At 46.3% G+C, this 55,111-nt stretch carries 55 protein-coding genes and 1 riboswitch; of the genes, 32 read left to right on the top strand and 23 right to left on the bottom strand.

The features are described 5' to 3' along the window. Nucleotides 1-253: 253 nt before the first annotated feature. Together bchI and ruvC are read left to right on the top strand one after the other, a co-directional pair. A complete protein-coding gene (gene bchI, locus IQ263_RS00800) occupies nucleotides 254-1,363 on the top strand; it encodes a magnesium chelatase ATPase subunit I (protein WP_194065716.1) in 1,110 nt (369 codons plus the stop codon). 90 nt (nucleotides 1,364-1,453) lie between these two features. After that, nucleotides 1,454-1,987 carry a crossover junction endodeoxyribonuclease RuvC gene (ruvC, locus tag IQ263_RS00795; protein ID WP_194065704.1) on the top strand — a complete coding sequence of 178 codons (534 nt, stop codon included), beginning with the start codon at nucleotides 1,454-1,456 and terminating at the stop codon, nucleotides 1,985-1,987. Between the two features lie 88 nt (nucleotides 1,988-2,075). Here ruvC and IQ263_RS00790 read toward each other — a convergent pair whose 3' ends face one another. After that, nucleotides 2,076-2,645: a Uma2 family endonuclease gene (locus tag IQ263_RS00790; protein WP_194065703.1), complete on the bottom strand. Its 570-nt coding sequence runs from the start codon at nucleotides 2,643-2,645 to the stop codon at nucleotides 2,076-2,078. 330 nt (nucleotides 2,646-2,975) lie between these two features. On the opposite strand from IQ263_RS00790, the gene IQ263_RS00785 reads away from it, so the two are divergent. Continuing rightward, nucleotides 2,976-3,350: a hypothetical protein gene (locus tag IQ263_RS00785; RefSeq protein WP_194012741.1), complete on the top strand. Its 375-nt coding sequence runs from the start codon at nucleotides 2,976-2,978 to the stop codon at nucleotides 3,348-3,350. 90 nt (nucleotides 3,351-3,440) lie between these two features. Here IQ263_RS00785 and IQ263_RS00780 read toward each other — a convergent pair whose 3' ends face one another. Then, nucleotides 3,441-3,710 carry a hypothetical protein gene (locus IQ263_RS00780; RefSeq protein ID WP_194065702.1) on the bottom strand — a complete coding sequence of 90 codons (270 nt, stop codon included), beginning with the start codon at nucleotides 3,708-3,710 and terminating at the stop codon, nucleotides 3,441-3,443. A gap of 252 nt (nucleotides 3,711-3,962) precedes the next feature. Here IQ263_RS00780 and IQ263_RS00775 point away from each other — a divergent pair, with 252 nt between their 5' ends. From IQ263_RS00775 to IQ263_RS00765, 3 genes are all read left to right on the top strand, one after another. Beyond that, entirely contained in the window at nucleotides 3,963-5,186 is a 1,224-nt protein-coding gene (locus IQ263_RS00775; RefSeq protein WP_194065701.1) for a hypothetical protein, read from the top strand. A gap of 9 nt (nucleotides 5,187-5,195) precedes the next feature. Further along, nucleotides 5,196-5,429, top strand: a complete 234-nt coding sequence (locus tag IQ263_RS00770; protein WP_194065700.1) for a hypothetical protein — start codon at nucleotides 5,196-5,198, stop codon at nucleotides 5,427-5,429. 122 nt (nucleotides 5,430-5,551) lie between these two features. Then, on the top strand, nucleotides 5,552-6,187 hold the full coding sequence (locus tag IQ263_RS00765; protein WP_194065699.1) for a restriction endonuclease subunit R: 636 nt from the start codon (nucleotides 5,552-5,554) through the stop codon (nucleotides 6,185-6,187). A 272-nt stretch (nucleotides 6,188-6,459) separates the two neighbouring features. On the opposite strand, the gene IQ263_RS00760 is transcribed toward IQ263_RS00765, so the two are convergent. From IQ263_RS00760 to IQ263_RS00750, 3 genes are all read right to left on the bottom strand, one after another. Continuing rightward, nucleotides 6,460-6,795 (bottom strand): ribulose bisphosphate carboxylase small subunit, encoded by a 336-nt coding sequence (locus IQ263_RS00760; protein WP_194063299.1) that lies wholly within the window; start codon nucleotides 6,793-6,795, stop codon nucleotides 6,460-6,462. Between the two features lie 45 nt (nucleotides 6,796-6,840). Further along, nucleotides 6,841-7,251, bottom strand: a complete 411-nt coding sequence (gene rcbX, locus IQ263_RS00755) for a RuBisCO chaperone RbcX (protein WP_194065698.1) — start codon at nucleotides 7,249-7,251, stop codon at nucleotides 6,841-6,843. Nucleotides 7,252-7,388: 137 nt separating this feature from the next. Beyond that, complete coding sequence (locus IQ263_RS00750; RefSeq protein WP_194012734.1) at nucleotides 7,389-8,819, bottom strand: form I ribulose bisphosphate carboxylase large subunit; 1,431 nt, start codon at nucleotides 8,817-8,819, stop codon at nucleotides 7,389-7,391. A gap of 751 nt (nucleotides 8,820-9,570) precedes the next feature. On the opposite strand from IQ263_RS00750, the gene IQ263_RS00745 reads away from it, so the two are divergent. Further along, a complete protein-coding gene (locus IQ263_RS00745; RefSeq protein ID WP_194065697.1) occupies nucleotides 9,571-11,325 on the top strand; it encodes a protein kinase domain-containing protein in 1,755 nt (584 codons plus the stop codon). A 278-nt stretch (nucleotides 11,326-11,603) separates the two neighbouring features. Here IQ263_RS00745 and IQ263_RS00740 read toward each other — a convergent pair whose 3' ends face one another. Further along, a complete protein-coding gene (locus IQ263_RS00740; RefSeq protein WP_194065696.1) occupies nucleotides 11,604-12,593 on the bottom strand; it encodes a methyltransferase domain-containing protein in 990 nt (329 codons plus the stop codon). A 519-nt stretch (nucleotides 12,594-13,112) separates the two neighbouring features. Beyond that, nucleotides 13,113-13,257, bottom strand: a riboswitch (cobalamin riboswitch). A 304-nt stretch (nucleotides 13,258-13,561) separates the two neighbouring features. Here IQ263_RS00740 and IQ263_RS00735 point away from each other — a divergent pair. Then, nucleotides 13,562-14,836 (top strand): alpha/beta hydrolase, encoded by a 1,275-nt coding sequence (locus tag IQ263_RS00735; protein WP_194065695.1) that lies wholly within the window; start codon nucleotides 13,562-13,564, stop codon nucleotides 14,834-14,836. 306 nt (nucleotides 14,837-15,142) lie between these two features. Here the strand turns inward: IQ263_RS00735 and IQ263_RS00730 are convergent, their stop codons facing one another. The 3 genes from IQ263_RS00730 to IQ263_RS00720 form a co-directional block, all read right to left on the bottom strand. Then, on the bottom strand, nucleotides 15,143-15,370 hold the full coding sequence (locus IQ263_RS00730; protein ID WP_194011858.1) for a hypothetical protein: 228 nt from the start codon (nucleotides 15,368-15,370) through the stop codon (nucleotides 15,143-15,145). A 53-nt stretch (nucleotides 15,371-15,423) separates the two neighbouring features. Further along, nucleotides 15,424-16,944 (bottom strand): phosphomannomutase/phosphoglucomutase, encoded by a 1,521-nt coding sequence (locus IQ263_RS00725; RefSeq protein ID WP_194065694.1) that lies wholly within the window; start codon nucleotides 16,942-16,944, stop codon nucleotides 15,424-15,426. Nucleotides 16,945-17,445: 501 nt separating this feature from the next. Then, a complete protein-coding gene (locus IQ263_RS00720; protein ID WP_194065693.1) occupies nucleotides 17,446-18,351 on the bottom strand; it encodes a D-hexose-6-phosphate mutarotase in 906 nt (301 codons plus the stop codon). Between the two features lie 316 nt (nucleotides 18,352-18,667). Between IQ263_RS00720 and IQ263_RS00715 the strand changes: the two genes are divergently transcribed. Both IQ263_RS00715 and panB read left to right on the top strand, forming a co-directional pair. After that, nucleotides 18,668-18,814, top strand: a complete 147-nt coding sequence (locus IQ263_RS00715) for a hypothetical protein (protein ID WP_194065692.1) — start codon at nucleotides 18,668-18,670, stop codon at nucleotides 18,812-18,814. A 127-nt stretch (nucleotides 18,815-18,941) separates the two neighbouring features. Continuing rightward, the gene (panB, locus tag IQ263_RS00710; protein ID WP_194065691.1) at nucleotides 18,942-19,718 is read left to right on the top strand and encodes a 3-methyl-2-oxobutanoate hydroxymethyltransferase; all 777 of its coding nucleotides are present in this window, start codon (nucleotides 18,942-18,944) and stop codon (nucleotides 19,716-19,718) included. Nucleotides 19,719-19,783: 65 nt separating this feature from the next. Here panB and tatA read toward each other — a convergent pair whose 3' ends face one another. Further along, nucleotides 19,784-20,086, bottom strand: coding sequence for a twin-arginine translocase TatA/TatE family subunit (gene tatA, locus IQ263_RS00705; RefSeq protein WP_304941025.1), 303 nt, complete (start codon nucleotides 20,084-20,086; stop codon nucleotides 19,784-19,786). A gap of 44 nt (nucleotides 20,087-20,130) precedes the next feature. Between tatA and IQ263_RS00700 the strand changes: the two genes are divergently transcribed. The 4 genes from IQ263_RS00700 to IQ263_RS00685 all read left to right on the top strand — a co-directional run bounded on the left by IQ263_RS00700 (nucleotide 20,131) and on the right by IQ263_RS00685 (nucleotide 24,903). Then, nucleotides 20,131-20,868: a phycocyanobilin:ferredoxin oxidoreductase gene (locus IQ263_RS00700; protein WP_194065690.1), complete on the top strand. Its 738-nt coding sequence runs from the start codon at nucleotides 20,131-20,133 to the stop codon at nucleotides 20,866-20,868. 72 nt (nucleotides 20,869-20,940) lie between these two features. Beyond that, nucleotides 20,941-22,581: an HlyD family efflux transporter periplasmic adaptor subunit gene (locus IQ263_RS00695; RefSeq protein ID WP_194065689.1), complete on the top strand. Its 1,641-nt coding sequence runs from the start codon at nucleotides 20,941-20,943 to the stop codon at nucleotides 22,579-22,581. A 103-nt stretch (nucleotides 22,582-22,684) separates the two neighbouring features. Beyond that, a complete protein-coding gene (devC, locus tag IQ263_RS00690; RefSeq protein ID WP_194065688.1) occupies nucleotides 22,685-23,845 on the top strand; it encodes an ABC transporter permease DevC in 1,161 nt (386 codons plus the stop codon). 335 nt (nucleotides 23,846-24,180) lie between these two features. Then, complete coding sequence (locus IQ263_RS00685) at nucleotides 24,181-24,903, top strand: DevA family ABC transporter ATP-binding protein (RefSeq protein ID WP_194065687.1); 723 nt, start codon at nucleotides 24,181-24,183, stop codon at nucleotides 24,901-24,903. Between the two features lie 16 nt (nucleotides 24,904-24,919). Here the strand turns inward: IQ263_RS00685 and IQ263_RS00680 are convergent, their stop codons facing one another. Together IQ263_RS00680 and IQ263_RS00675 are read right to left on the bottom strand one after the other, a co-directional pair. Continuing rightward, the gene (locus IQ263_RS00680; protein WP_194065686.1) at nucleotides 24,920-25,831 is read right to left on the bottom strand and encodes a hypothetical protein; all 912 of its coding nucleotides are present in this window, start codon (nucleotides 25,829-25,831) and stop codon (nucleotides 24,920-24,922) included. 161 nt (nucleotides 25,832-25,992) lie between these two features. Then, the gene (locus IQ263_RS00675; RefSeq protein WP_194065685.1) at nucleotides 25,993-26,391 is read right to left on the bottom strand and encodes a hypothetical protein; all 399 of its coding nucleotides are present in this window, start codon (nucleotides 26,389-26,391) and stop codon (nucleotides 25,993-25,995) included. On the opposite strand from IQ263_RS00675, the gene IQ263_RS00670 reads away from it, so the two are divergent. Then, on the top strand, nucleotides 26,371-28,449 hold the full coding sequence (locus tag IQ263_RS00670) for a DNA polymerase III subunit gamma/tau (protein ID WP_194065684.1): 2,079 nt from the start codon (nucleotides 26,371-26,373) through the stop codon (nucleotides 28,447-28,449). The genes IQ263_RS00675 and IQ263_RS00670 overlap by 21 nt on opposite strands. Here the strand turns inward: IQ263_RS00670 and IQ263_RS00665 are convergent. The 4 genes from IQ263_RS00665 to tig all read right to left on the bottom strand — a co-directional run bounded on the left by IQ263_RS00665 (nucleotide 28,436) and on the right by tig (nucleotide 33,223). Next, nucleotides 28,436-29,209 (bottom strand): GNAT family N-acetyltransferase, encoded by a 774-nt coding sequence (locus IQ263_RS00665; RefSeq protein WP_194065683.1) that lies wholly within the window; start codon nucleotides 29,207-29,209, stop codon nucleotides 28,436-28,438. The two genes, IQ263_RS00670 and IQ263_RS00665, sit on opposite strands and share 14 nt — an antisense overlap. 26 nt (nucleotides 29,210-29,235) lie before the next feature. Continuing rightward, nucleotides 29,236-30,579: an ATP-dependent protease ATP-binding subunit ClpX gene (gene clpX, locus IQ263_RS00660; RefSeq protein ID WP_194065682.1), complete on the bottom strand. Its 1,344-nt coding sequence runs from the start codon at nucleotides 30,577-30,579 to the stop codon at nucleotides 29,236-29,238. Nucleotides 30,580-30,588: 9 nt separating this feature from the next. Beyond that, on the bottom strand, nucleotides 30,589-31,278 hold the full coding sequence (gene clpP / locus IQ263_RS00655) for an ATP-dependent Clp endopeptidase proteolytic subunit ClpP (protein ID WP_194010717.1): 690 nt from the start codon (nucleotides 31,276-31,278) through the stop codon (nucleotides 30,589-30,591). A gap of 520 nt (nucleotides 31,279-31,798) precedes the next feature. Beyond that, complete coding sequence (tig, locus tag IQ263_RS00650) at nucleotides 31,799-33,223, bottom strand: trigger factor (protein WP_194065681.1); 1,425 nt, start codon at nucleotides 33,221-33,223, stop codon at nucleotides 31,799-31,801. A gap of 838 nt (nucleotides 33,224-34,061) precedes the next feature. On the opposite strand from tig, the gene IQ263_RS00645 reads away from it, so the two are divergent. The 3 genes from IQ263_RS00645 to IQ263_RS00635 all read left to right on the top strand — a co-directional run bounded on the left by IQ263_RS00645 (nucleotide 34,062) and on the right by IQ263_RS00635 (nucleotide 38,536). Further along, nucleotides 34,062-35,105: an aspartate-semialdehyde dehydrogenase gene (locus IQ263_RS00645; RefSeq protein WP_194065680.1), complete on the top strand. Its 1,044-nt coding sequence runs from the start codon at nucleotides 34,062-34,064 to the stop codon at nucleotides 35,103-35,105. 329 nt (nucleotides 35,106-35,434) lie between these two features. After that, entirely contained in the window at nucleotides 35,435-36,328 is an 894-nt protein-coding gene (dapA, locus tag IQ263_RS00640) for a 4-hydroxy-tetrahydrodipicolinate synthase (protein ID WP_194065679.1), read from the top strand. A 315-nt stretch (nucleotides 36,329-36,643) separates the two neighbouring features. After that, complete coding sequence (locus IQ263_RS00635; protein ID WP_194065678.1) at nucleotides 36,644-38,536, top strand: ribonuclease J; 1,893 nt, start codon at nucleotides 36,644-36,646, stop codon at nucleotides 38,534-38,536. Between the two features lie 132 nt (nucleotides 38,537-38,668). Here the strand turns inward: IQ263_RS00635 and IQ263_RS00630 are convergent, their stop codons facing one another. The 4 genes from IQ263_RS00630 to IQ263_RS00615 form a co-directional block, all read right to left on the bottom strand. Beyond that, a complete protein-coding gene (locus IQ263_RS00630; RefSeq protein WP_194065677.1) occupies nucleotides 38,669-38,944 on the bottom strand; it encodes a MoaD/ThiS family protein in 276 nt (91 codons plus the stop codon). Nucleotides 38,945-39,184: 240 nt separating this feature from the next. Continuing rightward, the gene (gene thrC, locus IQ263_RS00625) at nucleotides 39,185-40,483 is read right to left on the bottom strand and encodes a threonine synthase (RefSeq protein ID WP_194065676.1); all 1,299 of its coding nucleotides are present in this window, start codon (nucleotides 40,481-40,483) and stop codon (nucleotides 39,185-39,187) included. 442 nt (nucleotides 40,484-40,925) lie between these two features. Then, complete coding sequence (locus IQ263_RS00620; RefSeq protein WP_194065675.1) at nucleotides 40,926-41,108, bottom strand: hypothetical protein; 183 nt, start codon at nucleotides 41,106-41,108, stop codon at nucleotides 40,926-40,928. Further along, nucleotides 41,101-41,361 (bottom strand): MoaD/ThiS family protein, encoded by a 261-nt coding sequence (locus IQ263_RS00615; protein ID WP_194065674.1) that lies wholly within the window; start codon nucleotides 41,359-41,361, stop codon nucleotides 41,101-41,103. The genes IQ263_RS00620 and IQ263_RS00615 overlap by 8 nt, the downstream gene beginning before the upstream one ends. Nucleotides 41,362-41,858: 497 nt before the next feature. Here IQ263_RS00615 and IQ263_RS00610 point away from each other — a divergent pair, with 497 nt between their 5' ends. Beyond that, a complete protein-coding gene (locus IQ263_RS00610) occupies nucleotides 41,859-42,146 on the top strand; it encodes a hypothetical protein (protein ID WP_194010724.1) in 288 nt (95 codons plus the stop codon). An 807-nt stretch (nucleotides 42,147-42,953) separates the two neighbouring features. Here IQ263_RS00610 and IQ263_RS00605 read toward each other — a convergent pair. Both IQ263_RS00605 and IQ263_RS00600 read right to left on the bottom strand, forming a co-directional pair. Then, nucleotides 42,954-44,330: a cytochrome P450 gene (locus IQ263_RS00605; RefSeq protein ID WP_194065673.1), complete on the bottom strand. Its 1,377-nt coding sequence runs from the start codon at nucleotides 44,328-44,330 to the stop codon at nucleotides 42,954-42,956. A 93-nt stretch (nucleotides 44,331-44,423) separates the two neighbouring features. Then, entirely contained in the window at nucleotides 44,424-45,029 is a 606-nt protein-coding gene (locus tag IQ263_RS00600) for a hypothetical protein (RefSeq protein WP_194065672.1), read from the bottom strand. A 797-nt stretch (nucleotides 45,030-45,826) separates the two neighbouring features. Here IQ263_RS00600 and IQ263_RS00595 point away from each other — a divergent pair. The 13 genes from IQ263_RS00595 to IQ263_RS00535 all read left to right on the top strand — a co-directional run bounded on the left by IQ263_RS00595 (nucleotide 45,827) and on the right by IQ263_RS00535 (nucleotide 54,751). Next, nucleotides 45,827-46,360, top strand: a complete 534-nt coding sequence (locus tag IQ263_RS00595) for a COP23 domain-containing protein (RefSeq protein WP_194065671.1) — start codon at nucleotides 45,827-45,829, stop codon at nucleotides 46,358-46,360. A 178-nt stretch (nucleotides 46,361-46,538) separates the two neighbouring features. Beyond that, on the top strand, nucleotides 46,539-46,841 hold the full coding sequence (locus IQ263_RS00590) for a hypothetical protein (protein ID WP_194065670.1): 303 nt from the start codon (nucleotides 46,539-46,541) through the stop codon (nucleotides 46,839-46,841). Next, entirely contained in the window at nucleotides 46,826-48,082 is a 1,257-nt protein-coding gene (locus tag IQ263_RS00585) for a COP23 domain-containing protein (RefSeq protein ID WP_228049691.1), read from the top strand. Before IQ263_RS00590 ends, IQ263_RS00585 begins: the two co-directional genes overlap by 16 nt. Nucleotides 48,083-48,390: 308 nt before the next feature. Continuing rightward, on the top strand, nucleotides 48,391-50,631 hold the full coding sequence (locus IQ263_RS00580; RefSeq protein ID WP_194065669.1) for a phosphoketolase family protein: 2,241 nt from the start codon (nucleotides 48,391-48,393) through the stop codon (nucleotides 50,629-50,631). A gap of 188 nt (nucleotides 50,632-50,819) precedes the next feature. Next, a complete protein-coding gene (locus IQ263_RS00575; RefSeq protein ID WP_194065668.1) occupies nucleotides 50,820-51,416 on the top strand; it encodes a Uma2 family endonuclease in 597 nt (198 codons plus the stop codon). A gap of 101 nt (nucleotides 51,417-51,517) precedes the next feature. After that, nucleotides 51,518-52,138, top strand: a complete 621-nt coding sequence (locus IQ263_RS00570) for a Uma2 family endonuclease (RefSeq protein ID WP_194065667.1) — start codon at nucleotides 51,518-51,520, stop codon at nucleotides 52,136-52,138. A 78-nt stretch (nucleotides 52,139-52,216) separates the two neighbouring features. Next, the gene (locus IQ263_RS00565; RefSeq protein ID WP_106148543.1) at nucleotides 52,217-52,447 is read left to right on the top strand and encodes a DUF433 domain-containing protein; all 231 of its coding nucleotides are present in this window, start codon (nucleotides 52,217-52,219) and stop codon (nucleotides 52,445-52,447) included. Further along, the gene (locus IQ263_RS00560; protein WP_194065666.1) at nucleotides 52,444-52,776 is read left to right on the top strand and encodes a DUF5615 family PIN-like protein; all 333 of its coding nucleotides are present in this window, start codon (nucleotides 52,444-52,446) and stop codon (nucleotides 52,774-52,776) included. The genes IQ263_RS00565 and IQ263_RS00560 overlap by 4 nt, the downstream gene beginning before the upstream one ends. A 359-nt stretch (nucleotides 52,777-53,135) precedes the next feature. Continuing rightward, the gene (locus IQ263_RS00555) at nucleotides 53,136-53,552 is read left to right on the top strand and encodes a XisH family protein (protein ID WP_194065665.1); all 417 of its coding nucleotides are present in this window, start codon (nucleotides 53,136-53,138) and stop codon (nucleotides 53,550-53,552) included. Next, nucleotides 53,540-53,875, top strand: a complete 336-nt coding sequence (locus IQ263_RS00550) for a XisI protein (RefSeq protein WP_194065664.1) — start codon at nucleotides 53,540-53,542, stop codon at nucleotides 53,873-53,875. Before IQ263_RS00555 ends, IQ263_RS00550 begins: the two co-directional genes overlap by 13 nt. A 157-nt stretch (nucleotides 53,876-54,032) precedes the next feature. Then, nucleotides 54,033-54,260 carry a hypothetical protein gene (locus IQ263_RS00545; protein ID WP_194065663.1) on the top strand — a complete coding sequence of 76 codons (228 nt, stop codon included), beginning with the start codon at nucleotides 54,033-54,035 and terminating at the stop codon, nucleotides 54,258-54,260. Between the two features lie 5 nt (nucleotides 54,261-54,265). Next, a complete protein-coding gene (locus IQ263_RS00540) occupies nucleotides 54,266-54,535 on the top strand; it encodes a type II toxin-antitoxin system RelE family toxin (protein WP_194065662.1) in 270 nt (89 codons plus the stop codon). A 12-nt stretch (nucleotides 54,536-54,547) separates the two neighbouring features. Beyond that, the gene (locus IQ263_RS00535; protein WP_194065661.1) at nucleotides 54,548-54,751 is read left to right on the top strand and encodes a hypothetical protein; all 204 of its coding nucleotides are present in this window, start codon (nucleotides 54,548-54,550) and stop codon (nucleotides 54,749-54,751) included. Here IQ263_RS00535 and IQ263_RS00530 read toward each other — a convergent pair. Next, nucleotides 54,743-55,090, bottom strand: coding sequence for a hypothetical protein (locus tag IQ263_RS00530; RefSeq protein ID WP_228049688.1), 348 nt, complete (start codon nucleotides 55,088-55,090; stop codon nucleotides 54,743-54,745). The two genes, IQ263_RS00535 and IQ263_RS00530, sit on opposite strands and share 9 nt — an antisense overlap. Between the last annotated feature and the right edge of the window lie 21 nt (nucleotides 55,091-55,111).

Genomic DNA, 55,111 nt, shown 5'->3' with positions numbered 1-55,111 from the left:
CGCCCGCCCCAGCTAAGGCCCCTGCACTCCCACAGAAACCAGGTTTTTTACCGGGATTAAAAGCTATAGCCCAGTTTTGCCCAAAAATTCGGCTTCTCAGTCAGGGACGCATTATGACGGTGTAGCAAGGCTTTGAGATTGCTTCACTACCTTCCAAATGACAGAAATACGTTAATCTAAAATCGCAAATCTAAAATCTAAAATCGGTTATCCCTTACAATAAACAAGCAATTATTATATTTTGAGTTATCCTGTGAGTCCTACTGCCGAAGTCAGCAATACCGTAAATGCGGGCGCTCTGCCAACCGTTACCGCAGCCCGCCGCGCTGTTTTTCCCTTCACTGCAATTGTTGGCCAGGAGGAGATGAAACTGGCGCTGCTGTTGAATGTCATCGATCCGAAAATTGGCGGAGTGATGATTATGGGCGATCGCGGTACGGGCAAATCTACCACAATCCGCGCCCTCGCTGACTTGCTGCCAGAAATTGAGGTGGTGGCTGACGATCCTTTTAACAGTCATCCCACCGATCCGGATTTTATGAGCGATGAGGTGCGCGATCGCACTTTGCATCACGGTACAATGCCCATCGCCCGCAAAAAAGTCCAAATGGTAGACTTGCCGCTCGGCGCTACCGAAGACCGAGTTTGCGGTACGATCGACATCGAGAAAGCTTTGGCCGAAGGAGTTAAAGCTTTTGAACCAGGCCTGTTAGCCAAAGCTAACCGCGGCATTCTTTACGTCGATGAAGTCAATTTGCTCGACGATCATTTAGTCGATGTTTTGCTCGACTCCGCAGCTAGCGGTTGGAACACTGTCGAAAGAGAAGGCATTTCGATCCGCCACCCGGCTAAGTTTATTCTCATAGGTTCCGGGAATCCAGAAGAAGGAGAATTGCGGCCGCAATTGCTCGACAGATTCGGAATGCACGCCGAAATTCGGACTGTCAAAGACCCCAATTTAAGAGTAGAAATTGTCGAACAGCGATCGAGTTTTGACCAAAATCCCTCAGAGTTTCTCGCGAAATATCAGCACGAACAAGACGATATGCAGGAGAAATTGGTGGAAGCCCAGGAAAGGCTAAAATCCGTAACTATCGATCGCGATTTGCGAGTCAAAATTTCCCAAGTCTGCGCCGAATTGGACGTAGACGGACTGCGGGGCGATTTAGTCACAAATCGGGCCGCCAAAGCTTTCACCGCCCTAGAATGTCGCACAGAGGTCACTGTAGACGATATTCGCAGGGTGATGACCCTGTGTTTGCGGCACCGATTGCGGAAAGACCCGCTAGAATCGATCGATTCGGGCTATAAAGTGACTAAAGTGTTCGATCGAGTATTCGGCCTAGAAACAACTGAGGAATAATTAATAATTGGTAATTGGTAATTGGTGGTGATGAAACATTTCCCAAATTTTTAATGCCTCATTCCCCATTTCCAATTACTAATTTCTGCAATGGAAAAACGAATTTTAGGATTAGATCCGGGCTTAGCAAATCTCGGCTACGGGGCTATTTCCTATCAAATTGTCCCCGGAAAAGAAGATGAAAACAGCATTTCCATGATTGATTGCGGCGTAATTAAAACAACGCCCAAACAGGAAATGGGACAGCGGTTGAAAACTATTTACGATGATTTGCACGAGGTAATTGAACAGATTAAACCCGATATAGCAATTGCCGAAAAACTGTTCTTTTACAAAATGGGAAATACCATACTCGTAGCCCAAGCGCGGGGTGTTTTGACCCTAGTATTAGCGCAGTGTGGAGTGCCGCTGTTCGAGTTTACCCCAGCGCAAATCAAAAAAGCATTAACTGGGCGCGGTAATGCGGATAAATCTGAAGTACAAGAGGCCGTAGCGCGGGAGTTAGAGTTGGCTTATATTCCGAAACCGGACGATGCGGCGGATGCTTTAGCGGTGGCTTTGACTGGTTGGTACGACGATGATATTTGTCCGAAAAAAATCCCATTGGAAACCGTAAAAATTTAATCTAATCTTCAGTCTCGCGTTGCGCGGACTTTGTTTTTGTAGAAGCGATTTCAAGATCCGATTCCCATTGCTGGTTCCCAATTCCCGTTCAAACCATCGGCAAATTCAAAACAAATCCCGGCAACACATCTTCACCCGACAAACTCACCGGAAAATGTACAATCTCCACCTCGCAATTAGCGCGATAAATTTCCACTTGTTCGTCTTGAGGATTAATCAGCCAACCCAAGCGCAAACCGCTGTTGATATATTCCTGCATTTTCTCCTGAAGCGGCCGCAGCGCATCTGTCCGCGAGCGCAATTCTATCACAAAATCAGGGCAAATCGGCGGAAACTTCTCCCTTTGTTCATCTGTCAAAGCCGACCATCTTTCCAAGCTAACCCAAGCCGCATCGGGAGAACGGTCTCCGTTATTTGGCAGCCTAAAAATTGTTGAAGAACTAAACACTCTCCCTAGCTGCGTTTGACGGTTCCACAAGCCCAAATCTGTAATTAAATCGGCTTCTCGATTGCCGCTGACTCCGCCTACTGGTGACATAATGATGATTTCTCCTTTAGCAGTCCGTTCAAATTGCCAATCTCGATTCATCTGGCACAAACGGTAAAACTGTTCATCTGTTAGTTCGACACTATCTAAGTTTAAAGTAACGGTTGTCATTTTTCCTAACTCCCGAAAAATATGAGTTCTGCCAACCTATTTTAGCGCCGCTTTCTGTCAATGACAAATTTATCGCCTGCTCTGTGATATTGCTTCACGACCTTCGTAATGACAGACGAAACAAATCAATTTTAAAATCAGTCCTCCCAGGGAGGACTTTCGCTTTCCGACTGGGGTTAAAAGCCGATTCGGACTATTGCGAAGTACCAAATCTCAGGTGACAATATAATTAAGTTCGATCGCCCAATCTCAACATCAATCAAAAAAATGCTATAATATATAATTTAACTCCTAAACTTCTCCAGTCAACAAAGCACAAACTAAAATTTTATGGTGATTATTACTTCACAAGAAATTGCCCAATTTCGATCGCAATTAGCCGAATATCCCGAAGCCCTAAAAGCCCTCGACGAAATCGAAGATTGCGAAGGGAATATCGAAGATGCAGCAATATCTCTGGCAATTCAAGCCGGACAAGAACCGAACATTTCGGAAAAGTGGCTGGACGGATTGGCCAAAAGATGCCGCGTTGCTATCTGCAAATCTGAGGTTAAAGAAGAGTTGACAAACGGACAATTGAATGCAGCATTTAGAGATTTAGTCGCTGCAAAAATTTGTCCTAAAATTTTGGTAACTTCCGTGATTATTTATGTATTTAAAACTGGAGTAAATGATTTTTGCGAGCCTCTGGAATATCAACTGTAAAGCCATTGATGCAGTTAAAATTGCCCCGATTTTCTGAAACAAAACGAGGCGATTTATAAAGAGGGATGGCTAGGTCGCGCGGACTTCGATCTACCCCTGTGCGCTGCTGTACCCAGCCGGCACTAAATCCGGCGACAATCCCAAAGATTTCCCCAGCAAACGAGCCAGTTGCACTAAAAAATTGGCAGTATCTCTGTCTCCTTCCCCGGCCATTGAAGCTGATATCTGGATTAGCATCTGCACAAATCCGGCATCTATTAAATGGGAACAGGAACTTAAAACCTCTGGTTCTTGGCCGTTAGGACAGGTGAGCACTCGCTCGATCAAGTTCAAATAAGCTTCTTGGCGTTCTGGATTCATTTTGGGAGGATGGGTACAGTCAATAATTTATTATTACGCTTAATTCTGTTCTGTCAATCAGGCGATCGAATATGCGATCCCCGTCTTTGCTCTAGAATCTTTATTCCGTCTGGAATAGACAGAAGCTTAAAGAAAATCTTAAGTTTCTCAATCTTAGTTTAGTTGAGGTAAGGTGTTATTTGGCACACTCTAATATTAGGTAAGATAGGCCGACTGCTACCCTAGGATTCAAGAAAATTAGGAATTTATCAAATGAAAATAGGAATATTTTTAGGAAATTTAGGAAATCCCGCTATCTACTATCCCAAACTCGCCCAAATTACCGGCGGAGTTGGTGCGAGTATTTTTCTTTGCCAATTATTGCAATGGCAAGCGCAACATTCCAACTCTAGCGAAGGGGTGAAAACTAACAGCAACGAAATTGAAAAAGCCACGGGTTTAAGTCCTGAAGAACAAGAAATCGCGAGAGGGTTGCTAAAAGTGCGATCGCTCTTGAAAGAAAAATTCACAAATCCCCACACGGACACCCTAGAACTCTGGGCGGACATTGACGCTTTTGAGGAAAAACTTAATAACTTTTTTGCCAACAACCACACCGAGACTATAACAGAACCAATTCGCGATCGCACAAATCGCCCTGTAGAAATATTATCGGAAACTTCCCCCCCACAGCGTGCAGTTAAAACCGACAAATATTTCGGACAACCGCGCCAGCAAATAGCCGTTGCTGTCACCGCGAATTACCAATTTAGTGGGCCTTGGAATTCCCAAGAAGAATTGCACAACTTTCAGCGGGCTTTAGAAGAATATGCCAGAGTTCGCAACTTAGGATTTGGCAATCCTTCGGGATGGGCTTTTAAAGTTATTGATAGCATGACAAAAGGCTTAGCTTCGACTTTTTGGGACGAATTTATCGCGGGAATTCCTTTGGGAGAAAGTCAGAAAGTTAAGCGGGATTGGGAAATTGAGCCGGAAGTGCCTTATCCGGCGTTTGAAGAGGAGCGAATTCAGTATTACGTCCACAAGGGCGAACCGCTGGAAGCAGCAGTGTCTAAGGCTCGCGCTGACTTGAGAAATCCGGTGTTGGGGAAGGATTTGTGGGAGGGTTTTTTGCGAAAGTGCGATCGTATTGCTGATGATGCGCTGAAAGCAAAACTGCAGGGCGTTGACACACCATATCTGCCCTCTTCCTTCAACGAAAAACCGCAAATCACCAAGGATAGCGTAATGCGAAAATTAGGGGCGATCGCGCCGCAATTTGCCCTGAATCAATCCACATCTGAAACTATCGCCGAACCGCCAAAACTCGAACCACAAGAACAGATCACCGCTGACGAAATCCCCAGTATTTCATCTTTACAAAAAGCTTACCAAACTCCTCTCGGTCGCAGTATAGTTGAAAAACAAATCGCTGCTAATCCACAATGGGGCTATGAAATTGTTAATGGTGAAATTATAGAATCAATTTTTTTTTAGGAGGCGAATGTGAAGCGAGTTAGCGATATCGATCCGCTGGGAATTGAGCGGGCAAATCCTTCGGATGCAGAAAGAGAAAAGCTGCGACAGGAAAGATTGCAGCACGAGAAAAGTTTAGGTTTTCAGCAGTTAATAGAATTTTGCAGTTTGGGCGAATACGGCATGGCGAAAGAGCTTGCAGCTAGACATTCTAGTTGGGGTTATGAAATAGTTGACGGAGTTGTAATGGAGCGGATGGATTAGGTTCGTAGTAAAGACTTTAGTCCCTTATTAAAGCATAGGAAGAAAAAACTAAAGTCCTCACTACGAACCTGTTTTTCCTAATATGTTAGGATTAGAATAGAGATTTAATTGGTTTTAAAGTTATGACAGTTATTAATGCAAAAAATCTAACATTATCAGAAGTACACCGTCTGTTCGGCTTTCAAAAGCAGTACACTAACTCATTTACCTCTCTGTTATCTCTTGAAGATATCACAGAACACGAACAGCAGGAACTTACACAAATTAGGGATGATTTTGATGACTATATTTCCACGGATCGAGTTTCAGAAGGACTGGTAAAAGCTCTGACTACCTTTCCCTTAATGCGATTGGCTGGCTTCTACCGCCGCCCGATTAAAATTAGTTTAGAACAAGACATCGCTGAAATTAGCATTGAAGATGAAGATACTATCATTAAAGGACGGTTTGATATCTTGGCTGTCAACAGGATAAAGCCCATGAGAAGCGATACATATTTTTGGGTTTTGGTAATTGAAAGTAAAAATTCTGGAATCAACGCATTGATGGGTTTATCCCAATTGCTAACCTATGCTTATCAAAATTTAAAATATCAAGACACTATCTGGGGTTTGACAACCAACGGAATGCACTATCAGTTCGTGAATATTCAGGGGGGAAATACCCCAAGCTATCAGCTATTGCCTTTGCTAAACTTGATGGAACCCGAACCTTCAATTTTGTTGCTGCAAGTTTTAAAGGCTATTTGTAAGCTGTAGATGAAGGAAGAAGGAAGAAGGAAGAAGGAAGAAGGAAGAAGGAAGAAGGAAGAAGGAAGAAGAAAGAAGAAACATCTTGCTTTGATTCGGAGACTCTCTTGAAATTATCTGCGTTGATATGTGTTTATCTGCCTTTCATCTACGGTATATCTATCAATAAAAGATTTATCTAATAAGTCTAATCATCATCGCCCTAAAAAAAAATGAGGCGGGGAGAATTCCCTACCTCAATTTTTAGCTAACTTTTCTCTACAAAATAGAGTTGTTAAAGCTTAGTAGCCTCTGGTGTTTGGCTTGTGCACGATGAAGCTCAGCACTTGGCACTGCTTCACGTTGTCAAAACCCATAACGCGGATGTAGCACTGAGGATTTTCTTGGCGGCAAGCTTGAATTTCAGTCATGATTTCTTGGACGCTGCGAGCACCAAACAAAGGCAACTTCCACAAAGTCCAGTAGCGCATTTCAGCAGCAGAACTTTCGTTGAATTCTACGCCGGGAATGTAGCCTTGATCGAGGATGTATTGGAGTTGCTTGGCAATTTGGGCGTCTGTCAGCGGGGGCAAATAGGACAGAGTTTCGTAACGACGCTCTTTAGGTAAAGTCTTCATTTTTTGTATCTCTAAGGTGTGTGTTCGATCGCACTTCTCGATCGATTAACTCGACAAATTATCCAGATTCGGTTCAGAATCTATTGATGCTTCAGGATGACTGGTAGAAACAGACCAATTAAGTTGCGTAATTCGCTCTAAATGCTGGCGTCTGTGTTCCATATTCGCCTGTTGAATGCCAGTACAAACCATTTCTGGCAAAAATTCCGTCACATCGTGAGCCAGATATTCTCGCACAGTCATGATCCGAAATCCTAAATCTTGATTTTCCCTCAGCAGCTCGTCAATGTAAGCTTCTCCATCTTGGATTTTGTTCTTCGTGGAAAAGTCATTCAACCAGATGGCTTGGGCAGGATTGGTTTCGCTCAACTGAGCGACCACAATCCGCACGGATTGATAGGTTAGGTAACTTGCCAGCACCTTAGCGGTGTCTTTCGCAACTTGTTTGAGATCCATTTTTGACCCCAGCTCCCTCAAATTTGAGATTTTGGATTTTAGATTTTAGATGCAAACTTACTTGTAAATCTTCTTCAAAGATAAAGACTTAAGAGCAAGTTTGCGACCTAAAACCTAAAATCTGTAACCCAAAATCATCAAACGGTATCCATTGCCTCGAACTCAAACTTGATTTCTTTCCAGAGTTCGCAAGCAACAGCCAATTCAGGGCTCCATTTGCAAGCTTCGCGAATGATGTCTCCGCCTTCGCGCATCAAGTTGCGGCCTTCGTTACGAGCTTGGACGCAAGCTTCCAATGCAACGCGGTTAGCTGCTGCACCAGGTGCGTTGCCCCAAGGGTGGCCCAAGGTGCCGCCGCCGAACTGCAAGCAGGAGTCGTCGCCGAAGATTTCTACCAAAGCTGGCATATGCCAGATGTGGATACCGCCGGAAGCAACCGGCATGACACCGGGCATGGAGGCCCAGTCTTGGGTGAAGTAAATACCGCGGCTGCGGTCTTGTTCGATGTGGTCTTCGCGCATCAAGTCTACGAAGCCCATCGTGATGCCTTTTTCGCCTTCGAGTTTGCCCACAACTGTACCGGAGTGCAGGTGGTCGCCGCCGGACATCCGCAAGCACTTGGCAAGTACGCGGAAGTGGATACCGTGGTTTTTTTGACGATCGATCACGGCGTGCATGGCGCGGTGAATGTGCAGCAAAATACCGTTTTTGCGGCACCATTTGGCCAAGCTGGTGTTTGCAGTGAAACCACCGGTTAGGTAGTCGTGCATGATGATCGGGGTTTTGATTTCTTTGGCGAACTCAGCCCGTTCCATCATTTCTTCAAAGGTGGGGGCGGTTACGTTGAGGTAGTGGCCCTTGACTTCGCCGGTTTCTGCTTGAGCTTTTTCAATAGCTTCTTGAACGAACAGGAAGCGATCGCGCCAGCGCATGAACGGTTGCGAGTTGATGTTTTCGTCGTCTTTGGTGAAGTCCAAACCGCCGCGCAGAACTTCGTAAACGGCGCGACCGTAGTTCTTAGCAGACAGACCCAATTTGGGCTTAATTGTACAGCCGAGCAAAGGACGGCCGTACTTGTTCAATTTGTCCCGCTCAACGGTAATACCGTGAGGAGGGCCTTGGAAGGTTTTCAGGTAAGCAATGGGAATCCGCAGGTCTTCCAACCGCAGGGCGCGCAGAGCTTTGAAACCGAATACGTTACCGACCAAAGAGGTCAGCAAGTTGGTGACGGAACCTTCTTCAAACAAATCCAAAGGATAAGCGATGAAGCAGATGTATTGGTTGTCTTCACCGGGGACTGGCTCGATGTCGTAGCAGCGACCTTTGTAGCGGTCGAGGTCGGTCAGGAGGTCAGTCCAAACAGTTGTCCATGTACCGGTGGAAGATTCAGCGGCCACAGCAGCTCCAGCTTCTTCTGGGGGAACTCCTGGCTGCGGTGTGACGCGGAATGCTGCCAAAATATCTGTATCTTTCGGCGTGTAGTCCGGGGTGTAATACGTTAGTTTATAGTCTTGAACTCCGGCTTTATACCCAGCCTTTGATTGAGTTTGGGTTTGCGCGTAAGCCATATCTCGCTTCCTAGTATTCGCTTAATTTTTTTGCCCGATCGCAGGCTGTTAAAAATATATCAATAAATGAGTGCTCTTTAATTTTAATATTCTTTTAATCCTCATAAGTATTGTTTATTTTTCTTTATATTTAGATATTTTTTGTAACATATCTTATTAAACGAAAGCGGCAAAGGATGCAGGGGGAAAGGCTGGGGATCGAGGAGATTTTGGATTTTAGATTTTAGATTTTAGATGGAGGAAACAGGAAAAATTAGTCATAAATACTTAATTTTATGGTGGAGATCGATTAAATTTGAGATGGTAAATTTTAGGTTGGGGGGAGGAAAAGTTAGTTATAAATACTTAATTTTAGGGTAGGAGATCGAGCTCAACTGCAATCGAGTATGCAATTCTTTAATTGAAAATCCCGTGGGGGGCCAAGAAACCGGGTTTATGGGAAAAATTTGGGTGTATTAACGAGAAATATAGCAAGAAACCGGGTTTCTGAGGTTGTAAAGCCCGATCGCGCCAACTCTGGCACAATCCACAATCCACAATCGCAAATCTAAAATCTAAAATTTCCTGACTCTCAGAGGGCAAAGTCAAAAATCGACAGCATAGCACATAATATGGACAGGACTGGTGCAGCAACCTGGTTTTTCAAACCAAAATCCGTCGTTACAGCAATTAAACTTCGCTTAAAACCGGGTTTCTGCCTTAGCTGCGCGTAAGTCTAATATGGATATCTAGCCCCATTTCTACTCTGGTTGTGCCTCACCCCCCTTCAAAAGCCGTCCACTGCATCAATCCAGATTGCCCAAGGCCTTACCCTCAGACTTGGGGCAACAATTTTTGTCAGAATTGCGGGACTCCGCTGCGGCTAAAAAATCGCTACGTTCCTTTAGAAGTTCTCGGTTCCGGGGGTTTTGCAGCCATATACACGGTTTGGGACACAGAAACTCAAACCGATCGCGTCCTGAAAGTATTGCTCGAAACTGCCCCGAAAGCGCTGAAACTGTTCGAGCAAGAAGCTTGGGTTTTGGCACTTTTGCGACATCCCGGTGTCCCGAAAGTCGAGCCGGACGGTTATTTTCATGTCAAAACTCAAAATTTTTCAGGCGTGGATAGAAATGTCACAGCGAGGCACTTGCCTTGTTTGGTCATGGAAAAAATTCACGGCAAAACTTTAGAAGCAGTTCTCGAAGAACACTCTCAGGGGTGTCCGCAGGAATGGGTGTTTAGTTGGCTGAGTCAAGCTGTGGATATTTTAGAGGAGTTGCACAGGTGTCAGATTATTCACCGCGACATTAAACCCTCAAATTTGATGCTGCGAGACCCGGAATCGCCACAAGTTTTGCTGAGCAAGGGTTTGGGCGGACTGCAATTGGTGGCGATCGACTTTGGGGGAGTTAAACAGATGGGCGGTGGCGCACCGGTGGGGAAAGATTCTCCGAGCTCGACGCGCTTGATTTCGCCCGGATACAGCCCGCCGGAACAAATTGTGGGCGGTGGTGTGGTACCGGCGACGGATTTTTATGCTTTGGGGCGGACTTGCATTCATTTGCTGACGGGGAAGTATCCCGCTGAAATTGAAGATCCGATGACGGGTGAGTTGCGGTGGCGACATATTGTGTCTGTGAGTCCGGCTTTGGCGAATTTGTTGGATGATATGGTGCGATCGAACGTGCAGCAGCGTCCGGCTGCGGCTGGAGATGTTCGATCGCGCTTGCAGGAGATTTATGCTAGGAGTAAGGGCAAAATTGCGACGGCCCCAACCGGTCAAGCTATTGTGGAATTCTGCCGGCAAGTGGTGGTGGCGGGGGCGCAAAAAACCGCAAGTTTGACGGTTTTGCTGTTCGGGGCGATCGCCCAAATCGTAGTAGCTTCTCTCGATACCGGCTGGGAAATGGTGCTCGGCGGGGTTGGTGGATGTGCCGGGGCGATCGGCGGTTTGGTTTTGAGTTCTGCGCCTGTCGGCCAGGAAATTGCGAGTTTTCTAAATGAAGGTTTGCACCAATTAATCCATGACATGACTTTTACTGTCGGGCCGGAATTGCTGCTGTTTGCCTTTGCGGGTTGGGGAACTGCGATCGGTTTGACGGATGCGGGGAGTTTTCGCCAGCACAAACAGTATTGGCTGTCGGGATTGATGGGAGCTCAAGCCTATTTATTGGCTGGTTTGTGCTGGATGGAAGCAACAACTTCTAGCGGCGTGCAGGGGATTATTTTGGGGGCTTTTGCGATCGCCTCTATGACTGTAGGAATGGGTTTGCGTAGCCATCAATTAGTTCATGCTTTGGTGGTGGCTGTTTGTTCTACGGGAATTTTTCTGTTTTTGAATACTTGGAATATTTTTCCTGGGAGTTTCTTTGCGATTTTGTCACAATCGTCTAATACTAATTTCTGGCTGCAAGTTTGGGGTGCGATCGCCTTTTTTGGTTTGTTGGGAAGTACGATCGGGCTTTGTTTGGGAGTGAGTCATTATTTAGTTGTGCCCGTGCTCAGGTGGTTGGGCTGGCGCTAATTAAACCTCTCCAATATTTTTTTTGAGTTCGATCGGGCTGTTATATCAATTCCGGTTGCACTCAAACATGACTATTGACTGTTGACTGTTAGCTGTTGACCAATAACAACTAACAACTGCCAACTAACAACTGCCAACTGCCAACTAACAAATAACAACTAACAAATAACAGCTAACAGCTAACAACTAACAGCTAACAACTAACTAATCATTTGACTGTCAACAGTGAATTTACTCTTCCGATGAAGAGAGGATTTGATATTATTAAGTTTTCGATCCTAAACACCTGTCATAGTTTTAGTGGAACTTATTTCGGTTAATTCTGCCAAGGAATGCGATCGCACTGCGCGAAACATCCCAAAGCGACATAGCCCCACACCAAACGCTAATCGCATCAGTAAAAGTGTCGGTACTTCTCGCAGAGACTTGATAAAACCCGATACACCAAAACGTACTAATCCGACGGGTCTAACTATACCTTGCCAGATAGAATCTATCCAAGAAGGAAGGGTTTCTTGCGTCCAATCTGCGGTGGTTACAGTGCCATCCACAAACCCCGTTTCTTCTAACAGTTCTGAAAAGCCCTCGATGCTTGAAAAAGCCGGATGCGACCACTGATCCAGCAGTTGTCGCATTACAGGTTTCTCCCAAAAATTGAGAGGGATTTGGCGCGAATCTCTTTGATTCCAGTCAGCCACAACCAGCAGGCCACCAGGCTTGATTACCCTCATCAACTCTTTGGCAAAAACAGCTTTATCTGGCATATGGGGCCCTGCTTCGATCGACCAAACCACATCAAAACTCGCATCGGGAAACGAAAGCGCCATAGCATCATCCACCCGAAACTGCAGATCGAGTTCTGGGGGAGTTAATTCTTGAGCGCGTTTAACTTGCTGCGGGCTGATAGTAATTCCCGTCACAGCAAACTTATAATCCTGGGCCAGAATGCGGCTGCTACCGCCAATTCCACAGCCCACATCTAGAACAGTAGTACCAGCAGGTAATTTATCTAAGCCGCCCCAGCGCACCATTTCATGCACAAAATCAGATTTTGCTGTGAGGAAATCTTTCCGTTGTGGCGGCGAACCGTAATGGCCTAAGTGGATGTGTTCGCCCCAGTAAAATTCTAAAATTCCGTCTTCTGTCCACTCGTCGTAGGAGTTGGCCACAGAGTCGGATGATTGATAAGGGCGAGCCGTGATTAAATAGATCAGAAGGGCGATCGCCAGCAGTCCAAACAAAAGTCCAAATACCACAAATAAATTCATTTTTTCCTTTCTCTTATCATCTCAGGAGCTAGCACAAAATCCAACTTGGCGCGTTTTTGATTCACGATGTCTATTTGTTGCGACAGACTACAGCGAAAAAGTTAGCGATTTATGGGCTATCGCCTAGTCTTTACTGTCACGACTCAGCTATTATCTGACTGAGCATCTATCAGCAATCGGTGAAATTTCATAGACTTGCGCTGCATAAGTCTTCGATCGATAGATCAACCGCAGATGTCAAGCAGATCGACACAGATGCAACGCAGATGCTTTTCAGATAATTTGTGAATGAATGCCAGAGGTAAAATCAATATCTTTCTCATTCCATAGAGCGATTTTTACCCCAACAATCGGTTTTTTGCCGCGTACTTTTATCCTACCGGGCACTAAAATTTAGCAGAAAATTCAAGCTCTGGTGATTCACTGCGCTGCAAGTAAATCTTCAAGGCCCCAATTTTTTATAGGGCGATCGATTAAATAATACTGAATTAACCATCATCTATGCCTCGCAGACGAAAAAGAACAGGTTTGCGATCGGCGGGTCTTCTGACTGAGAGATTCTATCATCTCATCACAGTTGCGGGACAGCAGCGGATTTGCACCGAATTTTCCCCGTTTCTTCCAACGCTGGTTTGTTGTTGGAACCGATTTTTGTACATACATGATGTTATCACAATTTTGGCTTGTTTGCATCAAAAACTGTGAAATAAGTAGAAAGGCGTAAATATTTGTAGTTGGGATGAGGCAGGAGTCAGGAGACAGAATGCAGGAGGGATTGGGGTTTTAGCCTCATTTATCTTTCTTAACACAGTTGTGTTTTTCCCCACCGACTTACTTATGTCAGCAATCTCACAAATTGCGGCACCCGAACGCATTACTATGGTTTGGTGGTGGCAGGGGCGATCGTATCACCAATCAAAACCGCCCGATTAATTTAAGCTGATTAAAAATTAGGTTGCGAAAATCCGATGCTCCCCAAGAATAACGGCAAAAAGTTACGATTATTGACAGGGTTCTTAGTCTCGCGATTTATTCGTTGGTTCGCCAGCGCGATCGGGCTATTTCTCAGTCTCTGGATCGTCGTACCAGCACCCACGCTGTTTTTGTACCCTTTGGCGGTGGGTGCACCAGAAATTAGTCCTTGGTTGGTGGGCCTAAATACGATCGCCCTTTTGCTGAATCTGCTCAAACGACATCGAGGCAAAGTCTACATTACTTTACTAATTTGTAACCTGTTCGCCCTCATTCTGAGCCTGCTTCCGCTGATGCAACTAACAGCAACGAACGCAGCGATAGCTACCGAAATGCCAGCAGTTTTAGGCAAAAACTATTTAGCCACCGTTCCTCAAACCCTGCGCGCGCAGCTACGCCCTCAACCGTTTATCCTAGCAGATGCGTTCCGGGGAATTCCCATGAGAGACATCAGGAGCGATCGGGATATTGTATTTGCTAACCCTGACGGAGTTTCACTGAAACTCAACCTTTACAGGCCGATGCAAATTGGCAAATATCCGGCGATAATCATGCTTTACGGAGGAGCTTGGCAAAGAGGTAATCCCGATTACAATGAAGAATTCAACCGCTACATGGCCGCGCGAGGTTATTGTGTTGTAGCAATTGATTACCGCCACGCTCCCAAATATAAGTTTCCGGCTCAGCTTGAAGACGTGCAAGCCGCTCTTTCCTACATCAAAACTCATGCCGGTGATTGGGAAATCGATCTTGATAAAATTGCTTTGATGGGAAGGTCTGCAGGGGCCCATTTAGCAATGCTAACTACTTACGGTTCCAGCGCGCTTCCCATTAGAGCAGTGGTGAATTATTACGGCCCCAATAACCTGATTGGGGGATACAATGACCCACCTTTTCCTGATGCGATCGATGTTCGAGCCGTCTTGCGTGCCTTTCTCGGAGGAACGCCAGAGGAACTCAAGGAACTTTACCGTCAGGCTTCTCCCATCAATTATATTAAAACAAATCTTCCCCCTTCTCTACTGGTTTATGGAGGTCGCGACCATATCGTACAGGCTAAGTTTGGGCGATCGCTCTACGAACGATTGCGCGCCACAGGAAATCGTGCTATTTTGCTCGAAATTCCTTGGGCAGAACACGCCTTTGATGCAGTTTTTAATGGGCCTAGCAATCAATTAGCTTTGTATTACACAGAACGTTTTTTAGCTTGGGCTTTGAAGTCTCCCGATTACCAATTCATCCCACTTCCCAAAACCAATGCAGCTCTATAAATCAAAAGGTTTCATACCCTGTCCCATCGATTAACCGATCTAACAAAGGTTCGTAGTACGGAATGCGAGTCCGCTCATTTGTTGCGGACACTGACTGACGCACGCGCGATCCAATCGATCGGTCAATCTACCGGGGACGATATTAAACAGAGGACTTTCGCGCCCACTACAAACCATAAATGCAAAGCAGAGTTGCTTTATTCGTAAACTCTCATTAAATAATCTGCCTTACCTCCGCAATTGACCGAACAACCAAAGATTTACGCAAGAAGTTTATTGAGAATTTTTCGAGTTCCAACCCCGGATTTATAGAGATTCAAAAGTAGCGGTAAAGCCATCCAAAGTCAAGCATTCTTCCATAAAGTCCTCTACATCATTGACATTTTCAAGTTTATATTCCATGATGCGTTCACCGTCGCCTTTCATCTTTTTGGAAGAAAGAGGCGTGGCCGGATATTTTTCTGCGATCGCCTTAAAAGCTTTGGAATGGGTTTCCCAGCTTGCTGCAGAACAATTAATAATTAAAAGCCACATTATCGAATTCCTCCTAGGATTTGGTTTAGTAATAATCCCAATTAAAATTGGGTTTACAAAGCAGATAAATCTAGCGATTCTGTTGTTAGGAAAAAAGCTAAAAGCCGAGCAACTATGAGAGCGACACCACCATCAACATTAGACTCAACATTCAAAACCATCACCGGATCGTGCAAGGATAAGCGTAACAAAAACCAGCCGGATTCGCTAGCTGATGTGCAAGAAATTCGCACGCCTTCGTAGTTATTGGGAACAATTTTCCAGTCGGCTTGCGTTGAAGTAAAATCTTGCAGTTTGTCGATGACAGCCTCTCCCAGAACTTTGAAATCATCCACATTAATTTTAATCCGAAATTCTGCACTTTCTGCGGGTTCTTGTAAATTAGCAATTAAATCTGGTAACGATTGATTGGCTAGCTTGGATTTAGCCAATTCAATCAATAATTTGCTCACCAAGTAAGCGCCATCATCCAGAAAATAATTTTCTTTCAAAGCTCCGTGGCCAGAGGTTTCAATCGCCAGCCACGATTCCTGTCCGGCTTGATTCAGGCGAACCGACTCGTCAATCACATTTTTGTAGCCGCGTTTAAAGCGATGGTGAATCCCTTTTAAATCCTGTTCGATGAATTGCGTTAAACCATCGGAGGTGATAGAATCGGTGACAATGGTAGAGCCTGGGTGTTCTTGTAAGATTATCGCAGAAATCAAAGCAATTAAGCGATTGCGATTGAGTTCCTTGCCAACTCCATCGACGGCCGCACTGCGATCGACATCAGTATCAAAAATAATCCCAAAATCAGCATGATTTTCAATTACCGCTTGACAAATTGACTGCATTGCCTGTTTATCTTCGGGATTGGGTACATGATTGGGGAAAGTACCATCTGGTTCTAAAAATTGACTGCCGGTAGTGTCTGCACCTAAAGGTTTTAAGACTTTATCGACATAAAATCCGCCCGCACCATTCCCCGCATCCACAACAATTTTTAACCCTGTCAGCGGTTGCTCAAAGTTATCGGGATGATTGACGGATTCCCGAATTTGTTTGACAAATTGGTTGGCATAAACAGAGATAAAATTATGCTTAGTAATGTTACCTGTCGCTGCGGCTGGCTGAAAATGATTGCTTTGGGCTAGTGTTAAAATATCGGTAATATCTTTTTTTTGTAACCCACCGTTGGCGGTGAAAAACTTTAAGCCGTTGCGATTAAAAGGTAAATGGCTAGCAGTGAGCATAATCGCGCCGTCGCAATCAAAACCGGGGGTTACGGTACTCATAAACATGGCGGGGGTTGATGCCATTTCAAAGTCGTATACTGTGGCACCAACTGAGGCGATTCCCTCCATGACTGCTTGCATTAAAGTTGGGCCAGATAGGCGGCTGTCGCGCCCGATCGCAATTATCAATTCTGCAGCGGGTTTGTGGACTTTTTCCACCAGCCAACTGACAAAAGACTGACCTAAAATTGTGACAATTTCCGGGGTGAGGTTGACTTTTTCATTGGGAACCCCTTCGAGGGCGATACCGCGAATGTCTGAGCCATTTTGAAGTTTTGTCCAGTTGAAATTTTGCATAATTATTGATGGTAATTAGTTATTAGTCATTAGTCATTAGTCATTAGTCATTAGTCATTAGTCATTAGTCATTAGTCATTGGTCATTGGTCATTAGTTAACAGTTAACAGTTAACAGTCAACAGTCCTTAGTCATTTTAGCCTGAGCGAAGTCGAAGGCTAGTCATCAGGAATAACGAAGAAGGAAGAAGACATAAACAGATGCAGACGGCGGTTGAAATCTATCCCCTAGAAACCATGTCTGTGCTAAACAAACTAAAAAATAAAGAAGGGAGAAATCAGGGATTCGATATGATTGTGCCTTGCGGTAACATAACTTTTCAATAGACCTCTTATATCATGTCCGGTCGATTAGCACAACAATCTTATTGTTCTTAATCGACCGGACACGACATTACAAAAATCTACAACTATCTTGAAATTATGTGCGTTAATCTGCCTTGGATCTGCAGTTGCTCTATCAATCAAAAACTCGTGCAACAGCTTATTAATCTCTCATTGTTTAATCGCGCTCAACACTGTAAATTGCTTGCAAGCAGAACTCACCATGCGCGGGGACTTCCACAATATCTGTAGCCGCATTGGTCGTTTCTACGCAGATTAAGCGCTGATAATCTGCATCGTCGAGGTCGGCCATGTTTGCAGAAATTGTCACCCAGGGATTCCACACAACGGCGGATTTGCTGCCAGAGGATTGAATGCGAATCCGACGATTTAGGGCGGCATCGTCAATTACTATTTGATTGGTGACATCGAGATAAATGCGATCGACCTCACCGACTGCTACAACTGCACCTACTTGAGTTTTTTCTACACCACCATCAACTTTATCAAGATACTGGCTATTTTCTAAACCCAAAACCTGCACGCGGTTGATGTCGCCGACTTGGAAGTAGGTGTGCAAAGCTTGGGTGAGGGGAAATGCTTTGTCGCCCAGATTGCGGGTGATTAATTCTACAGTGAGGCTGGTGCCAACGGTAATGGCGATCGCCAGTTCAAAGGCTTGAGGCCAAATTTCTCTTGTTTCCTCGGTATCCTGAAGTCCTAGAGTGACTTTGGTTGCGCCCTCTGGGGTGGTGGCGGTTGCTACCACATTCCACAGGCGATTCCGCACAAACCCGTGGCTGGGGCGGCCCAAGTCTTCGGGATCTGGGCCAAACCAGGGCCAACAAATGGGTATACCGCCTTTGATGGCTTTTCCTTCGGCGTAGTAAGCTTTTTCGCTCAAAAACATCACGTCTGCGGTTTCGGTGGCTGGTTGGAAGGAGAGCACTTGGCCAGCATACACAGAAATCACGGCTTTGGCTTGGCCGTTGTCGATGTGAATCATCGGGAAACCACCGTTTCCGCTAGCGAAGGTGAGGTTGTCTGCAATGCCGTAGTCTGTGTTTAATTGGTCAATACTCATGCTGTTTACCTGGTTGGTTGCTTCACCATTATCCGATAAGCTGTCGCGCATTTGAATTGCATATTTAGGGCTGGCTCTCCTGCCCAACCCCTACTCCCCACTCATTGTTTTATTTTTTTTGGATATACAGTTTATATGCCGCAACAGCTTATTGTGGTTGCTAGATTTTACGATATTCTTGAGTCAGGAATTTATTGGCAAACTATACAGCAAGTCTGAATCAGTTGTACAAAAGCATTATATTTTTTTAAGTTGGGATTATTGAAAAGCTCAAAGTTAAAGAAAATCTGAAATAATTGTTTAACTATCGAGAATTTTGTATAAAGGATCTGGGCGATGGGATTTGCAGCAGCGTCCGGTAAATTCCGGGGAAGTTCGATCGCGCTTGAGGCAGATTTATGCTAGTTTTTTTGCTAAAAAACCTTCCATTGATATTATTCAATTTGGCGGTGCGCGAGTGTAAATAATTTCCCAGTCGAGTTTTAAAGCTTTCCAGGCCGCTCGCTACAGATGCAATAATAATTTCGATGGTAATGTTCTATTTGATATCATAAGTAATAGTCTGAACGAATTTTATATTTTTGCAATAAATGGCAGTAACTACACACCAACTTATTCAGTGGAAACAGCAAGGGCGTGCAATTGTCGCGCTGACAGGTTATGATTGTGCGATAGCCCAACTACTCGACCAAGCCGGCGCAGACATCATCTTAGTCGGAGATTCCCTAGCAATGACAGTATTGGGCTACGAAACAACACTGCCCCTAACTCTCGATGAAATGCTGCACCACGCTAAAGCAGTGCGTCGCGGAGTCAAACAAGCATTAATTGTGGTCGATTTGCCGTTTTTGACTTACCAGGAAAGTCCGCAGCAAGCGATGCACTCGGCGGGGAGAGTTTTGAAAGAAACTGGCGCTCAAGCTGTCAAATTGGAGGGCGGATATCCAGCAATGGCGACTACTGTTTCGCAGCTAACATCCGCCGGAATTCCGGTGATGGGACACGTCGGTTTAACTCCGCAGTCGGTACACCAATTAGGCTACAAAAAACAAGGCAAAACAGCGGAATCTGCCGATCGCATCATAGCAGAGTCGATCGCACTGGAAGAAGCCGGGGTTTTTGCGATCGTCCTCGAACACATTCCCCCAGATTTAGCCGCTCAAATTACCCAAAAATTAACTGTTCCCACCATTGGCATCGGGGCCGGGCCGCACTGCGACGGACAAGTTTTAGTTACTTCCGATTTGTTGGGACTTTCGGAAAAACAACCGCCTTTTGCCAAAGCTTACACTAATTTGCGAGAAACAATTACTCAAGCTGTCAAAGATTATTCCCTAGAAGTTAGAGAGGGCAAATTTCCGCCATAGGTTTTTTGCATCGGAATGCAAGTCCCAAAAAAATCAGGAGTGAAGTTTTCTCGATTGAACCTAATTTAGATTTTCGGTGGGCCTTCTTCCTCCTTCTCCTTCTCTTTCTCCTTCTCCTTCTCGTCTAGAGCCGATTCATCATCACCTAGACCGACCCCTTCCTTAAAACTCCGCAGCGTTTTACCCAAAGCATTTCCCAACTCAGGAATTTTTTTAGGGCCAAAAATTAGAATAGCGACTACCGCAATAATGCCCATTTCGGGCAATCCCAGACCAAACATACAGTCATCTCCTCTAAAACTTGCTCGATCGCAAGTCAATCTGCTGGTATCCTTAAAAGTATCTACCTTTTTTCCTGCATCCTGCAACCGTAGAATCAAGTTTTATTAAGCGATCGCCCGATAAATTAGGAATGTTAGAAATCTCCCAGCCTTCCCTGCGCGAGCAACAGCACTACCTCATCCGCGAACTAGCACAACGGATGGAAGCAGTATGGCACCGCTATCTCGACCTCGAACCCTACCACCTCCCCGCTGAGTTGGGATATATAGAAGGGCGCTTGGAGGGAGAAAAACTGATCGTGGAAAACCGCTGCTATCAAACTCCGCAGTTCCGCAAAATACATCTCGAACTCGCTAAAGTCGGGCCGGTGCTGGATATTCTGCACTGCGTGATGTTTCCCAGACCGAATTACGCTTTGCCAATGTTCGGTACCGATATCGTAGCAGGCAAAGGCAAAATTAGCGCGGCGATCGCAGACCTTTCTCCCCTCAATCAGAGCCGCACTTTGTCGGAAGCCTACCGAACCCAACTGCAAACTTTGCCGGTCAACCAATTTTCCTGTCCCCGCCAAATTCCTGACTGGGGAGATATTTTCTCAGAATTTTGCCTGTTTGTCCGGCCCGATTCACCGGAAGAAGAAACCAGATTTCTGGACATAGTTGAATCCTACGTTGAAATTCACTGCCAACTCGCAGTTGCAGCAGAACCAGTCTCTGCGGCCGAAGCATCGAAAATTCTCGACGCTCAAATTTACTACTGCACCCAGCAGCAGCAAAACGACAAAACCCGCCGCGTCCTAGAAAAAGCTTTCGGTCAAGATTGGGCAGAAAATTACATGACTCAGGTGCTTTTTGATTTCCCTAAATAGCTGAAATCAGTTTACAATACTTAACAATAGGTGTGAAAAAACTTAATCAAGAAATCACCTATGTGATAAGTCATGGGAAAGGAATCGCGGGTCAAGGATAAGTCATTTTTAAAACCCCCAGGGCGAGGAGTCATCGGTTTAGCGACCGCCGCTACTGTCATGATCGCAGGAGTCGGTTTTTGGCAAGTATCTCAAATTAAAAAAGCCGAAGAGTTAAAGGCGGCTGCAACGGCGGCTGCAACTCCAGCCTCCACTCGCAGCAGCGTGACAGCTTTGGGTAGGTTGACTCCCCAGGGGGAAGTGATCAAATTGTCCGCCCCTTCAGCGTCGGAGGGAGCGAGAATTGAAGAGTTGCGGGTGGAAGAGGGCGATCGCGTCAGTCAAGGACAAATCATAGCAGTTCTCGATACGCGCGATCGGCTGCAAGCCATCCTCCAACAAGCCGACAAAGAAGTTCAAGTCAAACAAGCAGAATTAGCCAAAATTCAAGCAGGCGCAAAAACCGGGGAAATCGTCGCCCAAAAAGCCGAAGTTTCCAAGTCAGAAGTTCAACGTCAAAGAGAAACTGAAGGCGAAGCAGCCAATGTCGCCCGCCTAGAAGCTCAACTGCAAAGAGAAACCGAAGCCGAACAAGCAAACGTAGCCAAATTTGAAGCTCAACTGCAAAGAGAAACCGAAGCCGAACAAGCCAATCTTGCCAAATTTGAAGCGCAACTGCAAAGAGAAACTCAAGCGCAGCAAGCCAAACTCGCGAGGCTGGAAGCTCAATTGCGCGGCGAAATTGCCTCTCAAAACGCTACAGTCGATCGACTAAAAGCCGAATTAACCAACGCCGAAGCCGAGGAACAACGCAACAAAGAACTCTCCGAAACAGGCGCAATTTCCGCTTCCACCTACGACACCAAACGCTTAACAGTAGCTACAGCCAAACAAAAAGTTAGAGAAGCACAAGCGATATTAGAAAAAACCGTCGCAACTGTGCAACAGGAAATAATTGAAACTCAAGCTACCCTCAAACAAACATTAGAAACAGGCCAACAAGAAATCAACCAATCCCGCGCCAATCTTAAACGCAAATTAGAAACAGGAAGACAAGAAATCAACCAAGCTAGAGCCACTTTAAATCAAAAGATAGAAACAGGCCGAGAACAAATCAATCAAGCCGAAGCAATGCTGAAACAAAAATCAGAAACCGGCGAAGCACAAATCAATCAAGCCAGAGCAAATCTCGACCAAATATCCGAAGTCCGTTCCGAAGACGTACAAGCCGCCCAAGCCGCAGTCGAAAGTGCGATCGCCACCAAACAAAAAGCCCAAGTAGACTTAAACTTAAGCTACGTCAAAGCACCCGTATCCGGTTCCATCCTCAAAGTTAACACCAGACAAGGAGAACGCATCAACACCCAAGACGGCATCGTAGAACTAGGCCGCACCGATCAAATGTACGCCATAGCCGAAGTTTACGAAACCGACATCGCCAAAGTCCGAAACGGCCAGCGCGCTACCATCACCAGCCCCGTATTTGTCGGCAATTTAGAAGGAACAGTCACTCGAATCGGCAAACAAATCGGCAAAAAAGATGTCCTCAATACTGACCCCGCCGCCGACACCGACGCGAGAGTTATCGAAGTCAGAATTCGCCTAGACCCCGAATCGAGCAAGAAAGTTGCATCGCTCACAAACTTGCAGGTTCAAGTTAAAATAGACATCTAAGATTTGGAATTGTTGACTGTTAACCGTTAACTACTGCTTTCCTGCCAACTGCTTTCCTGCCAACTGCTTTCCTGCCAACTGCCTTCTTCCCCCTTCCTTCATTATGGCAAAAATACCCTTAGCTTGGGCACAGTTAACCCGCGAAAAAATGCGCTTAGTCATCGCGCTAGCAGGCATTGGATTTGCCGACTTGCTGATGTTTATGCAGTTCGGATTTAGAGACGCGCTGTTTGAAAGTTCCGTCAGCTTCCATTCACAGTTACAAGGAGATATTTTCATCACCAGCAGCCAATCTACGGCTTTAATAGCCATGAAAAGCTTCCCCCAGCGGCGCTTGTATCAAGCTTTGAGTTTTAACAGCGTTACAGCAATCAGCCCGGTATATCTAGGCTTTGGCTTGTGGAAAAATCCCGCTCCCAACCAGAGCAATACCCGCCAATTGATGGTCATCGGTTTTGACCCCGCTCATCCGATTTTTGATATGCCCGAAATCCAAAATAATTTGGACAAAATTAAGATGTCGGATGTGGTCTTATTTGACCGAGCTTCCCGCCCGGAATTCGGGCCAGTAGCTGAATATTTCGATGGGGGAAAAACTGTTGAAACTGAAGTTGACAACCGCCGCGTTAAGGTAGAGGGTTTATTTACTTTAGGGGCATCTTTCGGTGCAGATGGAAATATTGTTACTACCGATTTGAACTTTCTGCGAATTTTTGCGACGCGGAGAACAAAAGGTTTAATTGATATTGGTATTGTTTACTTGCAACCGGGAACGGATGTTAAGGCTGTTGTGGAAAAAATGAGGGCAACTTTGCCGTCAGATGTGCGGATTGATTCTAAAGAAGAGTTTGTGGCTTTTGAGAAAAAGTATTGGGAAGAAGGCACGGCAATCGGATTTATTTTCACTCTCGGCGCGGCAATGGGATTTATCGTCGGGATAGTGATTGTTTACCAAATTCTTTATACTGATGTTAACGATCACTTGCCGGAATACGCTACGCTAAAGGCGATGGGATATAAGGATTTTTACTTTTTGGGGGTGGTTTTTCAAGAGGCTTTAATATTAGCAATTCTTGGCTATTTGCCTGGGTTTGGGGTTTCTGTGGTGCTGTACAATTTAGGGAGAAGTGCTACGAGTTTGCCGATGTACATGACGGTGGGGAAGGCTGTAACTGTGTTTGTAATGACAGTTGTGATGTGTTGTCTATCGGGGGCGATCGCAGTTAGAAAGTTGCAGGCTGCAGACCCGGCGGATATTTTTTAAATTTGTTATTGGTTATTGGTTATTGGTTATTGGTTATTGGTTATTGGTTATTAGTGATTGGTTATTGATAGCTTTGCCGATCGAACGCTATGCTGTAAGAGAGCATCCCTCTCGATCGCACTCTTCCTCGGTTCTGCGCTATGACCCAAAGCTTCAACCCCACAGCGTTACCTCGACGCCGATGTTGAAAGCCAACGCGCCGATGCTGAACGAGAACAAAAAGAGCGATTGGCTGCTTATTTGCGATCGCAGGGAGTCGAGCCCGATCTCATTTGAGCCTTGTCTGATTATTTTGAACCTTAGGGGTTGATTTCATTAAATAATACCAATTAATTATGAACGCTACACCAGTTGTTTCCATTAAAAATCTCAATCATTCCTTCGGCGAAGGACAACTTCGCAAACAGACATTATTTGACATCAACCTCGAAATTTATCCGGGCGAAATCGTGCTGATGACCGGGCCTTCCGGGTCTGGCAAAACAACGTTGTTAACCTTGATTGGAGCTTTGCGATCGATCCAAGAAGGCAGTCTCAAAATTCTCGACCAAGAATTGCGGGGAACCAAGAAAAATAAATTAGTTCAACTCCGCCGCGACATCGGTTATATTTTCCAAGCTCACAATTTGCTCAAATGCTTGACAGCAAGGCAAAACGTGCAAATGTCTCTGGAACTGCACAGCCATCTTTCTAGCCAAGAAACTCACGATAAAATAGAGCGAATGCTGGAAGCTGTAGGGTTGGGAGAAAGAATAGAATATTACCCGGACAGTCTTTCTGGCGGACAAAAACAAAGAGTTGCGATCGCCCGCGCATTAGTCAGTCAACCAAAATTAATATTAGCCGACGAACCCACCGCAGCCCTAGACAGCAAATCTGGTAGAGATGTGGTAGAAATCATGCGAAGTTTAGCCAAAGAACAGCACAGTACAATATTGCTCGTCACCCACGACAACCGGATTTTAGACATAGCCGATCGCATTATTCACATGGAAGACGGCTACCTCGCACAAGACACCGCCACCAACACCGCCACCGCTCCTATTGCCAGCAAATAAACTTAATTAAATCCGCTTATTTGCGGGAAGCAGGGCGCTTCGCCCCAGTTTTACTAGAACTTTTAGATGCAGTTTTACTTGGAATCTTGGTAACACCTTTTGTTCCTTTTGAACTTTTAACAGAGGCAACTTGACTTGGAAGATCGTTCGCAAGTCTGCCCGCAGCAGCTCTCGTAGTCCTAAAGCTAACATTCACCCCTTCGTTTGACTGTTCCAGCACCAACATCGGCGTTGGCTTGGCTTTTTGATCCCACTCAATGTGAACAATGCGACCTTGAATTGTTGGCTGCCAACTGTCGTGATCGTCGGAAGGACTCAGGTAAGTTTCCAAACAATCAATAATTTGATTAATTGTCGCCGATGTTGCCTGAGTCGGCAGTTTCATCAGCTTAATTTGAATCCGAAACAGCACTCGCTTTTCTATTTTTACTGCCGGATCGCCAGTTTCGTATTCGATATCAAACGTCGAATCCACTTGTCTGCCGCTGCCTGCACTTCCGTTTTTATCTCCGACAGCACCCTGAGTCGGACGCAGGGCAATACTAATTTTGTCTTTGACTTTTACCTTAATTTTGTTCACAATGGCAAAGTGAAAAACCTCTTCCGCCATCCGCATTCTCAGGTAGTCTAAATTAAAGTCTCGCGAGTGGATGAGGTCGGGATTTTTTTCCATCTTTGTCAAGGTTTCCAGAGCCATTTTGTATTTTTTCTGGAGTTCTCGATTTCTAAACTCTTCAAATTTGAGCTTCTTGCTCAAATCTTTGAGTTTTAGCTTGGTAAACACCGCTAAACCGATAAGCAATAACAACAGTGCCCCGGATGCTCCCATCAAGAGTTGATCGGAGGCTAAACCTGCAGGTTTAGCCTGTTTGGGCTTGGGAGAGGCTACTGCCAACCTTGATTCTACAAGGATTATTTTGGTTGACATGGGCTTTTAAAGGGTAAAATTTGGCACTATATTTCTACAGGACTCCAGAGTAGAGCTGGCAGTGCAACTCGATCGACTAACATCGATCTCTTTCTATCACTATCTGTCTACAACCGGATTTCTACAACTCGAACAGGCACCCTCTAATTAATACTCTATCTTTAACTGCAAGCTGGTTCCCGAAATATCGCAAAATCGCGATCGGCCAATGGGAAAAAGAAATGGCGGATTCTCTGTGTTATATTATACCAGTACAGTTCAAAAATAAGTAGGTTCGGCGGGCTCTGCTTCTCAGAAAAGAACAGCAAACACACATAAATTAATAGTAACTCTGAGAGCGATTGCCCAAAACAATTCTGCCAAACAACCGATCGCCCGGAGATCGTCCGGGTACAGGCCAGGAGGGTGCTAATTGCTACGCGCTCCCTCGCTCCCGTCGCCTGGTATAGCGAGTGATTTGGTTGGAGACGATCGCTAACGGTGCGATCGAACAACGTGTCCTTAGCTAAGATTACAGCTAATACCACCAATATTCGATCGTGACCTACGAACCCCTCCATCACAAATATCGCCCTCAGACATTTGCCGAATTAGTCGGCCAAGAGGCGATCGCCCAAACCCTAACCAGCGCCATCCTACAACAGCGCATAGCACCAGCATATCTATTCACAGGCCCCAGAGGCACCGGCAAAACCTCCAGCGCCAGAATTTTCGCCAAATCCCTCAACTGTATTTCTACCGGCGCGCCCACCCCAACTCCCTGCGGCAAATGCAACGTTTGCCAAGAAATTGCCAGAGGTTCCACACTAGATGTCATCGAAATCGACGCCGCCAGCAACACCGGAGTAGATAACATCCGAGACTTGATCGAACGAGCCCAATTTGCCCCCGTCCAGTGCCGCTACAAAGTATATGTAATCGACGAAGTTCATATGCTGAGTACCCAGGCATTTAATGCCTTATTAAAAACCCTAGAAGAACCGCCCGATCGCGTCGTATTCGTCCTCGCCACAACCGACCCCCAAAGAGTCCTGCCCACCATCATCTCACGCTGCCAAAAATTCGACTTCCGCCGGATTCCCCTCGACTCAATGACCGCCCACCTGCACAAAATCGCCCAATTAGAAAACATCAACATTGCCAGCGAAGCAGTACAAATGGTTGCTCAAATCGCCCAAGGAGGACTGCGAGATGCCGAAAGTTTGCTCGACCAACTCAGCTTATTTCCCGACCAAATAACAATCGAAAAAGTTTGGGATTTAGTCGGTGCAGTCCCCGAAAACGACTTAATGGAACTGCTGCAAGCAATTGAAAAAGATCGCCCTACAGCATTAATAGACATGACCCGCCACCTCATGGATCGCGGTCGGGAACCGCTAATAGTGCTGCAAAGTCTCGCCAGCTTTTACCGAGATTTGCTAATAGCCAAAACAGCACCCAAACGCTCAGATTTAGTCGCTTTAACAGCCGCCACTTGGGAAAAACTTTGCGATGTTGCTCGCAACTGGGATACCCAGTTAATTTTAGCAAGTCAGAAACAATTGCAAACCCAGGAAGTGCAAATTAAAAACAGCACTCAGCCGCGATTGTGGCTGGAAGTAACCCTCTTGGGATTATTGCCCTCAGCAATTAGAACTCAGCAGCAACAAACAGCAGAACCAGCTAGAAATATTGCTCAATCCCAAATTCACCCCTCTCAACCTAGGGCTGGCCAGGGGGCATCGCCCCTACAATCGGGGGGGAATCAGACATCTCATATTGAACAATCTTCAGTTCCCAATTCGCAAAATTCTCCGCCTCAGTCGCCGCCTGTGGCTAATAGAATAGAAAGCACACCTCCTGCTGCAATTCCCGCACCTGTACCAACTCCTGAAACGAATCAAACAAATTATGCCTCGACTAATTCAGCCGATGAAATTGATTTAGATAGAGTGTGGGGACAGGTACTCGATCGCGTGCGCCCTCCCGGCACTCAATCGCTACTCCGCCAACACGGACAGCTAGTAATTTTTAGCAATGATAGTGCTTATGTTAAGATTAGTTCCCAGCCGTTACTCAAGATGGTCAAAGACAAAGTAGCTAATCTTGAAGAAGCTTTTGTGCAAATTTTTAACCGTCGAGTAACAGTAAAAGTGGGCTTGACAAATCCCGCTGAAACTAATAGTTCCAGCATCAAGGATTTGCCAGCTTCTAACGGACTGGTTGCTGAAAAATTGAGGAATTCTCATCCGGCGGGCGATGGGAAGCAACAGATGCAGAATTCGGCGGGTTCTGAAGTTCCAGATAATCTTTATAGGGATGAAGGAGAAGAGCAAAAACGCTCTTGGGAGGCTGAAAATACCGCCGCCAAACTGCCAAATATTTCTGAACCTCTGCGGGATAAAAACCACATTACAGACTCTCAGAATGACTCTAAAGCTCAGGCTGTAGCGGTGCGAGATGACGCGCGAGATGTGGCAAATTTAGCTAGGGAGTGGGCTCATATATTTGAGGGGGAAGTAGTCGATTTGTCGGATGATTTAGAGATTTGGGAGTCGGAAACTTTTAGATTGGAATCTGAACCGGATTTTCCTGAGTTATCTGCTGAGGTTGATGGGGATGATTTTATGGGTTGGTAATCAAATTGGGCGGGAGGGAAATGTGCAAGATTTCGCCGATCGCACAAAATCCAGCGCGGGTGTAAACTCGAAATTCCTCCTCGTGTCCTGCCATCAAAAACCCCACCGCAACACCCGCGTCGAAAGCCTCTCGCAGCAGCCGCGCCGTCAAAGCCCCTGCGATGCCCCGCCGCCGAAAAGAAGGGCGGACACCGATACCTGCGATTTCTGTCGTTTGATTTTCCGGTACGGTACAGACTCCAGCCCCCGCAGGTTCCCCCGTTGCTGCTACGCGGGCGAGTACCGCAATGCTGCCCGCCGCGATACTTTTGCGAAGACTGTCAACGTCTTCAGGGCTTGGTGCAACTTCGCCGTAAGCCTCGTGTTGCGCCGCCACAGTACCGAGGAGCTCAGCGTCGGAAACTGGCAAAATTAGCTCAATTTCTGGGGGGATGGGAAGCAATTTCTCCGAGCCCGGAGTACAAATCATCAGCGGCAAGCGTCCCTCAACAGTGAAACCAGCCGAGATCAGGGCTTCTTCGACAGCAGGCGCTAGTTTCGAGACATACTCCAAACGCGGCTTTCGCCCGCGCCAAGAGTACGCAGCGATTAGGGCGTTGACATCGGCGAGGGAAGGTGCTGCGCCGTCGTCGGGAATGGCATAGTTCAGATAAGGGTTAGCGCTGTGGGGGCTGAAGGTAGCGAGGAAGGGCCCGATCCGCTCGGTGTCGCGCTGCTGGCTGGCGGCAAAGCGCAGGTATAGTTGAATGCGAGATTCCATAAGCGGCTGTGCTGAAAACCTTGCTTTTAGGCTGACTCCGGTTTTGGTAGCGAAGACGGAAGTACCAAGAGCTCGGCGGTCGATCGCTTCTCAACCATTTCCTTAGTAATCGTACACCGCGTCACATCCTTGCGCGACGGCAACTCGTACATCACATCCAACATCAATTCTTCGACAATTCCCCTGAGCGCCCGCGCTCCAGTTTTGCGGCGGTAGGCTTCCTGGGCGATCGCCCGAATCGCATCCGGCTTAAAGTCCAACTGCACATTATCCATTTTTAGCAGCTTTTGATACTGCTTAACCAAAGCATTGCGAGGCTCAGTCAAAATCGCCATCAGCGTTTCCTCATCCAGCGGATCTAACACCGCCGCCACCGGCACCCGCCCGATAAACTCAGGAATCATCCCAAATTTGACCAAATCGTCTGGTTCCAGTTGCCTGAGCACATCAGCGGCCCGTTTTTCCTTCGGCACAGCTTCTCCCGGCTGAATAAAACCCATTGACTTTTTACCCGTTCTCTGCTCGATCACCTTGTCGAGACCGACAAAAGCGCCGCCGCAAATAAACATGATATTGCTGGTATCAATTTGGATGCAGTCTTGGTAGGGATGCTTGCGGCCGCCTTGGGGAGGTACATTGGCGATCGTCCCCTCAAGCATTTTCAGTAGCGCCTGCTGCACCCCTTCTCCAGAGACATCCCGCGTAATCGAAGGATTTTCGCTCTTCCGGGCAATTTTGTCAATTTCATCAATATAAATAATTCCGCGCTGCGCCTCTTCCACATCCATATCTGCCACCTGCAGCAGCCGCAGCAAAATATTTTCCACATCTTCCCCGACATAGCCGGCTTCCGTCAGAGTCGTCGCGTCAGCCACCGCAAACGGCACGTCCAGCATATCCGCCAAAGTCTGAGCCAGGAGAGTTTTGCCGCAGCCCGTCGGCCCGATTAACAAAATATTTGATTTTTGCAGTTCTACTTCTTCCGGCGGGTGCTTGCCGCTATTTTTGGCATGGATAAAACTCAGTCGCTTGTAGTGGTTGTAAACCGCCACCGAGAGCACCTTTTTCGCCTCTTCTTGACCGATCGCATTTTCGTCGAGATAATTTTTAATTTCCCTCGGCTTGGGAATTTGGCTCATCGACATACTTTTGCCCGAGGTAGCGCGGCGTTTTTGGGTTGTTTCCTGCTTCGGAACCGCCGCCGCCGCCGGCACTGCACTCGAATCAAACAACTCCTCATCTAAAATTTCATTGCACAAGTCAACGCATTCGTCACAGATATACACCCCAGGGCCTGCGATCAACTTGCGTACCTGCTCTTGAGACTTGCCACAAAACGAACATTTTAGATGGGAGTCGTACTTAGACATAACAGCCTCTTATTTCAGTGCAGTGACATTTTCTCCCGCCGTCGGAAGATTTTCCTTTTCGATAACTCTATCGACCAATCCGTAATCTTTAGCTTCCTCGGCCGACATAAAAAAGTCGCGCTCAGTATCAGCCTCCAACTTTTCTAGGGATTGACCCGTGTGGTGCGCTAAAAGTTGATTCAGCTTACGCTTATGATAAAGGATTTCTTTAGCTTGAATCTCAATATCAACTGCCTGACCTTGAGCGCCTCCAAGCGGTTGGTGAATCATAATCCGGGAACTCGGAAGAGACATCCGCTTCCCGTGGGCTCCCGCTGTCAGCAGAAATGCGCCCATACTCGCGGCCAAGCCGTAACAAATCGTCACCACATCCGGGCGGATTTGCTGCATTGTGTCATAAATTGCCATACCCGCCGTCACCGAGCCGCCGGGGGAATTTATGTACATTTGGACATCTTTTTCTGGATCTTCGGCATCTAGATACAATAGCTGAGCTACGATCGAGTCAGCCACTTCATCGGTTACGGGAGTTCCTAAAAACACGATTCGCTCCCGCAGCAAGCGCGAGTAAATGTCAAATGCCCGCTCGCCCATCCCCGACTGTTCTAGTACCATCGGCACTACATTGCTGGGACTAGAGCTGACATCAAAATCGTTATAGCTTGTAATTAGGTAATTGGAAGATTGAGATACAACCATAAGACACCAGTCAAGGATACTAGACAATTTGCTGCTGATGAAAGCTTGAAATTAAGCCGTCAGCTTTTAACTATTATGCCTTTTCTGAACCGACATGGGGGGAATCGGGAGTTTTGAGTTGGCAAATTGCTTTCATCCGCGAAGCGCAACGCTGAGGCGACTTCCCACGACTGCGGGGTGAATGAGTTGAAATACTTACCGATCGATCGTCGCTGTTTCTAGTTTCTCGTTTTTAGTGCGCGCCCCGAGCTTGTATAGAACTTAGCAACAGAAACCCGGTTTCAAAGAAACATCAGCCTTGGGCCATGAGGCATCTACACTGCTGGAGGCGCGAGCGTTCAGAAACCGGGTTTTTTTTACCAACAGCTTTCGTTGCAGGCTGCCGATTCGGTAAAAACCCGGTTTTTTGGCGATCGAATGCGTCAGTTACCTACATAGAAACCGGGTTTCTAGCCCCCTGCGGGTAAGTTCGCTGCACCCTAGGCTGGTAGTTTTTGGCAATGCCAAAAAGTAGAAGGTTTTACTCTTGGCCTACGACTTCCACATCAACAACGCTAGTGGCTGCTTCTTCTCCAGAAACTTCAGCGTCTTCTGCTTCTGATTCTTCGTCTAGAGCAGGATTTAGAGAGCCTTCAGGTACGAGTTCGATCGTACCTTTTTCCTCCAACCATTTCAGAGTTTTTTGTTTGAGCAAGTCTTCTCCTACAAATTCCCGCAACTTTTCAGGGTCAAAATTTCCTTTAGGAAACTGCTTTCTGACTTTTGCGACTTCTGCTGCTACTTCCGAGTCTTCCACAGACAAGGATTCGAGCTTGGCTACTTCTGCCAGAGCTAGAGACTGCTTCAGCTTCTCTATTGCTTCCGGGCGCGAGCGTTCCCGCATCGGCCCCATATTTTCTTCGGTAAACAGTTGGTTGATATCTATGCCGTAATTTTTCAATTGCAGCGCTTGTTGGTTCAGCAAATAATCGATTTCGCGATCGACCATTGTTTCGGGAATTTCCACTTCAATTAGCTGCACAAGTGCTGCTGATATGGCTTTTTCCTTATTAGCTGATAACTTGTTTTCTTGGTCTGCTTTAAACCGAGTTTCTAGGGATGCGCGCAGTTCGGCTAAAGTTTCAAACTCGCTAACTTCTTGAGCGAAGTCGTCGTCCAACTCCGGCAATTCTTTTTCCTTAAGTTCTTTCAGAGTAATCGTAAAAACTGCTGGTTTTCCGGCTAATTCTTCACTGCTGTACTCGTCTGGAAACTGCACGGAAACTTCTCTTGTTTCTCCGGGATTCATCCCGATCATGCCTTGGATAAAACCAGGTACAAACTGATCTTCCGACAGTTCTACTTGAAAGTCTTCTGCACCGCCACCGGGAATTTCTGCGGGTGTTTCGCCTTCTGGTGCTTCGGCAAATCTACCGGCGAAGTCAACCAAAGCCACGTCTCCCAACTGAGCGGGCCGGCCTTCTACGGGGATTAAAGTTGCTTTGTCCGATCGATATTTGGCCAGTACCTCATCCACCTGAGCTTCATCGTACTTAACTTCTTCTGCTTGAAGCTGCAAGCCGGTGTACTGATTCATTTTCACTTCTGGTTGTACGTCAACCTTAGCCGAAAAAGTCAGAGGCTGTTCTGGATCGAACTTTTCTAGTAATTCTTCAAACTCGGTACGCAGTTCAAAACTGCCAATTGCCTGAATTTTTTCTTGTTCGAGAGCTTTTTGGAGCGAGTCGTTAATCAAATTTTCCAAAGCCGTCGCCTTCAAACGAGTCTGGCCCAGGCGCTGCAGCAAAATTTGGCGGGGAACTTTGCCTTTGCGGAACCCAGGAATATTCACTTCGCGAGCGAATTGTTTAATTACCTGCTCGTAAGCTTGTTTGGATTTTTCTGATGGAATTTCGATTTCCAGACCAATTTGGCTGGCTGGAAGTTTTTCCTGGGTTACTTTCATCGGCTTTTTTTGATATTAAACAATAGTTATCGAGAAAGGCAGAGGGCAGGAGGCAGGAGGCAGGAGGAATACTGATTTCTACCCTCTGCCTGTGACAGCAGTTCGGTTTTAAGACCCCACCAAATTTTAATTGGGTGGCTTTTATTCAAAAGGGGATTGATACCCCTGCTGAATAAGATTTTCTGCCTTCTGCCTTCTGCCTCCTGCCTCCTTCAAAAAATACATACAAATTTGACTTTGCCTGCATTTTAAGTTTCTACGCTTTCCATAGCTGTACAGCTACAAACACCTCTACCGGATGAGACTGTAAGTCGTTTCCGGCTACTTTTTTGGATCTTACCAAATAGCTTTAGTTTGAGGATACTAGCTTTTGCTGCTAGAAATGTGGAGGTCAAATCCACCAATCGCCGATGCACAATAGCACAAATCGCCCTCTGATGTCAATGTGGCCGGGACGAGCGGCGCTGCTATCAAAGGATGCGCTTGCTAAAATGCAGGTAGCTCCCAAAAGCTAAGCGGATGCGAATGGGACGCGATCGCGAGGCGAAAGATGCTAAACTGGGATTGAGTGCGATCGACGGCTGCGGTTAACTGCGGCTCTACCACCGGCTCGCGCCCTGATGTCGCATAAAATAAATTAATTTTGATAAGCTATTGTAAATTTAAATTGTATATTTCCAGAACAGCTTAAAAATCCTCTCCCCCTCGGACTCTGGGACTCTGGGACTCTCTCCCCCTGATTCGCCATACACAATCTCTCAGGCGCAACAGCTTGTGGTGCCGTTATTTAAATTTTTGATTTCGATCGTAGAAACTATAATTTGTGGAGGAAACTAATTTGTCTCAATCCTACCGAGTTGCCATATTAGGAGCCACCGGCGCAGTCGGTGCCGAGTTGCTAGAACTCCTGTACAGCAGGAAATTTCCGATTTCTGAATTGAAGCTGTTAGCTTCGGAGCGTTCCGCGGGCACAAAAGTGCCCTTTGGCGGCGAGATGCTGACGGTCGAAGCAGTTTCGGAGCGATCGTTCGATAATGTGGATCTAGTACTCGCCTCCGCAGGCGGTTCTACTTCTAAACTATGGGCTCCGAAAGCCGTGGCCGCTGGGGCAGTGGTCATCGACAATTCCAGCGCTTTCCGCATGGATGCGACGGTACCGCTAGTGGTTCCCGAAGTCAATCCCCAAGCGGTGGCAGCTCACCGAGGTATAATTGCTAATCCCAACTGCACGACGATTTTGATGGCAGTTGCCGTTTGGCCACTTCACAAAGTTAGGCCTGTGAAGCGCATAGTTGTAGCGACTTACCAGTCTGCTAGCGGCGCGGGAGCCAGAGCCATGGAGGAAACGAAAGCTCAAGCCAGAGCAATTTTGGCTGGGGAAACTCCCAAAACTGAGATATTTCCTTACCCCTTAGCTTTTAATTTGTTTCCGCACAATACGCCGATTAACGATTTGGGGTATTGTGAGGAAGAGATGAAAATGCTAAACGAAACTCGGAAGATATTCGGTACGGACGAAATTAAAATTACTGCAACTTGCGTGCGGGTTCCCGTACTCCGCGCCCATTCCGAAGCGATTAATCTAGAGTTTGCAGAGCCTTTTAGTCCGATCGAGGCCAGGGAAATCTTAAAGGGGGCGATCGGGGTTAAGCTGGTAGAAGACTGGCAAGCTAATTATTTCCCGATGCCTGTAGAAGCCAGTGGTAAGGATGAGGTGTTAGTCGGCAGGATTCGCCAAGATATTTCTCACCCCTGCGGGTTGGAGATGTGGCTGAGCGGCGATCAAATTCGCAAAGGGGCGGCTTTAAATGCGGTGCAGATAGCTGAGTTGCTAGCAGAAAAAGATTTGTTGCGAATCAAAGCAGCGGCTGCTTATAATTAAGGTGGACTCGACCCAAAAAAACGGATAGAAGCCTCCTACTTAAGTTTAAGTAGTGTCGTAAAAAACCCAAAATTTTAGGATCGAGTTAAGCTCCCAGATAAATCTGCTGCAAGTAAATCTAAAATCAAAAACTTGCCCGAAGAGCGACTTGTGAGCCAGCGTAGCCGAAGCAAGTCGAAAAATTTCAAACTTGTAGGCTCGCGAAGCCGAAGTATCTAAAATCGACTGAAGCTGGCAATTTGGCAAGAGAAATGGCGATTTTAGATAAACCTTCGATCTAAAATCAAAAAGTTAAAATCAAAAATCAACAGTCTAAAATCGGAGAAAGTGTGGTAAAGTTTGGACGGGTTCTGACTGCAATGATTACGCCGTTTAAGGAAGACGGCAGCGTTAACTATGCAGTAGCAGAACGGTTGGCAGTTCATTTAGCCGATCGCGGTACGGACAGCTTGGTAGTGTGCGGAACTACAGGCGAGTCTCCCACTATGAGCTGGGATGAAGAGTACGAATTATTTCAGGTGGTGCAAAAGGCAGTCTCTGGTAAAGCTTTGGTAATAGCAGGAGCCGGATCGAATTCTACTTCAGAAGCAGTCGCAGCTACGAAAAAAGCAGCTAAACTCGGATTGGACGGGTGCTTGCAGGTGGTTCCTTATTACAACAAGCCGCCGCAAGAAGGTTTGTACAATCATTTTCGGACGATCGCGCAATCTGCTCCAGAATTGCCTATAATGTTATATAACATCCCCGGTCGCACAGGCCAAAATATGTTGCCGGAAACAGTAGCTCGACTGGCCCAAATACCCAACATTGTGGCCGTAAAAGAAGCAAGTGGCAACTTGGATCAAGCCAGCCAAATTCGACGCTTGACACCACCTGAATTTGCCATCTATGCTGGAGATGATTCCCTAACCTTGCCGATGTTGGCTGTAGGAGGATCTGGTGTAGTTAGCGTAGCCAGCCATCTGGTAGGAGAGCAACTGCAACAGATGATCGAAGCTTTTGAGACCGGTCAAGTTCAAGTCGCTACCCAGATTCACTTGCAACTTTTTGACTTGTTTAAAGCTCTCTTTCTCACCACAAATCCCATTCCCGTCAAAGCAGCTCTCAAACTTCAAGGCTGGGATGTAGGTTCCACCCGTCCGCCCCTGTGCGATCCGCCCGTTGAGGTAACTAAAAAGTTAAAGGACGTACTGGATAAGCTAGCAGCAGTATCTACTAGCTAGATAGGCGAGAACGAGTTTTCAGACAACTGAATATTAGTTGTAATGAGTCATTAGTCATTAGTCCTCAGTCATTAGTCATTAACTTTTGGTAAGTAGCTAATAGTGAAGGATTAAATACTGAGAATTAAAGATTGAAGGCGGAAGACAACTGACTGTACGGGAGAGTAAAACCCGTAGGGGAATTTTTCACAAATATCTTGGAAAAAATCGCCCCCATCAACGAACAGCAGACGACAAAAAACAGTAGAAAACAGACAACAGTCAACAGTCAACAGTTAACAGTTAACAGTCAAAAATAACTAACAAAGGATACGCATGATCAAAAATACAACTGCATCGGCTCTAAAAGTGATTCCCCTCGGCGGGCTGCACGAAATTGGCAAAAACACTTGCGTGTTCGAGTACGGTGACGAAATAATTCTTTTAGATGCAGGTTTAGCATTCCCGACAGATGGAATGCACGGTGTAAATATTGTCCTCCCAGACATGACTTACCTGCGGGAAAACAGCCACAAAATTAAAGGTATGATCGTGACTCACGGTCACGAAGACCACATCGGCGGCATCCCTTATCACCTCAAAGAATTTGAAATTCCCGTCATTTACGGCCCGCGTTTGGCGATGGCTTTGCTAGCCGGAAAATTGGAAGAAGCGGGAGTATCTCACCGCACAGAATTAAGGACTGTTAGACCGCGGGATACGGTGAGAATTGGCAAGAATTTCTTAGTCGAATACATCCGCAACACTCACTCAATGGCCGACAGCTTTACGGTGGCGATTCACACTCCAGTCGGAATTATCATCCACACCGGAGACTTTAAAATTGACCACACTCCTGTAGACGGCGAACATTTCGATTTGCAAAAGCTGGCGGAATACGGCGAGAGAGGCGTGCTGTGCTTGATCAGCGATTCTACTAACTCGGAAGTTCCCGGTTTTACCGCTTCAGAACGTTCTGTAGCTCCGAATTTAGATAGAATTATCGCTCAAGCAACGGGACGGGTACTGCTGACGACTTTTGCTTCATCGGTACACCGATTGCAAATTGTTTTAGAATTGGCTAAGAAAAACAATCGGTTTGTGGGAGTGGTAGGTCGATCGATGTTGAACGTCATCGCTCACTGCCGCAATCTCGGCTACATTAAATGCGAAGACAGTCTGTTCAAACCGCTCAGAGAAATCCGCAATTTGCCTGAAGACAAAATTTTGATTTTGACTACAGGTTCCCAAGGCGAACCGATGGCGGCGATGACTCGGATTGCTAACGGCGAACATCACGAACTGAAAATCAGAAAAGGCGATACAGTGATTTTCTCAGCTAATCCGATTCCGGGAAATACGATCGCAGTGGTAAACACGATCGACAAACTGATGATGCTGGGAGCAAACGTAGTTTACGGGCGCGACAAAGGCATTCACGTTTCCGGGCACGGGTGTCAGGAAGATCAAAAGTTAATGATCAACATGACCCGTCCCAAGTTCTTCTTGCCGGTACACGGAGAACACCGGATGCTGATTCAGCACTCCAAGACAGCTCAAAGCATGGGCATTCCCGCGAGCAATATGGTGATTATTGACAACGGCGATGTCGTAGAACTAACAGAAAATTCGATCCGAGTTGCTGGTACAGTACCTTCAGGAATTGAATTAGTAGACTCTTCTCGATCGGGCGTTGTCAAAGCAAACGTCCTCAAAGAACGTCAGCAGTTAGCCGGAGATGGCGCGGTAACAGTAGCTGCGGCGTTGAATGCAGAAGGCAAATTAGTTGCTAAGCCAGAAATACACTTGAAAGGTGTAGTCACATCAGCCGATCGCGCACTATTACAACAGTCGATCGCTCAAACGATAGACACAGTTTTGAGCGATCGCTGGTCAGAATTCGTCACGCCTTCTGCAACTACCGAATCAGGAGTTGACGTAGACTGGGCAGGAGTGCAAACGCAAATAGAACGAGCAATTGCACGAGTGCTGCGCCGGGAACTTCAAAGCAATCCCATGCTAGTATTCCTGATGCAAATTCCCGAAGGAGCATCATTTGTGCGACGGGAACCAGCAGAAGTAACACCAGGTTCTCTAGAAGCACCCAAACTATTAGGTTCATCACCGACATCAGCACCAACGCCGCCGCCAGCGCCAGTTCCTGTGAATAAAGTAACAGGTCGTCGTCGCCCCCGGACTGCAGCCAAGGTCGCTTCCACCGTCTCCTAGAATTAACAATCCCTGGTAAAGCCAGGGATTTATTTTTCAACCGCAGACGAACGTAAAAAAACGCAGATAGTAGTTAATTCTTCTATCTGCGTCCATTTGTGTTAATCTGCCAGCATCTGCCTTGGCAAAACATCAACCACCAGCAACTGCTGGAACAATACTCACTTCATCGCCATCTTGGAGAGCAGTTTGTGAACCGTCCAAAAAGCGGATATCTTCGCTATTGACGTAGAAATTCAAAAACCTGCGGGGTTCTCCCTTTTCATCGCACAAGCTTTTTTTGATACCGGGACAATTTGATTCGAGGGATTCAATCAACTCAGAAATATTCTCGCCGCCGCATTCGATAGTGGCTTGATTGTTGGTGAATTTTTGCAGCGGAGTGGGAATTAAAACTTTAACACTCATTTTTTTAGTCCTTAGTAAGTAGTAAGTAGTCAGTAGTCAGTAGCCCGCAGTCAGTAGTCCTTAGTAAGTAGTCAGTAGTCCTTAGTCAGTCGTCAGTAGGGGCGGTGGATGGTGCGGGCCCGCCCTCTTAGTAGTCAACAGTCAACAGTCAACAGTCAACAGTCAACAGTCAACAGTCAACAGCTTGATAACTAATGACCAATGACTAATGACTAATGACCAATGACCAATGACTAATAATTAAACCGAAACTTGCTGCCATTCTAAGCGTTCGAGCGTGCGGGCGCGTTCTAGGGCGCGCTCGAAGGCTTCTAATTTCGGTTCGAGGGTGATGGGTTCGCCGATGTAACCTTGGACGGCTTCCTGAGTCTTCAAACCGTTGCCGGTGATGTAGGCGACGGTGGTTTCGTCGGGGTTGATTTTACCTGCTTCTACAAGTTTCTTCAAGACTGCGATCGTCGTGCCGCCAGCGGTTTCGGTGAATATGCCTTCGGTTTCGGCTAGCAGTTTCATGCCTTCGATGATTTCGGTGTCGCTGACGGATTCGATGTTCCCGTTAGTTTTGCGGGCGATTTCCAAGGCGTACATACCGTCTGCTGGATTGCCGATCGCGATCGACTTAGCAATAGTATTCGGTTTGACTGGCGTTACAAAATCGCGGCCTTCGCGGTATGCTTGGGCGATCGGCGAACACCCGTCAGCTTGAGCGCCGCTGAACCGAACTTTCTTCTCATCAACCAAACCGACTTCGATGAATTCATTAAAGCCTTTGTAGATTTTTGTGAACAAAGAGCCGGAAGCGAGGGGGGCGACGATGTGGTCGGGCAACTGCCAGCCTAGCTGTTCGGCAACTTCGTAGCCGAGGGTTTTCGAGCCTTCGGAGTAGTAGGGACGCAAGTTAATGTTGACAAATCCCCAGCCGTGTGTATTGGCGACTTCGCAGCACAGGCGGTTAACTTGGTCGTAGTTGCCGTGAACTGCCATTACAGTTGGATTGTAAATCAGAGTGCCGAGGACTTTGCCTGCTTCTAAGTCGGAGGGGATGAAAACTACGCAATCGAGGCCGGCGTGGGCGGCGATCGCAGCGGTGGAGTTAGCTAAGTTACCAGTGCTGGCACAGGATACCGTTGTGAAACCCAATTCTCTCGCTCTGCTGAGGGCGACTGACACCACTCTGTCCTTAAAGCTGAGAGTGGGCATATTGACGGCATCGTTTTTAATATAAAGATTTTTTAGACCGAGGCGGCGGGCCAAGCGGTGGGATTTTACTAAAGGAGTCATGCCGGTGCCGACATCGATGACGTTCTCTGTAGCGACGGGTAAAAATTCGCGGTAGCGCCAGATCGAGTTGGGGCCTGCTTGGATAGTTTGGCGAGTGACGCGGCGGCGGATTGCTTCGTAGTCGTACTTGACCTCAAGCGGGCCAAAACAGCAATCGCAGACGTGCTTGGCTTGGAGTTCGTACTCTTCGCCGCATTCTTTACATTTGAGGGCTGTGAAGGTTGCTGCTGTGGATTGGGTTCTGGTTGCTTGGGTCATAGCTCAACTCTCTAGTTTTGCGATGTTTTCTAATTCTTAGGACAGATTAACACGGTGGATCTACCCCGTCAACCATACCCGACTTTTTTTGTCGGGATTAATTCTGCAGCAGTGTTTTGTCCGAAACAGCAGGTGGTTGGATAGTCCTCAATCTCTTTCTCAGAGAAGTTTCTAGGCTCTGCAGAATAGTGTTGGTTCAGAGGGAAAATCTCTTGTTTAACCGAACTCAAGAATGATTTGGCTGCAAAACTAATTTCAAAACTTTATAAAGTTTTTTTTGCTTGGTGACTCAAAACTACAAACTACAGGGTTGAGGCGCGGGGCCCAGAAATTGGGTTTCTACGAGATTTTGGGTTGAGTCACGAGAAATATCGCCAGAAACCCGGTTTCTGAATTCACCGCGCGGGCGAGAAACCGGGTTTCTAGGAGATTTTGGGTTGAGTCACGAGAATATCGCCAGAAACCCGGTTTCTGAATTCACCGCAGGGGCGAGAAACCCGGTTTCTAGGAGATTTTGGGTTGAGTCACGAGAAATATCGCCAGAAACCCGGTTTCTGAATTCACCGCAGTAACCGCGCGGGCTTTCCCAATTCTTCAATCCAAAATCCAAAATCGTATTATCCACCGCTGACGGGGGGGATGAGTACAACTTCGTCGCCGTCTTGGAGGATGGTGTCGGGAGAGACGAATTCTAGGTTGACGCCGAAGCGGGTGCGATCGCGCCACTCTTCTAATTGAGGATATTGGGCGATCGAGTTTTCGAGCACTTGAGACACTGGAGTTTCGGGAGGGAGTTCTACAGTAACGAAGGAAACGCCGTAGGCTTCACCGAAGGCGGCGAACAGTTTAACGGTGACGGTAATCGAAGAATTAGACACGGCTGTTTTGTGCGATCGACAGTTTGGCAATTATCAACTAAACCATACAATTAATGTGGAATTAGGCACGCCGAGGCCTAGAATTGAAAACAGCAATCTCTAGTTACGTTTTACCCGATCGGGCAAACATGACTGTGGATTGCAACAGAAATTTTGAACAGTCTTGTATGCCGATCGCTCTCAACAACCAGGCGTTAGAAGCAGTTAGCATCCACTTAAATGCACTTAACTCATGTCTAGTTGGCTGCTTTTGAGGCTACTGCAAAACTATTTTTTGAGTATCCAGCATAAATACTTGACCGTAATTGTAGGAGAGTACAAAAACATCGCACTAAATTTAGCGGGATACAGGGCAGACCATGCCCTAGAAAATCGCTAAATTTAGACCAAATATCTGGTTTTCCAGCCCAGATGATAATTCCCCAAGCTTTGTCCTGCTTAGCCAGCGTGCCGTTCTATCTAAGAATAATAGTGAAATTAACGCGATCGAGATATTTATGGCAAGTAACGATTTTAAAGTCCTGCAAATTATTGAAGCTAAAGGCTGGTATGCCTTTGGAAGTACCAAGCAAAGCCAGCACGTTGAGAGGTGGGTAAGACCTGTCGTGTGTTGGGTTTTAATAGAAGATAAAAAAAAGCGGCGGATTGTAACTGCTACCGCTAGCTATCAGATCGAGATTGACGACAAAGAAGTCGAATTCTTTGCCCACGAAAGCGAAATTAAAGATGTCGAGAGCCTCCCCAAGTCGGTCTCGGTTTCGGAATTCCTGAAAACAGAAGATTGAAAAGGGGGCAGAAGAAGAGCGTTTAACAAGTTATTAACTATTCCTTAGTAATTCCTTAAACTTGCTGCCCGATTCTATTTCAATTGCAGGCAGAACCTGCCTAATTGCGGAGAGGGGCAGATGGGGAGAGGGGAGAATGTCTACTTTTGTCTTGCTTTCTGCATCTCTAGCCGCAAGTCTTCAAATCCCAAAAAATAAAGAAGCCGGAAGATTGCAGGCAATGCCAACACGCTTCCGACCTTTGCTAAATAACAGGGTATGCATATGTTTCTAAAGTATGGCGGGGAAGCCTTCTAGATATCAAGAGGACTATTGCAATCACCCACAGAAATTTATTAAACTTGGTGGCGGATGCTTTTTCAATTTAAGGAGAAACCACTCTAATTGAAGAGAGGGGAGGTGAGAAGATAGGGAGAATTTATACTTTTGCCTTGCCTTCTGCATCAGAAAGCCCAAGGTCTAAAGTAGCCCAAAAAATAAAGAGGTCGGAAGATTGCAGGCAATGCCAACACGCTTCCGACCTTGCTGAATAACAGGGTATGCATATGTTTTTAAAGTATGGCAGGGAAGCTTTCGAGATATCAAGAGGGCTATTGCAATCACCCACTTTTGCTTTTAACGTATGTTTGCAAGGTTCATACCATTTTAGACTTAAAATTTGAAACTTGAGAGCGGGTGATGGTTACAGGTTAAGGATTCTAGCGGTTTTTATGTAGCGGGTGCTACAAAAAATGGGCGCTTGCCGGTCGTAAGCGAAGCAGGCCGAAGGTATCGCCCATTCTTCCCTAATTCTTTGCAGCTACAACATCAAACCCCACTAACCACAGGTTCAGGCTTTGACTGCCGCATCCGCCGCCCCAGCAGAGCCATCCGCACGCCACCGGCCGGCCCTAAAGTCACCCCTCGGCGTTTGGCCTGTACCGGCTTTTTCTCAGCCAATACTAAGTTGAAATCCCGCAAAATGGTTGCCAGCACCAGTTTCATCTCCAACTGCGCCAGCGCCAAGCCGATACAGCGGCGGCTGCCACCTCCAAAGGGCAAATACTCGTAAGGCGAGAATTGCCTCTCCAAAAACCGTTCCGGCTTCAATTGCAGCGGTTCTGGATACAAATCCTCGCGCCTGTGGGTTAAATAAATTGAGCCGAAAACCACCGTACCCGGTTCGAGTTGATGTCCCATCAGTTCCACGGGCTCTCGCACCACTCGCGGAAACGTCAGCATTCCCACGGGATAAATTCTGAGTGTCTCTTGACAAACCGCACTCAGGTACGGCAAGCGGGAAATCTCCATCGGGTCTGGATTTTCGCCCAAACTGTCCAATTCTTGCAGCAAGTTCTGGCGCACTGAGGGCAAACTGTGAATCCAGTAAAATGCCCAAGCTAAGGCCGTTGCTGTGGTTTCGTGGCCTGCAAACAGCAGCGTCATCAACTCGTCGCGCAATTCTTCATTGGTCATCGGTTCGCCGTTTTCGTCGCGGGCGGCCATCATTAAGCTGAGAATGTCGGTGCGGTTGCTGTCTGCTTGCTGTCTGCGTTCGGCAATTTCCGCGTCCATCAGTTCCTGAATTTTCCGCTGCTGCTGCTTCATCCGTCCCCAAGGACTCCAAGCGCCCCAATCTTGCTGCATCCAAGACAGAAATAGCATACTCGATCGCAGCGGAGAGCCTGTTGTATCGATAATTGAAGCCAGCAGCGGGGACAGTTGCTGCAACCGCGGCCCTTCATCCAGTCCGAAGACTACTTGCAAAATTACCCGCATGGTGATTTCTTGCATGGCGGTGCGGGCCACAAAAGGTCGATCGACCCTCAACTTGCTAGCAACATCTTGAGTAATATCGCAAATTTGTTGACCGTAATTACGCATCCGTTCGCCGTGAAACGGCGGCATCAATAATTGGCGCTGGCGTTTGTGCTTTTCTCCAGAGATCACAATCATCGATTGTTCTCCTAGCAAGGGTTTGAGAATACCGTTGATATCGCCTGGAGCCTCAAGCGCTTTGCTGTTGAGCATTTCCTGGATCGCTTGCGGGTTGTGGATCATCACGAATGGTTTGAGGTTCCCCCACCGCGTCGTGAAAATCTCCCCGTACTTTTTGGCGCTGACATCCATGTATGTCAGCGGATCGGCTATCCATTGAATTAGCTGCACGAAGCGGGGGTTGTTGGGGCCGTCAGGTAAGGTCATAGAAATTGTGGTAGTGCTTGTTAAAGAACTTGGAGAACATAAATAGGACTGCTGCAGAAACCGGGTTATACCCTCTGCAATAATTTTAAGAGGTTATTCTCGAACGGTGCTTACAATGTCCTGTCCCAGTTCTGTAAAACGCACTGTTTTGATTTGCCAAGGAGCATAACTGGTTAAAGTTTGGCGCACGCCTCCAAACAAACCTAGCATTTGACAGCTCGACAGATTTTGCAATTTCTGCCGGGAATTCCCGAAGGCCCGCAGATCGAGGGTCGCTATTCCGAGGTCGCGATCGATCGTTAGCCGATAGCCAACCAAACCAAGACTATCGAAAATCTGCTGTTTTAACACTTCATTAATGACGGATGACATTAACTGATTGTCGGTGCCTGTTACTGTTTCCGGGTTCAGAGTTTGACAGAGATTGTTTACCTTATAAACTTTAACGGTGACAGTATTTTCTGATGCTACTCCACTGGCTAAAACAGGAGAAATAAAGTTAGAAGGCCCAGCTGTTTGAGCCGATCGCTCCTCAACTCGATTTCCCGTTAGCTGTATGTCTCCGAATTGACTGGCACCCCTTGGCGATTGGCTCTGGTTTGCGGTTAAGTTCGCTGGATCGTAGCTGGAACAACTGCTAACGCCCATCAAAATAAATCCAGTGGCTAAATACCCTAACTGTTTGCAGATACTGTTCATAGTTTTTAATACTCAACTCCACGTCTGTGCGTGGAGGGTGAATTTTTCTGGTAGAAAGCACTTACTTCCTGATTACACTCACTTATGAGTATTTCCCGGCATCCGCAATACGAGATGTCTTGGATAAGTTCCGGATCGATACATAAACCGCAGATGAAAAGCAGATAAGCACACTCTAGATTAGATAATTTCAGAGAATTTGTGAATCAGTGCCAAAGATATACGTAGATGAAAACAAGTTAAGAGTTCTGATTAATACCTTAATTTTATTGTGGTTTCACGTAAACGGGTAAGGCACTTGATGCGTGCAACGCTGCTGCAGGGTCGGGATCTCATCAGATGCGAGCTCGTAACGCTAGACTGCCAGTCAGATCGAATAACCGATCGGCGGTGTGATGTAGCGTTGCAAATCGCTTTATTCCGTCTGATTTAAATAGCTTTTTTCCGGTTGGCGAAACCTTGACCTTGATTAGTAGTAATGAGGACATATTTTCGACGGTTGCGCGCATTTTACGAGGGCTGCGGAGTGGCATAACTGGGCTTTCGGTGCAGTTACAGAACAAAATCCACATTAAAAATCCCTGATGAGTCGGCGGTTGAAACCTCGACTGTACAAGCTTTCCTCCGCCGAGACGGACTAAGAAATAAAGCGGGTATTTCAGCCGGATTTGGCACCAGCAAACGTGCAAGTCGCGAACAACATAATTTAGCAGCCAGCCTCTGGCGCATTCAGGGTGCGATCGCAACATTTGGTGATTTTTCTACCGAATTCCATCAAAAATAGTGAGAACATCATCATGAAACAGCAATTATTGACGAAGGTTTTGGCGACAAGCGCGATCGCCCTCAGCAGCCTGACAGTGCCTTTTGAGCCTAGTTACGGCTGGAGTTCACCCACGGAAAAGGGATTTTCGTGCAGTACCGTCAGGGGCGCACCGGTGACGGTGTACCAAAACTCTCAAGGTGCGGTAGAGCCTTGGATTGAGTGGAATTCAGATTATTTTTCCGGTTCTGGCTACAATCCACAAACTCGGTGCCAATTAGTCAGCCAGCGCCTCGAAACCTATCGCCGCAACCGGGTGCTCAAGTACATTACAGCAGGCCGGATGAACGGCCAAAACGTCATCTGCACGGCGAATCAAGTCAACGGTTTGTGTCAAAATTTGATTTATACTCTCAGACCAGGCCAAGACCCGATCGGCTCTTTATATAATTTGTTAGCTTGGCGTCAAGGATATGTCGGGATGCCGTCTTTTGATGAAGCCCGTAACATTCCTTACATTGACGTGAGGCAAAAACTAGGGGAAAGCACGGATGATGGGGCGCAATAGCCGATTTTTTCGCCATCCTCCAGCCTTGCTTAATGGTTGGGCAATTTTCAAGATTGAATGCATCTGTGTCGATCGGTGTTTGTACGCTTGAAATCTGCGGTTAACAGATCGAACGACAGCAGTTCCTAGGCCCTGCGGTGGGACAGTCGCCGCCACCTGATTCCCTGCTGGTGCTGAGGTGTTGGCAGTAGCGCGGGGTTTTGTAGAGTTGCTGCTGCCAAAATCTTTTTGTCAAGGCTATAGCTTGCGGTATACAAATAACGTTAAAATTGCCATGAACCGCCGCCGGATTTTTAATGGCAAAAGTTTCTTGGTGGCAATTAACGATCGGGGCAGCGATCGACATCCCGGTTTTGAGGTCTATACTTTTGAAGATGGAAGCGCGCCGACGCGAGAATTATTGGAAAAAATGGTTAAATCCAGTTGGGGAATTCCGATCGGTATATATTTGCAGTTCGTCTCGTCATGTCTGGGGAGTTAGCGATGAATTTGTGGGGTTCGCGGTTCGGGGTGCTGACAATCATCTTGACCGGTGCAATAACGGCGACAGCAATTGTCGGCCAACAATATGCTGCTTGTGCCAAAACAGCGGAAGAAATTGCCCAGGTAGCAACGTTGAGCACCGTCGAAGTTAACAATACGCTGGGTTTTGCTACTAGCGGTTCGGGAGTAATTATTGCAAAACAAGGCAATATTTATACGGTTCTGACGGCGAATCACGTTGTTGCCAGCCTCGCCCAAGAATACAGCATTCGCACTCATTTAGAAAAAAATTATAGAGCAATCAGAATACAGCGGCTGCCGAAAAACGACCGCGATATAGACTTAGCTCTGATCCAGTTTTACAGCAGAGAAAATTATCCAGTAGCGCCAATTGGCGAATCAAAACGTGCTGTAGTCGGTTCTACTATTTACGTTGCTGGCTATCCACTGCCCATCGCTTCTTGGTATGAAAGAAAACTCGAATTTACAGCAGGTATTGTTTCTTCTCGTCTCGATCGCGCATCATCGGGATACGGACTGCGATATCAAGCTGTCACCAGGCGCGGCATGAGCGGCGGGCCTGTATTTGATGCTGATGGCACTGTTGTGGGAATTCACGGTCAGGGTGATACTGTTGGTACGGTGATCGGCCAGTGGAACGGTCAAATTGAGGAAATTAAAACAGGGTTAAATGCAGCAATCCCGATCGATTCTTTGATGTCGTTGCGATCGCAAGCTAAACCTAACGGGTTTGATATTCTCAGCAATATTTCGATCCAGCGCGGCTACAGCCAAACTCAATCGAATCTGGGGCCAGGAGGCTTTGTCTGCGATACCTCCACCGGCGAACCGATGACTGTTTATCAAAATCCGCAAGGGTTTAGGGAGCCTTGGATTCGCTGGAATTCTAATTTCTTTTCGGATTCTGGCTACGATCCTCTGACTCGCTGCAAACAAGTCACTCAGCGCCTAGAAAATTACAGCCGCAACAAACAGCTAAATTATGTCACTGTAGGCACTGTCAACAATCAGAAAGTGATTTGCACCAGCAGCCGCGTTAACGGGCCCTGCGAAGGTTTGATCTACACGCTGCGCCGCGATCAAGATCCGGCTCCAGCACTCAGCAGTTTCTTTGTGTGGCTGGGGAATCAGAAGGCTAGACCTTCTCTTTTTGAAAGTAGCACTCCCGTTTATATTAATGTTGGGGAACGGCTGGGTTTAGATGTTAGCGAGCCCTAATTTGTAATAGACTGCTGGCAAAATTTAGAAACAATCTGGAAAAAAAAATCTGCGTTTATTTGTGTTTATCTGCCTGAAATCTGCGGTTTTCATAGCTATCCAAGACTCGTGCAAGAAATCTGATCGGCGATATTTTTTCGGCAAAATCGCGCTGATTTGCTTGTGAAAATATCGGGCGCACTCATCTAAAAGTTTAAGATATTTGAATGATTTATAATTGGCAATAACAGAAATAACGATATTTTGCAACAAATAAGTTATAAAATTACTGTTAAATTAATCTAATCCAAATTTTTCAGGTATCAAGCATGACTGCAACTACGTCGAAGGCAACGTCAGCCATCCCCAGTTTTTGCGAAGGAATCCAGTATTTCTCCGAAACAGTGCCGGGTTTTGAGACTTACGGGAAAGCACCCGCGATCGCCGAGGGAAGCAAGTCGATCGCCGATCCCGCCGATCCCGCCGCCGTCTTTCAAACAATGCTGGGAGCAGACGCCCTGCGCTACCTGACGCTGCAAGTCACCGCCAGCAAGGCATCGGGACATCCGGGCGGTTTTGCCAGCCAAGCCGAGGCTTATGCCGCGTTGGTGATGCTCGGACACAAGAACATTGTCACCGAAGTGGGGCACCACGCGCCGGGATTTTACAGTGCCATGTTTCTCGATCGATCTTTAGAAGACATGGGAATTGTCAACGTGCAGCAAGTGCGCGATAAATTCCGCGAAAAAGACGGTTTGTTAGGACATCTTTCCGGTTTCATTCCCGGTCTTTTAGCACCTGCTGGCCCCCTCGGACAAGGGCAGCATTTTGCAATGGCGGGAGCGCTTTTGCATCCCGGAAAACTGTTTGCTTTCACAATCGGCGACGGCGGCATGGGCGAACCCTATCCCATGAGCAGCATGGGGCATTTCCACACTGCTTATCCCAAGGCTACTAACTTTTTACCAGTGTTAGTTTGGAACGGATATTCTCAAGAACATCACAGCATGGTTTCGACAAAAACTAATGCTGAAATGATTGCTTATTGGCAAGGAAACGGTTTTGAAGAAGTTATCTTAGTTGATGCTAAGGAATTTGACGATAAAAATCAACCGGAAGCTTATGTTGACAGCACTGCTTTTTCACTCGAACAGCGCATGGCATTTACCAAAGCTGTTTTACAAGGAGTTGACAAAGCGGCAAAATCTGCTCTCGGCGGCAAATTGACTGTGTTTATCATCAAACAGTTGAAAGGTGCCGGAGTGCACGCGCGCGGCTCGAAATCTCACAACCTTTATCCAAAAGATACGCTGGATGCTCCGCACATTATCAGTGCTTTAAAAGAGCGCGCTTTGACGGTGGCTGCTTGGGAGTTGGTGCGGACAAATTGCGAGCGCGCCGGCGGCGGGCCTGCAGCGAAAACAGTTGTTACTGAGTTTACATTGCCGCTGGCAGATTTGGGGGAATTGCCTTTAGAAGAATTTGCGGTTGGCGGAGAAGCCAAGATTTCGACAACTGCAATGGGACGTTTGGTAGCGAAAGTCGGCGAGTGCGATCGGACTTTTCTTGTCACCAATGCTGACGGTAATGAAGCATCGGCAATTGCCAACATCAATCAAGCTCTCAAAATTATTCACCCGACAACAGATGACTTGTACAATCAATCGCCAAACGGTCAAGTTTACGAACCTTTGAGCGAAGATGCTTGCGCGGGTTTGGCTGTAGGTTTGTCGCTGTTTGGAGGGCGGAGTTTGTGGTGTTCCTACGAATCTTTTGCCATCAACGGTTTACCAATTTGGCAAACTGTTACCCAAGCAATGGCAGAATTGCGCCGTCCAACTCCGGCTGCTGTCACCTTATTTACAGCGGGTGCATTGGAGCAAGGCCGGAACGGTTGGACGCACCAACGCCCGGAAATTGAGGCTTATTTTGCGGCCATGATGCGGAATGGAAATGTGTTTCCTTTGTTTCCACCGGATGCTAACAGCATTCAAGCTTGTTACGAGTGGGCTTTGAGTGCGAAGAATAAGGGAGTTGTGATTACTGCGAGCAAGTCGCCGCTGCCAATTCGCACTACTTTTGCACAGACTCGCCAAGGTTTGGAAGATGGTGCTATTGTGTTGCAAGAAATCGATCCCCCCCCAACCCCCCTTAATCAAGGGGGGAGCAAGAAGGTTGTATTTGCTGTCATTGGCGATATGAGTTTGATTCCGGTGTTTGAAGCAGCGGCATCTTTGGAAAAATCAGGCATAGGTTCGCGGATTGTTTCTATTATCAATCCTCGGCGTTTGTATCGTCCAACTGATGTTGCTTGGGATACTTGTTCCGAGGCTGACGGCGGCTTTTTGAGCGATGACAAATTTGCCGAAATGTTTGGCGGAGATGCCTTGATTGGTGTCATAGGCGGCGCTTCTGGGATGTTGGAGCCTGTGATGCTACGCAGCAATTGCCCGCGTGATACTTTTGCTTGGAAGCGGGGGGAAACGACTGCTAGTGCGGGTGAGTTGATGGCGTTTAATGGGTTGACTGCTGATGCTTTGACTAAAAGGGCGATCGGGTTAGTTAATTAATCAGACTTAGGCAAAAAAACCTGGTTTCTTCCAAAAATAGTCGCTTTTTTCGAGAAATATTGATGTAGAAACCGGGTTTTTGCTCCCCCGCGCATCCAGGATTGATTAAGCTAGAATGTGAGAGAATGCCCCTGCCTGGTTTTTACTGGGTAGGGGCTAGCAATATTTAAAATAGGATGGTGATAGCTGTGACTGCACAAGTTTTAGAAGAAGTAGTTACGCTTGGGGAACAGCGATTAATTCTGCCCGGTTATTATAGTTGGGAGCAATTTGAGGCTATAGAGTCTTTGATGGCAAACTCTTCTGGTTTGCGGATAACTTATCTTGATGGGTGGATCGAGTTTATGACATTGGGTGAAGCACATGAAAGCTTTAAAAAGGCGATCGCTATATTGCTGGAAGCATACTTTTTTGCGATCGGAATAGAGTTCTTTCCTGTAGGGAGTGCAACTCGCAAAGACCGGGCAAGAGATGTCTCATTTGAGCCTGATGAGTCTTATTATATAGGTGAAAAGAAAGAACATCCCGATTTAGCAGTAGAAGTAACGATGACTAGCGGTAGTACAAATAAACTAGCTAAATATCTGCGACTTCGCATTCCAGAAGTCTGGTTTTGGGAGAATAATCAGTTGGCTGTGTATGGGCTGCGCGAGAATGATTATGAGCTAATTTCCAGAAGTGATTTGCTGCCGGAATTAGATTTAGAATTGTTGGTGCGTTGTGTTTTAATGCCTTCAAGGATTGAGGCAAGACAGGAGTTTTTGAAGGGAATTCGGCCGCAGTAAGCTCGACTTTGTTCGCTAAGTTTTGAATGCGATTTCATGCTGTCCTACCAGGGTTACACTAGATAAGGGCTAGCAATATTTAAAATAGGATGGTGATAGCTGTGACTGCACAAGTTTTAGAAGAAATAGTTACGCTTGCCGAACAGCGATTGATTCTCCCTGGTTATTATAGTTGGGAGCAATTTGAGGCGCTGGAATCTTTAATGGCAGATGCGCCTGGTTTGCGAATTATTTATCTTGATGGGTGGATCGAGTTTATGACATTGGGCGAAGCACATGAGACAATCAGTTGTATTCTTAATTTTTTGATACAACTCTACTTTTGTGAAAGGGAAATTGAATATATTCCTGTAGGAAGTGCAACTCGCAAAAATCGAGCCAAAGATGTCTCATTTGAGCCTGATGAGTCTTATTATATAGGTGAAACGAAAGAGCATCCCGATTTAGCAGTAGAAGTGACAATTACTAGCGGAAGTACAAATAAACTAGCTAAATATCTGCGACTTCGCATCCCAGAAGTCTGGTTTTGGGAAAATAATCAGTTGGCTGTGTATGGGCTGCGCGAGAATGATTATGAGCTAATTTCTAAAAGTGATTTGTTGCCGGAATTGGATTTAGAATTGTTGGTGCGTTGTGTTTTAATGCCTTCAAGGATTGAGGCAAGACAGGAGTTTTTGAAGGGGATTCGGCAGCAGGAGTTGAGAGAAGAGAGGAACAATTAATTTGTCTAGTGAGGCAGAACACCAAAAGAATGGAAAATTAGGCTAAACTGGCTTTATAAATACCAAATTCCCTTTCCCATGAGCTATCGCAACATCATTACAATAGAACCAGGTAAGCGTGGTGGCCAGCCGTGTATCAGACGAATGCGGATTACCGTGTACGATGTTTTGGGCTGGTTAGCTGCTGGTATGTCTCATGCAGAAATTTTAGATGACTTCCCAGAGTTAACAGAGGAAGATATTAGAGCTTGTCTTGAATTTGCTGCCGATAGAGAACATCGTTTAATTGCCGTAGTAGGTGAAAGGTGAAATTACTGTTCGATCAAAACTTGAGCCGGAAGTTAGTGAATCGCTTGGCTGATATCTTCCCGGATGCTAGTCATGTTCAGTTTCACGGGTTTACAGAAGCTATGGATAGCGAAATTTGGGATTTAGCTAAAATTCAAGGGTTTTGTATTGTTACTCAGGATGCTGATTTTGCAGAAAGAAGCCGTCTTTATGGTTCTCCGCCAAAGGTGATTTGGCTGCAGTGTGGCAATACACCTACCAGCAGTGTGGAAGCAATGCTTCGAGCTGGAGCAGACGCAATTCAAGAATTGAGCGATAGCGCTACTTTGGATTGTCTTGAGCTTTATTGACGAATAAACTTTTAAATTAAGTTAATTGCCAACCAATGGCGATCGCTCTTTCATTTTAAGATCTCGCTCATCAGAAACAAGAAAGGGCGATCGCCCTGCGGGATAGCTACGCTTCACGCAACTCGTAAAATTATCACAGTGTTTGGTATTTGGTGTGAAGGGCGATCGCGCCACTGAAGGGATTTACCCCATGCTCAGCAATTCATGAGGATATCCGCCAAATTTTGGGGGTTTGCGAAATGGTGGTAAGCTTTCGATAGATAGGGATGCGGACATTCCTTGTGTGTTTGTAATGACTATTGCGCTCACACATCTCAATTAACGCCAGTATAATTGTAGTTGTTTGTCATCAGGGCTTTATGTCAGCAAAGGATAAATTTCATGATGTTGTGAAGATTGCGTTGCAAAAGGAGGGTTGGCAGATTACAGATGACCCACTTTCCATCAGTGTGGGTGGAGTTAATATGTTAATCGATCTGGGGGCGGAACGTCTGCTGGCAGCCGAACGGCAGGGCGAGAAAATTGCTGTAGAAATCAAGAGCTTTTTGAATACTTCAGCGATAACAGATTTTCATTTAGCGGTTGGACAATTTATTAACTACCGTACAGCACTCAAGTTTAAAGACCCCCAACGTCAGCTATTTTTGGCAATTCCTTTGACGGCGTATAACGATTTCTTCAAGCTGGAATTTACAACCGCTGTTGTGGAAGATTACCAGTTAAAATTATTGGTCTATGACGTAGAAGAAGAGGTGATAGCTTTATGGAAAAAGTAGAAAAATATCGGGATTGTATCAAACAAGTTCTCACGAAATATGCTGCATACAAGCCTTCTTATGGAGAAGTAGAGGTGCAAGTTGTTTTTGACACAGAACACAATCATTATCAAGTTGTTCGAGTGGGTTGGGATAACAAACAGCGAGTTTACGGTTGTCCTATACATCTCGATATTAAGGATGGCAAAATCTGGATTCAGCAGAATGGAACAGAAATCGATTTAGGGCAAGAGCTGGTTAATATAGGTGTGCCGAAGTCTGATATTGTGGTTGGGTTTCATCCACCTTATATGCGTCAATTCACAGAATTTGCAGTGAATTAAAACTAACGTTGATGCTTTTGGTTGCATAAAGAGCGATCGCTCTTTATGTGTTATGGGGCGATCGCTACCAATGTTTACTTGATATTTTATCCTAAACCAGATATTGCCACAGCACTCTCAGGTAAGCTAGAATTGCAGGAAGTTTCGGGAGTATGACATGGAAACAACGTTAAATATTGAATATCTTACGAACAAAGACGGAGATGTAAGCGCTGTGGTGATTCCTATTGAGCTATGGCGACAACTACTACTACCTAATGAAGAAGTTTCTGTCGATCGACTTGCGGGTGCGGTAGAAGATTATTGCATGAACAAAGCAATGGATGAAGCTGTTAATACTCCCTTGCTAAATCGCTCGGAAGCCTTAGCTTATCTTGAGGAATAGTTATCTTGGAAGTTCAATACCGTCAGGCTTTTCTAAAAGACTTGAAACAACTGAAGAGCTCGACATCTTACCAACGCATCTACGATCTGGCTTTTACCACACTAGAAGCAATCAACACCTTGGAGGAGATTTCTGACATTAAAGCCATGAGAGGTTACGCGGGTCGCTATCGCATCCGCATCGGCGATTACCGTATTGGAATAGAGGTTAATGAAGATGTTATAGAAGTGATGCGTGTTCTACATCGTCGGGAATTTTATCGTTATTTTCCCTAAGCAGTTGGAATCTTGATTTGTAAAAGAGAAATGCGATCGCTCTCGATGCGTTATGGGCGATCACTCTCCGTGCGATCGTCGCCCTTTGAGATGGTGGAAATGGATAAGATTGTAAGTAAAAAAAGAGGTTGGGTGACACCAGCGTCAACCCAACCTACAAAAAAAGACGATCGCACTAATGGAGAGCAGCAATCACACTTATTCCTTTTATACTAGGCGGACATATTCACGTAGTTGGGAACGTAGACCTTGAGTAATCATTGGAAAATTATTGATTTCTTGAATGATAGAGCTCTCAGATCTGCCACTCTTCTTGAGTTCCTGAACTACAGCCTTTGCTAAAGTCTCAACCCCAACCTTTGCAATCATGCTTGAAACGCCTGCAATCAAGGTGAGAGCAACTGCGCCACCAATCATGCCAAAAGGACCACCTAAAAAAGCTAACGAAGTTGTAATTGCTACGGCTCCTGCATAAGAAGAGGTTGCAACAAGCCCAACTAAGACTAAACCAGCAACTCCTAGACCAGCTAACTTATTGACTATCTCATCCATCATAATTAAATGTTCCGCTAAACT

Source organism: Tychonema sp. LEGE 06208 (genome assembly GCF_015207505.1).
Lineage (GTDB): Bacteria > Cyanobacteriota > Cyanobacteriia > Cyanobacteriales > Microcoleaceae > Microcoleus.
The sequence above is the reverse complement of the archived record's forward strand: the minus strand, read 5'-3'. Positions and strand labels throughout refer to the sequence as shown.

Excerpts from the sequence above, each read along its gene's own strand:
- ruvC (WP_194065704.1), top strand. The coding sequence starts at position 1,454 with ATGGAAAAACGAATTTTAGGATTAGATCCGGGCTTAGCAAATCTCGGC.
- IQ263_RS00790 (WP_194065703.1), bottom strand. The coding sequence starts at position 2,645 with ATGACAACCGTTACTTTAAACTTAGATAGTGTCGAACTAACAGATGAA.
- IQ263_RS00785 (WP_194012741.1), top strand. The coding sequence starts at position 2,976 with ATGGTGATTATTACTTCACAAGAAATTGCCCAATTTCGATCGCAATTA.
- IQ263_RS00780 (WP_194065702.1), bottom strand. The coding sequence starts at position 3,710 with ATGAATCCAGAACGCCAAGAAGCTTATTTGAACTTGATCGAGCGAGTG.
- IQ263_RS00775 (WP_194065701.1), top strand. The coding sequence starts at position 3,963 with ATGAAAATAGGAATATTTTTAGGAAATTTAGGAAATCCCGCTATCTAC.
- IQ263_RS00765 (WP_194065699.1), top strand. The coding sequence starts at position 5,552 with ATGACAGTTATTAATGCAAAAAATCTAACATTATCAGAAGTACACCGT.
- IQ263_RS00760 (WP_194063299.1), bottom strand. The coding sequence starts at position 6,795 with ATGAAGACTTTACCTAAAGAGCGTCGTTACGAAACTCTGTCCTATTTG.
- rcbX (WP_194065698.1), bottom strand. The coding sequence starts at position 7,251 with ATGGATCTCAAACAAGTTGCGAAAGACACCGCTAAGGTGCTGGCAAGT.
- IQ263_RS00750 (WP_194012734.1), bottom strand. The coding sequence starts at position 8,819 with ATGGCTTACGCGCAAACCCAAACTCAATCAAAGGCTGGGTATAAAGCC.
- IQ263_RS00740 (WP_194065696.1), bottom strand. The coding sequence starts at position 12,593 with ATGAATTTATTTGTGGTATTTGGACTTTTGTTTGGACTGCTGGCGATC.
- IQ263_RS00735 (WP_194065695.1), top strand. The coding sequence starts at position 13,562 with ATGCTCCCCAAGAATAACGGCAAAAAGTTACGATTATTGACAGGGTTC.
- IQ263_RS00730 (WP_194011858.1), bottom strand. The coding sequence starts at position 15,370 with ATGTGGCTTTTAATTATTAATTGTTCTGCAGCAAGCTGGGAAACCCAT.
- IQ263_RS00725 (WP_194065694.1), bottom strand. The coding sequence starts at position 16,944 with ATGCAAAATTTCAACTGGACAAAACTTCAAAATGGCTCAGACATTCGC.
- IQ263_RS00720 (WP_194065693.1), bottom strand. The coding sequence starts at position 18,351 with ATGAGTATTGACCAATTAAACACAGACTACGGCATTGCAGACAACCTC.
- panB (WP_194065691.1), top strand. The coding sequence starts at position 18,942 with ATGGCAGTAACTACACACCAACTTATTCAGTGGAAACAGCAAGGGCGT.
- IQ263_RS00700 (WP_194065690.1), top strand. The coding sequence starts at position 20,131 with ATGTTAGAAATCTCCCAGCCTTCCCTGCGCGAGCAACAGCACTACCTC.
- IQ263_RS00695 (WP_194065689.1), top strand. The coding sequence starts at position 20,941 with ATGGGAAAGGAATCGCGGGTCAAGGATAAGTCATTTTTAAAACCCCCA.
- devC (WP_194065688.1), top strand. The coding sequence starts at position 22,685 with ATGGCAAAAATACCCTTAGCTTGGGCACAGTTAACCCGCGAAAAAATG.
- IQ263_RS00685 (WP_194065687.1), top strand. The coding sequence starts at position 24,181 with ATGAACGCTACACCAGTTGTTTCCATTAAAAATCTCAATCATTCCTTC.
- IQ263_RS00680 (WP_194065686.1), bottom strand. The coding sequence starts at position 25,831 with ATGTCAACCAAAATAATCCTTGTAGAATCAAGGTTGGCAGTAGCCTCT.
- IQ263_RS00675 (WP_194065685.1), bottom strand. The coding sequence starts at position 26,391 with ATGGAGGGGTTCGTAGGTCACGATCGAATATTGGTGGTATTAGCTGTA.
- IQ263_RS00665 (WP_194065683.1), bottom strand. The coding sequence starts at position 29,209 with ATGGAATCTCGCATTCAACTATACCTGCGCTTTGCCGCCAGCCAGCAG.
- clpX (WP_194065682.1), bottom strand. The coding sequence starts at position 30,579 with ATGTCTAAGTACGACTCCCATCTAAAATGTTCGTTTTGTGGCAAGTCT.
- clpP (WP_194010717.1), bottom strand. The coding sequence starts at position 31,278 with ATGGTTGTATCTCAATCTTCCAATTACCTAATTACAAGCTATAACGAT.
- tig (WP_194065681.1), bottom strand. The coding sequence starts at position 33,223 with ATGAAAGTAACCCAGGAAAAACTTCCAGCCAGCCAAATTGGTCTGGAA.
- IQ263_RS00635 (WP_194065678.1), top strand. The coding sequence starts at position 36,644 with ATGATCAAAAATACAACTGCATCGGCTCTAAAAGTGATTCCCCTCGGC.
- IQ263_RS00630 (WP_194065677.1), bottom strand. The coding sequence starts at position 38,944 with ATGAGTGTTAAAGTTTTAATTCCCACTCCGCTGCAAAAATTCACCAAC.
- thrC (WP_194065676.1), bottom strand. The coding sequence starts at position 40,483 with ATGACCCAAGCAACCAGAACCCAATCCACAGCAGCAACCTTCACAGCC.
- IQ263_RS00610 (WP_194010724.1), top strand. The coding sequence starts at position 41,859 with ATGGCAAGTAACGATTTTAAAGTCCTGCAAATTATTGAAGCTAAAGGC.
- IQ263_RS00605 (WP_194065673.1), bottom strand. The coding sequence starts at position 44,330 with ATGACCTTACCTGACGGCCCCAACAACCCCCGCTTCGTGCAGCTAATT.
- IQ263_RS00600 (WP_194065672.1), bottom strand. The coding sequence starts at position 45,029 with ATGAACAGTATCTGCAAACAGTTAGGGTATTTAGCCACTGGATTTATT.
- IQ263_RS00595 (WP_194065671.1), top strand. The coding sequence starts at position 45,827 with ATGAAACAGCAATTATTGACGAAGGTTTTGGCGACAAGCGCGATCGCC.
- IQ263_RS00585 (WP_228049691.1), top strand. The coding sequence starts at position 46,826 with ATGTCTGGGGAGTTAGCGATGAATTTGTGGGGTTCGCGGTTCGGGGTG.
- IQ263_RS00580 (WP_194065669.1), top strand. The coding sequence starts at position 48,391 with ATGACTGCAACTACGTCGAAGGCAACGTCAGCCATCCCCAGTTTTTGC.
- IQ263_RS00565 (WP_106148543.1), top strand. The coding sequence starts at position 52,217 with ATGAGCTATCGCAACATCATTACAATAGAACCAGGTAAGCGTGGTGGC.
- IQ263_RS00555 (WP_194065665.1), top strand. The coding sequence starts at position 53,136 with ATGTCAGCAAAGGATAAATTTCATGATGTTGTGAAGATTGCGTTGCAA.
- IQ263_RS00550 (WP_194065664.1), top strand. The coding sequence starts at position 53,540 with ATGGAAAAAGTAGAAAAATATCGGGATTGTATCAAACAAGTTCTCACG.
- IQ263_RS00545 (WP_194065663.1), top strand. The coding sequence starts at position 54,033 with ATGGAAACAACGTTAAATATTGAATATCTTACGAACAAAGACGGAGAT.
- IQ263_RS00530 (WP_228049688.1), bottom strand. The coding sequence starts at position 55,090 with ATGATGGATGAGATAGTCAATAAGTTAGCTGGTCTAGGAGTTGCTGGT.